Here is a 40,707-nt window from a genome sequence, read left to right on the forward strand (position 1 = left end):
ATTTGAAACGGTGCTAATAATTGCTATTAGCACCGTTTTTTTATGAGAGCAATATGACACCAGCAATTGATTTAGTGAAGAAAAAGCGCGTAACACATAAAGTACATCAGTATCATCATGACTCAACAAACAGCAGTTATGGTTTAGAGGCTGTTGAACAACTGGCGCAAAACAGTCGTCAGGTTTTTAAAACGTTATTAATATCCCTCAACGGGGAAGCTAAACGTCTTGCTGTCGCCATTATCCCTGTCGCTAATCAGTTGGATCTTAAAGCGGCAGCAAAAGCCCTTAAGGTCAAAAAAGTAGATATGGCCGATTCAACGATGGCTGAAAAAATCACCGGATATATCGTAGGTGGCATCAGCCCATTAGGGCAGAAAAAGAGTTTACCGACCTTAATGGATGAAACGGCTACCACTTTTGATACCCTGTTTATTAGTGCTGGAAGACGAGGAGTAGAGTTAGAACTCTCACCACAAGATTTGGCCACATTAACAAGAGCAACGATTGCTCCAATAGGAAAATAATGACATTTGAACTCTGGTTATCGCTTCTTGCTATCTGCATGCTAGGAGCTATGTCACCTGGCCCAAGTTTAGCGATGGTGGTAAAGCACACATTAGGCAGCAGTAGAACCCATGGTGTTGCTACCGCGTGGGCACACTCTATTGGTGTCGGCTTTTACGCGTTAATGACGCTGTTAGGGCTTGCGGTTATTTTGCAGAAGTCTCCGACGTTGTTTACGGTGATTAGTGTGTTAGGCGCTGGATATTTAGCATGGCTTGGTTTTAATGCTCTGCGATCTAAAGGCGGCGTTGCCGCGAAATTGATGGCAGGTGATGATGCTTCACTAAATGAAGCGATGCGAGATGGGTTAATGATCTCATTGTTTAACCCTAAAATGGCGTTGTTTTTTATCGCGCTATTCAGTCAATTCGTAGCAGTAGGATCGGAGCTAGCTAGTCGAGTTACTATAGTCGCAACACCGTTACTGGTTGATGGGTTATGGTATACGTTTATCGCATTTGTACTGTCTAACGAAAAAGTGGTGGATAAGTTGCGTCAACAAGCCGTTTGGATAGATAGAGCCTCTGGCGTTATCTTGTTGTTACTAGCGACAAGAGTGTTTTGGCAGGTATTCGCATAGTTATCAGTAGTGAAAAATGGATATCTTGATGGTTAATTAGCCACTTAGACTGAAATAGTTGAAAATAGATAATTAAAACTTGTGAATTTCCTTAGGTTCAGTATTATACGTCTCGTTCCGGTGATTAGCGCAGTTTGGTAGCGCATCTGGTTTGGGACCAGAGGGTCGGGGGTTCGAATCCCTCATCACCGACCACATTCTAAAAAGGCCTAGTCGAAAGACTAGGCCTTTTTGCATTTAACCCCGAATGTCGTGGGTTCCTGAATTCGAAAATCTAGCTCACCACCGACCACATTCTAAAGCCTCGTCATTTGACGAGGCTTTTTTAATGGAATTTTTTCATCACCTACCTTGTTTAACGCTCCTCATTTGGCGAGGCTCTGCTTTCTCTATTAAATGACTACAGACGTTTCAAATTTTACTCTGTTCATTGAAATGTGGGTTCGAAAGTTTTTCATGTTTGGCTCACTGTAAATTTCTCTTTTACAGAAGGCTTCATAGCGTTCAATGTCCGCAACGGTAACCAGCAGTATGAAATCGGTGTCTCCTGTTACTTGGTAGCACTGTTTCACTTCAGAGGCTGCTTTCATTTTTTGAATAAAGGCTCTGTTCAAATCTAATCGATCTCTCTCCATCTCAATGTTCATAATAATATGTAAACAAGCCCCGAGTTTCTCTTGATCGACTAAAGCGACTTCGCGACTGATGACGCCCTCTTTTTTTAATCGTTTGACTCGCTTAAGGCAAGCAGGAGGAGAGAGACCAATTGCCGACGAGAGCTGGAGATTGCTCACAGAGGCATCACTTTGTAGAAACCGCAGTATGGCTTTATCGGTACGATCAAGAAACATAATTAACAAAACTGAATGAAAAAGAAATTAATAGTAACTTTTTTAACAATTTATTGGAATTATTTCTACCTTCGAGAATTATAATAGCCACAATTACAATAAAGCGACACAGGTTGAGGATTCAATTGATTACTAATAATAGGGCGTACGCTGAGTGTAAAGGGTTCTTAGTCGCAGTCGTTAGGGTGTACTTCACGCTGCTAAAGGTGATGATTCCGGCGCTGGTTGTCGTTAAATTATTAACGCTTATGGGGGGGACGAAGATAATTGCATTGGCTCTGTCACCATTTATGGCGATGGTGGGGTTGCCACAGGAGATGGGGTTGGTATGGGCAACGGCTATGTTGACCAATCTCTACACCGGAATGGTGGTGTTTTTTGAGTTCATGGGGGAGCATGATTTATCGGTTGCACAAGTATCGGTACTCGGTGTGATGATGCTGCTCGCTCACGCCCTTCCCGTTGAAGGTGCGGTCGCCAAATTATCTGGTATCGCGTGGAGGGTAACGTTACCTTTACGTATTGTGGGGGGCTTTGTATTAGGCTTTCTGACCCATACAGTCTATCAGTTCGGTGGATGGCAACAACAGCAAGCGGTAATGATGTGGCAGCCTGAAAAGGGGCCTGACACTCTATTGCGTTGGGTTGGTGATCAAGTGGCTATGCTCATTTCAATCTTTTTTATTATTGCGGCATTGATGTTTCTGCTGAGAGTGTTGAGATGGCTCGGTATTGAGGCTGTCATTCAAAAAATGTTGTCTCCGTTACTTAACGCCTTAACCATAGGTAAGGAAGCGACGAACGTGTGTGTTATTGGTTTAACGCTAGGGTTGAGTTTTGGGGCCGGTTTACTTATCGATGAGGCGAAGTCAGGGAGAATCAAACAAAGAGACATTCTCTTATCAGTCTGTTTTTTAGGTCTTGCCCATAGTGTTATTGAAGATACGATTTTAATCTTACTTCTTGGCGCCGATATCATGTCGATTTTGTGGGGGCGATTGCTGTTTGCCTTTGTGGTGATGATTATCATTGCGAGGTGGGTCAAAGAGGACGTAGCGAAGTCCAGTTAACTGATGAGGCTTTTTCATTGGGCATATGTCACGCCTTGATAGCAACGCGATTGTTGAGTGCTTTTTTTCATCATAATATCAACGGCTATATCAGATATTATCATCAAAATAGAGTGGTTTACTTTTCAGGGATTTGAATGAACAAACAGTTGAAAAAGCTTGTTTATATTGGTTTGTTGACTCATTTAGTGAGTGCCTCTGCTGTGGCAGCTGGTTTTGATTCTGTAGGGTCGAAATTAGAGGCGTTTAATGCCAAAACAGGCGTGGTTATGATCCGCGGTTTTGAGAAGGTGGGCAGCATCTTTGCTCTTTATGGCAGCCAGTTGGATGTTGAGAGCAAAGAGTTCATCAATGTATCAGAAGGGACGACTCAGTATGGTATTACGATTGAATTAATAAAAATGGTCGGTCAAAGCAACCTCAAAAAGAAATCGTATGTGGATTATGATGAAATTGATTCGTTGATTGAAGGCATCGATTACATCACTAAAATATCCCCTAGCGTGACCAAATTTGAACACTTTCAAGCCGACTACAAAACTCGAGGCGATCTGAAAGTCTCCATTTTTAGTTCTAATGAAGGGGTATTAGGTGTAGTGACCAGCGGTAAAGAGGGAGGCGTCTCTATCTATTTCAAACTCGATACACTCACTCAAGTAAAAGCATTGCTTCTGCATGCAAAACGCCGTATTGATGTGATTCGAGGATAAGCCGGTTAGTTAACGTTACATGAGCTGTTGGAACTGTTTGTTAGTTTCGTAACGGTATACCCATGTTGCTGAAGCTGTTGCAATAGTCCCTGTTTACCAACGAGGTGCAGGGCTCCCACCAAGATAAAGTAGTGCCCATCGGCCAATTCAAACTGATTCGTTGTTAACGCATGAACCCATTGATTGTTTCGCTCATAGATTAGCTGATCAGCTAACGATTGGCTGTACTCATGTTGTTGGAGTAGTTGGTCAAGTGCTTCATCATCCCCCTGTTGCCACGCATCAATCAAACAGATTAGTTCCTGCTTAGACTCCCCCCATCCGGATAGAGTATCGATCAGCAATTCTGCGCCCTCTTGGTCAACATTTTGGAACAAGGTTATTTGAAAATCGACGCCTTCAAGTTCATACACTGGCGTACGGTTTTGATGAGCTTGCTGTAAATAAAACAGATCAACTCCTAACTCAACCTGCAAACCTGCCTCAGGCATTTGCAGCAGCTGCAGTGTGATGGCTAATAACCAAGGTGGAAGCTGAAGGTAGCGCTCGGGGCTTAATGAATACTGGTCTAGAATAGTGCGCAGTTGCGCTATCTGCGAAGAGGATAAAACCTGTTCGGCAGTAAATGTAGCCTCGCTGAGAGTAGGTTGAGCACTTGAGGTGATGTCCGCCTCTACAATTAGCCCATCGCTATTGTTAAAGGCTTGCGTAGCGGCGTCGGGCAGTGGGTAGAAGCTTGTATTCCCTGCGTGTATAGAACCTAATAGGGTGTAGGTCACTCCCTCTTTTTTTGCTTGCCATACAGAGGGTTCTGCAAACGAAAATAGAGAGATGAAAAGGAGAAAAAGAGGCAGTCGTGACAGTTTCATTGAGCAATCCATTCTAAACACAGATCTCTATAGTGTGCTTAGAATAGAGAGGAATCAAGAGGCAGTTAACGATTGATTCACTGCTACTTGTTATAGCTGTTGTAGATAACCGTCATGCCTGTTTTGCTAAAGCCAACTACATCAAACGCATCCTTTTTATTACCATACTCCATTCCTGGCGAACCCATTGGCATTCCAGGTACGGCAAGTCCAGCCAGTTTTGGTTTATCGGCTAAGAAGGATTTAATGTCTTGAGCAGGAATGTGCCCCTCAAAAACATAACCATCAATAACCGCAGTATGGCATGACGCAAGTTGAGGGGTAATGCCCAGTTTCTGTTTAATAGGATTCATATTCTCATGATCGACGACACTAACGTTGAATCCTTCATCTTCCATGTGTTTTACCCACTCGGTACAGCAACCGCAGTATGGGGATTTATGAGTAATCACATCAGTAGCAAAAGCAGATGCAGAAAACATGGCGATAGTGGACATAATAAGGGTATTTAGCTTCATGGTTTTGCTCTCTTCATAACATAGGATATGGGGGTAATCATCAAGGCGATTACTTCTGTTTCGGCGCTAACCAAAACCAGTAAATAATGGCGGCAATAAGAAGTAGGCCAAATAGATTAAACATGGTTTACCTCATTTTTATTGGTGAAAGAGGGGGTAAAAAGGCGCAGACGGTTCGCATTAGAGACAACGGTGATGGATGACAAAGCCATGGCCGCTCCCGCGATTACTGGGCTCAAAAGGCTGCCTGTTAACGGATATAAAATGCCTGCCGCAATAGGGATACCGAGTATATTATAGATAAAAGCGCCAAATAGGTTCTGCTTCATGTTATCGAGTGTCGCTTTAGAGAGTTCAATAGCCTGAACCGCTGAAACGAGTGAGTGCCTCATTAAGGTGATTTGTGCGCTCTCTATAGCAATGTCACTGCCACTTCCCATCGCAATGCCTACATTAGCCTGAGCAAGTGCAGGGGCGTCATTAATGCCATCCCCTATCATTGCCACTCGTTTTCCCTGAGCTTGTAGTTTGACTATCTGCTCAGACTTTCCATCCGGTAACACACTGGCAATCACTTGTTGAATACCTAACTGCTCAGCAATGATTGTCGCCGTAGTTTGGGTATCTCCGGTGAGCATCACGACGTCGATTCCCTGTTGCTTGAGCTGTGAAATGGCTAATGCAGAGTCATCTCGTAGAGGATCTGTAACCAGAAATAGGGCCGCTAGTTCGCCATTCACCGCCATTAAAATAGGGGTGTTAGCTTGATGCGAAGCGTGGTTAAGATCGCTGTCAGCAGCAGAAGTCTCTATTCCATGTTGCTGCATAAATTTTTGGTTACCAATAACAACTTGTTGCTGATCAACGGTGGCTTGCGCGCCTAGGCCAAGAACGGCTAAAAAATCAGAACAAGTGGGAATGAGAGCACTTTCAGGTTTTGCATAATTAACAATAGCTTGAGCAAGAGGGTGCTCAGAGTGAGATTCAACTGCGCTGCTGAGTGGCAGGAGTTCGGACTTTTGCCACTCTTGATAGATAAGCATGTCCACCACGACCGGTTTGCCTTGAGTCAGGGTGCCTGTTTTATCCACGACAACGGTGTCGATTGTGCTGGCTTGTTGCAGCACATCCGCATCTTTAATTAATACGCCAAACTCCGCAGCGCGACCCACACCAACAGTAACCGACATAGGTGTCGCTAAACCAAGAGCACAGGGGCAAGCAATAATCAGTACCGTGGTTGCAACGACCAACATATAAACACTGGAAGGCTGAGGACCAAAGTTATACCAAGCCATCGCAGCAAGTGTCGCAATGATCATGACTGAGGGTACAAAAATCGCAGATATTTGATCAGCCAGTTTTGCTAAAGCGGGTTTACTGCTCTGTGCTTGTCGAACCATAGCGATGATTCGTGAGAGGGTTGTCGCCTCTCCAATCTGTTCAGCAATAAAGGTCAACGAACCTTGTTGGTTTAACGTACCTGCTTTGATCGTTGAATCCGCGGTTTTTAACGTTGGAATCGGTTCTCCAGTTAGCATTGACTCATCGACATAGCTGTTACCCTCTATAACTCGTCCATCAACGGGAACTTTATTACCGGGTTTTAAGCGTAATAGCATGCCCGCAATAACCTGATTTAATGGCACCTCTCTTTCAATTCCGTTCTCAATGAGAGTGGCAGTTTGAGGTTGTAGGTTAAGCAGCTTCTCAAGCGCCTGCGAGGTTCTTCCTCGAGCATTGGTTTCAATAGCATGGCCGAGGGTGATTAACCCTAAAATCATCGCAGTGGCTTCAAAGTAGATGTGCCTTGCTTCTGCGGGGAAAAGATAAGGTGCGATAACGACTGTCATCGAGTAGAGCCAAGCGGCACCAGTGCCTAAGGCGACGAGGGTGTCCATGGTTGCTCTGTGGTGAGTAAACGCTTTCCAAGCATTAATGAAAAAGTGTCTGCCTGCGGTGAAAAGAAGACCTAGACACAGAATCCCGACCACGCCCCAAATTAGTTGATCTTGAGGTGATGAGATCATCATGTTCCCACCCAGTAATCCCCATAACATCAGAGGTATACCTATTGATAGTGAGATAATGGTGTTGGTACGGTGAGTTTTTAATAGCTGTTGTTGCTGCTTTTTCTGTGTGGCGCGGCGTTCACTCTCATCGTCACTGATTTGCGCCCCGTAACCAGCACTGATGATGGCGGCAATGATCTGTTCAGATGAAGCACTCCCTCTGACACTGGCTGTCTTTTCTGCAAGATTGACCACCGCTGAGGTGACCCCTGTTACGGATAGAATTGTCTGCTCTACTGAGGCGACGCAACTGGCGCAAGTCATGCCTGTTAACATGAAGTCTTGGCTATTGGATTGATTCGCTTGAACTGGCTCAGTCGGAGTGGGTAGAGCCTCCGTCACGCTAGGTTCAGCAAGGGGAAAAGAACTCTTTTGTTGATTGGCTTGGAATCCGATCTGATGAATGAGGGCAATAAGATCCGCTTCAGTGATTAACCCTGTGACGTGCAGTTCAGTTTTGGATACGCTGTAGTGAGCGATGAGTGGGTGGGGGGCTAGCGCAGATTCGACCTTGGCAACACAGCGTCCGCAATTGAGCCCAGAGAGCGCCAGTTGGTGGTGCTCTCCTGCAAGATAATCTAGCTGTTCAATTGCATTGAAAGCGTCCGATAATATAAAGTCACCGGACAGTTTCGCCGCGTGAGTATCGACCTCAACGGTAATGACACCATCAACATTATTGAGCGCAGCGGAAATTTTTTTTGCACAGCCCATACAGCGAACTTTTTGTAGTGGGATGGATAGTAAATCACTCATAATAACTCGCCATAGGATTATCAACTGAAAGACAGTGTAAACCTTCTAGCAAGAGTAAGGTCAATGACTAATAGTAAGAAATTTACTCTTGCTCTTCAGGTGACGTTTCATTCGGTGTTTGCGTCTGTTGTTCTAGATCCATTTTAGCTCTATCGGCTTTAGAGATGTATTTAGGTTTGTTGCTAGTGTGCAATTTAGCATTGGCCTTTTTGAGCCTTTTTTTCAAAATAGTGTTCATCTTTTTTTTACGATTCATGGTGATCTTCTTTCTCAGGCTGTCTTAATAGGGGGGATTTTAATCGGTTTACTATGAATAACAAGCAAACAATCTCTTTTCATCTTGACCCTACAGTAACTGGAAGGTAGAAACTATAATGAAACAGTAGCTAGAGAGGTGAATGAGTGATGAATATCAGTGAAGTAGCAAAACTGACTGGCCTTACCGCAAAAACCATCCGCTTTTATGAAAGTAAGGGGGTAATCTCTGAACCGCGCCGAAGTGATAATGGCTATCGGATATATCATCAGAAACAGATCGATGAATTAATTTTAATTCGACGCTCACGCATGGTGGGTTTTAGCTTAGATGAGTGTTTGGATCTGCTGGGGTGGGCGAATAATCCGAATCGTCGTAGTGCGGATGTCAAAGCGAAAACATTAAAAAAGATTTCTGAGATAGAAGAGAAAGTAAACGAGCTGGAGTTGATGAAAGAGACACTCACGGCTTTAGCGGTCAGTTGTCCTGGCGATGATAGTGCAGAGTGCCCAATTATTGATGGTTTGTGTCAACATGGAAAGTAGATAGAAGCCAGACGTGTTGTCTGGCTTGCTCTGAATTGCTACACCGGCTCGATAGTGAGAACAATGCCTGTGACTTTTACCACTTTTACTAAAGTATTGGCCTCAAGATCTTTGTTGGTCTCCGCTGTCCAAGTCGTATCACCAATTTTGACTCGACATTTCCCCTGTAACACTGCCTCTTCTATACGAGCGGTTTTACCTATCATCTGCAAATCTCGCTTATTGAGTAGTGAGCTCTCATCATCTTGACGATCTTTGTTGTGTTGATAACGCCACCACAACCAAGTCGCCATTAAGGAGAAGCTGGCAAAAGCGATCCACTGAAGTTGCCAACTCATGGGTATCAAAGAGAGGCATACTCCCACTATCATTGCTGATAATCCGACCCAGAGTAGATAACCTGCTGTGCCGAGAAGCTCCAATAATAATAACCCTAACCCGAAAGCGAGCCAGTGCCATAGGTTCATCTGTTCTAGCAATTCAATCATATTAACTCCGAACGGTTATGTGGTTACTTGTCGTCGTTATTGTTGTGTTTAAACATTTCGGCAACACCTGCGATTGATCCCATTAAACCTGAAGCTTCTAGAGGCAGCATGATGATCTTGCTGTTTTCCGCTTCACCAATGGATTTCAGTGCTTGAGTATAGCCTTGAGCAATAAAGTAGTTTACGGCTTGCATATCACCCTTGGCAATGGCTTCCGATACCATAGTGGTGGCGTTTGCTTCGGCTTCTGCGGCACGTTCGCGTGCTTCGGCTTGTAAAATAGCCGCTTGTTTGTCACCTTCCGCTTTTAGGATCTCAGCTTGCTTATGACCTTCCGCTTTGAGAATTTCGGCTTGGCGTATCCCTTCAGCAGTTAATACATCGGCACGTTTGTTACGCTCGGCTTTCATCTGCGCGTTCATCGCCGCGGTTAAATCAGCTGGTGGCTGAACATCTTTTATCTCAATACGGGTTACTTTAACGCCCCATGGATTGGTTGCTTCATCAACAATAGTCAATAAGCGGCTGTTTATACTGTCTCTTTGACTTAGCATCTCATCCAGCTCCATTGAGCCTAAAACAGTACGAATGTTGGTTAAGGTTAAGTTTCTGATAGCGTGTTCAAGATCGTTCACCTCATAAGCGGCGTGTGAGGCGTCAATCACTTGCACAAAACAGACGGCATCAATGGTGACATTGGCATTATCTTTTGAAATGACCTCTTGGGCAGGGATGTCCATAACCCGTTCCATCATGTTAATTTTATGCCCAATGGAGTCAATGAAAGGAACGATTAAATTTAACCCAGGGCGTAGGGTTTTGGTGTAGCGACCAAACCGCTCTACAGTCCAGTTGTTTCCTTGTGGGACCATTTTCACACCAGCGGCAATAAAAGCCATGGCGACTAAGATAAATATACCAAGAGCTATGAGCGTATCGTAAGGCATCATCTTGTTCCTTTAGGTTTTGGTTAAGTAACTGACAGACTAACCTATAAACGCGATAAAGAAGACTGAGAAGTGGTAATAATATGTAAATATTAGAGCTAGATGCAGAGACGATAATATTGTTTTTATCAGTAACGGTGTAGGGCATGTTTGTGCCTACACCGAATGACACAGAATGGGAATTAGTAGAGCAGTGAGTAGAGCTGACGACGATAGGTGGCTGCGGTTGCATTTCCTTGACCCAGAGCGGCCAAGATATCCATCATAGTCTTTTTTGCGTCACCATCATTAAAGTTAAGATCTTTGCGTAAAATGGTAATTAAAAGCTCTAAGGCTTCATCTTGACGACCTGCACTGTTATACGCAATCGCTAGCTCAAGCGCGATGGACAAACTTGAAGGATCTTGTTTTTGTTGCGCTTCAAGCTGACGAATTTCCGGTGTATCACCTGCTTGTTTATGTAATTCAAGCTTGGCAATTAATCCTTTGTATTTAGCATCTTGATCTTGCATTGGAATCGACGTTAATAGGTTTTCGACTTCATCAAACTGTTGCAATTCCGCTAAACACTCTGCGATAGCAAGTTTGATAATACTGTTACCTTGAAAGTGAACAAGCAGAGTCCGTAGTGTGGGTAGAGCTTGTTCAAACTCTCCAGCATCAACCAGTTCCATGGCCGCTTTCAATTGCATCTCCTCTTGGCTTGGGAGGTGCTTGCTTAACATCGTAGTGATCGCTTCAATGGTTTGTGGGCCACCCATGCCATCCACTGGCTTACCATTAATAAATAGAGCAATGGTTGGCAGGGCTTGAACACCGAACTGGCTAGCGATCATCTGCTCTTGTTCGCAGTTGAGTAGTGCGAGAGTAAATTGACCTGAATATTGGTGAGCTAACTGTTGCAAGCTGGGAATTATATCGGCACTTTCTGGCTGCGATGCGGCCCAAAAGTGAATAAGCAGAGGCGCTTGCGTTGATCCCTCAATGACGCTTTGGAAGTTTTGTTGGTTCAGTTCTGTGATGTAATTGGGCTGCATTGTCTGGTTCACCTTAATGAAGTTCTATAGCCATAATCTGAGGGCATATCGCTTGATTTTCAAGGGGGTGAAGCAAATAGTGGCGATTAAAAAAGAAGTAGAGCCGTTAGTGCTAAGCCAACGCAAAGCCAATTTACTTGATTAAATGTCATTTTTTCCTCTGTCACTTTCTGTGTCTGTTTCACATGATGAATATTACTTGCCTAACATGACACATAGATGACAGTGGTTATCAATCACCTTTAGCTAACAGAAAATCGAGCTGCTTGCTGGATAAAAGTCGCTTAAGTAGGGCAAAAATCTTGGTTGGGGTCGTTACACGGTATCGAACTCTGGCTTTTTTTGCGGTTAAAGCGTGCAGCAGAGGTGGCACAATAGCAGAGGATGGCAAGGTGAACTTATTGTTTGAATCCTTTTTTGCTAAGCGTTCAATTTGTTTGAGGTATGACCGTTGATGAACGCTATGTTCAGGGGCTATCCAGCGGTGGAAAGAGTGTAAGGCATTGGCTCGAAAACGTGATTCAATCGGCCCAGGTTCAATTAGGCTAACTTGAATACCGCTGCCTCGTAATTCAAGGCGCAACGTATCTGTCCACCCCTCTACCGCAAATTTTGATGCGTTATAGGCTCCACGGTACTTCATTGCGACAATACCAAGGACTGAGCTGTTCTGGATGATACGGCCACATCCAGCTCTTCGCATGGTGGGTAATAGTTCTGAAATAAGTTGATGCCAACCAAACAAGTTTACCTCAAACTGCTCCTTCAGAGCTTCTCTTGGTAGATCTTCTAAAGCGCCAGCTTGCCCATAAGCCCCATTATTAAATAGAGCATAAATTGAACCATCGGTAAGTGATAAGGTCTCTTCGACCGCTTTAGTAATGCTAGAGGGGTCTTTAAGATCAAGCTGGATACACGTAAGCCCTTCTGAGGTTAGACGTTCAACATCTTCTGCTTTACGGCAGGAGGCGATGACTTGAAAAGTCGGTGTTGTTACGCCGTTTATTCGACTTTGATGGTTATGCAGATCATGGGCACACTGGTAACCGATACCACTTGAACATCCCGTGATTAAAATTGAACGTCTCATTCTATCCTTACTTTAAAAGATCTTTCAGCGCCGTTTCAATTCTTGGAAAGTGAAAATGAAAACCAGAATCGACGAGGTGTTTGGGTTTGGCTTTAATGCTGTCTAACAGTAACACTGAAGACTCACCAAGCACGAGCTTTATCATAGGGGTTGGAGTGAATAGAAAGTGAGGTCGTCGCAGTGTATTGGCAAGACTGCGACTGAAGACAATGTTAGAAACAGGATGGGGAGACGTCAGGTTATATACACCTTGCGCTGTACTGCTGTTTAATAGAAAGACAATCGCTTGTACCATGTCTTCAATATGAATCCATGGCATATACTGTTTACCATCACCAATAGGGCCGCCAAGACCGCATTGATAAGGCAGTAACATTTTCGCAAGTGCACCCCCTTTTTTACCTAACACAACCCCAGTTCTAATGGTGCACACTCGAGTATGTTCTGATTGGGCTTGATTGGCAATTTTCTCCCATTTATCACACACCATATGAGTAAAACCTGCAGTAGGTGATGAGTGATTTTCATCTAATGGATTGGATTGTTGATCGCCATAGAATCCAACCGCAGAACCACTAATGAATATGTGAGGTGGGTTTGAACTGGCTTTACATTGCTCAACCAACTGTTTGGTAAGATCCCAACGGCTTTGACAGATTTTATCTTTCTGTTCAGTGGACCAACGTTTATTGAAAATGGGCTCCCCCGCTAAATTAATAATGGCATCAATATCGTCAAGGTGCTCTAACTCAGAAAGCGACTCAATGAAGGATATATTACCAAAAGTGATGTGAGAAAGTTGGATTTCAGCTCGAGGAATCGACCGTGTTAATACCACAAGTGTGTGGTGCTTTAAGTATTCAAGAAGGTATGAACCAATAAAACCACTAGCACCTGTTAATAGTATCTTCATAATGATTCCGAATATGGATGGTGCTTTAAGTATAAATAAAGAGTGAAAAAAATAAAGTTAGCCATGAAAAGAAAGAGAATAACTGGAAACTGATTTGATGTTACTCAGGGAATAGTAATAGAGTTGCCGTATACTCTCATTATTGTTTTTGACTAGGAAAGCGAACTTGAAAATATTCTTTGTGTCGGATCTGCACGGAAGTCTGCCTGCTACCCAGGTGGCAATAGAGAAATTCACTGCATCAGGCGCTGAACATCTAATTCTGCTCGGGGATGTGTTATACCACGGCCCGCGTAATCCGATCCCCCAAGGTTATGATCCGAAAGCAGTCGCTGAGTTATTAAATCGTTATGCCCATAAGATCATCGCGGTGAGAGGGAACTGTGACAGTGAAGTAGACCAAGCACTGCTCACATTCCCTATTATGTCTGATTTTACCTATGTACTTCTTGAAAGTGGGCAGCGACTCTTTTTGACTCATGGTCACCTTTATCATAAAGATAATACGCCACCATTAAATCATCATGATGTGATTGTTCATGGGCACACTCACATTCCGGTTGCGGAGCAATATGGAGAACAGTTTCTGTTTAACCCTGGTTCTGTCACTTTTCCTCGTGATAATCACCCTGCAAGTTACGGTGTGTATCAGAATGGTAAGTTGTCAGTAATGGATTTTGACGATAGAGAGATAGCATCAGTGGCGATATGATATCGCCACTGAATCAGAGGTAAGAGGTATCAGTGAGTAAAGAGGATTGCAGAGCCGTTATTTAAACTGGTGAGCAGCAGCGTTTTGTTATTGATAATATCAACGCGTTGGGTCCGTTCTGCTTGCATTTTAAAAATCTTCATCATTTCAGTGATCTGTTCTTTACTGAACTCACGAGTAGCATTGGCAGTTACATCGCTGAAATCAACCGGATTGATAATCAGATATTGGCCACTAAAACTCCACTTCCCTGACTCATTGATGTGAATCTCTGAAGGGATGGTTTGTCCATCTTCTGAGTACAACTTAATGATGCTGTCTTTGGAGTATTTTCCATTTGGGTGATACACCACGTTGCTATTGATGTCAGCTCGTTTCAGGTTGCTAAGAATATTTAACGTTGTATTGATACGAGTGGTCATGTTTGACTCCCATTTCTGGGAGGTTAATAGCTGAGTGGTTTTAAAATCACTGCTCCAATATAACCAAGCACTAAGAGCTGCTGATAACAGTAGAATGATAAGTGCGAGATGTTTTTTTATATTCAAGCTGTGTTGTTTATTTAGCTGCATACTTTATCCACTTTAACTTGGTCAATGAGTAATCTCACGGTGATACTTTCACTTGAGTGCTTGAGAGTGTGGATATAATTGAGAATTAATTGCTCCCCCTGCCCACTGGTCGCAATCACTTCTATCGGTTTCATTGTGCCAGTATGCACCTGATTATAACGAATCACACAGCGCTCAATCAGAGGTTTCCAATTAGCAATATCAGGATGATTCATTGGGACTAAAATCGGTGTTTGATCATACTGAGCGACCTGAACAAAGGCGGAGGATTTTGGGCTTAATGAGCTGTAAGCGATGAAAGGCAGAATGAGTGCGGCAATTAACATCAACCATCTTATTGGCGATGGGTGCTTTTTTGGTGCACTTATTGGTTCAATTGGCTTACTCGATGCTGTTACTTGAATCGGCTCTGCACTTTGGTTGGTTACCTTAATACTCTCCTCAACAGGTTCACTCGTTACCGCCGATTGTTGGATAAGAGACTCTTTTTTTGTGGAGATGGCATAGATAGAGTCAGTCAATTCAACGTCAGAAGTGAGTGTTTTCACTGTTGCGATAAATTGATAGCCTCTTTTAGGTACCGTTTTGATAAACACAGGCGACTTGGTCGAGTCATTAAGCATTTTTCGTAGGGTAGATATGGCTTGAGTAAGGCTTGAGTCATCAACTTCAAAACCTTGGTCACGCCACACATACTCATGCAGTTGGTCGCGACTAACAGTATTACCCGCTTCTTTAATCATTAGACTAAGAACACGACTCTCGTTGGTGCCTAGTCTCGCATAGTGACTATCATTTAACTCATCAACAAGGCTATTGTCTGTCGGGTTAAAAATAAACCGTTGACCAAGCATTATCTTTGGAATTGCATTATTCATTATTTTTTGTACTCAATAATAATGTAGCTAAATTGGATACTGAAGCGAAGAAATAGAGTCACATTCCATGTTCAAAAACTATAAAAGTCACTAAATCTGGATCACATTATATCAAAAAAAATAAAAAATCATTGATTTAACTGATTGCTCTTGAAAAAAAATGTTTCGGCCTAATCTACTTAGGTAACAGGTAAATGAATTAATGTCGGAGTTAAAATGAGCGAGCAACAAACAAATAATAAAGAGACACGTGGTTTTCAATCAGAAGTGAAACAGCTTCTGCATCTCATGATCCACTCTTTGTACTCAAACAAAGAGATATTCTTGCGTGAACTTATTTCAAATGCTTCGGATGCTTCAGATAAGTTACGTTTTCAGGCGCTATCCAATGGTGACCTTTATGAAGGTGATGCAGATTTAGGCGTGAAAATCACGTTCAATGAAGAGAACAATACATTAACGTTGATCGATAACGGTATCGGTATGAGCCGTGATGATGTTATTGAGCATCTTGGTACGATTGCAAAATCTGGTACCGCAGAGTTTTTCTCAAAATTATCAAATGATGAAACTAAAGATTCACAGCTGATCGGTCAGTTTGGTGTTGGTTTCTATTCAGCATTTATTGTTGCTGATGCGGTAACAGTAAAAACACGTGCTGCCGGTCTTCCTGCTGAGCAAGGTGTGCAATGGCATTCTGCGGGTGAAGGCGATTACGAAATTGAAGATATCACTAAAGCATCACGTGGTACTGAAATTACCCTTCATATGCGTGATGAAGGTAAAGAGTTCTTAAATGAGTGGCGTCTTAAAGAGGTGATCAGTAAATATTCTGATCACATCGGAATCCCTGTTTCTATCTGGAGCATTGAAAAAGATGAAGAGGGGAATGATAAAGAGGGCAAGTGGGATCAAATAAATAAAGCCCAAGCGCTTTGGACACGTAATAAGTCTGATATCTCTGAAGAGGAGTATAAAGAGTTCTATAAACACGTCTCTGGTGACTACTCTGACCCTTTAGTCTGGAGCCATAACCGCGTAGAAGGTAAAAACGACTACACAAGCCTACTGTATATCCCAGCTAAAGCACCATGGGATATGATGAACCGTGACCATAAAAGTGGCCTAAAACTGTTTGTTCAACGTGTGTTCATTATGGATGATGCAGAGCAGTTTATGCCTAGCTATCTTCGTTTTGCACGCGGTTTGATTGACTCGAATGATCTACCATTAAACGTTTCTCGTGAAATCTTACAAGATAACAAAGTGACGCAATCTTTACGTAATGCGTGTACTAAACGTGTCCTGACTCTGCTTGAGCGTCTTGCTAAAAATGACGATGAAAAATATCTTTCATTTTGGAAAGAGTTTGGCCAGGTATTAAAAGAGGGGCCAGCAGAAGACTTTGCCAATAAAGATAAAGTGGCGAACCTACTGCGCTTTGCTTCAACTCATAGCGATTCAGCAGAGCAAAGTGTTGGTTTAGCAAGTTATGTTGAACGTATGAAAGAGGATCAAGATAAAATATTTTTCTTAACTGCTGACAGCTATGCCGCCGCGAAAAACAGCCCTCACCTTGAGCAGTTTAAAGCGAAAGGGATTGAAGTAGTATTAATGTATGATCGCATTGATGAGTGGTTGATGAACTACTTAACTGAGTTTGATGGGAAACAATTCCAATCAATTACGAAGGCAGATCTTGATTTAAGCAAGTTTGAAAACGAAGAAGATAAAGAGAAGCAGAAAGAGAAAGAAGAAGAGTTTGCTTCGGTCGTTGAAAGAACAAAAGCTTATTTAGGAAGCCGAGTAAAAGAGGTGCGTACCACCTTTAAATTAGCCACGACACCTGCTGTAGTTGTGACGGATGAGAATGAGATGGGCACTCAAATGGCTAAGTTGTTGGAAGCAGCGGGTCAAGCGGCTCCAGAAGTACAGTACATCTTTGAAATTAACCCAGAGCACGCTTTAGTGAAAGCGATGGCAGATGAAACGGATGAAGAAGCATTTGGTCGTTGGGCTGAGATGTTATTGGGTCAGGCGATGCTGGCTGAGAAAGGTTCTTTAGAGGATCCTTCACAGTTCTTGGGTGCAATTAACCAACTGCTTGCAAAATAATCAAACCTCAAAGGTGGTTGACTAAGGTATAATCGACTCAACTGCTTTTTTGATAAACAATACTATCAAGCTCGACTGTCTCTATTGATATGTCGAGCTTGATAGCGTTCACGGTTCCGTGTATGGTTCTGTGAATTAATTTCACTTCGACTCTTATACCGAAATTTATATGCCAATAATCATTGCATTTGAATGTGTGACGTTCGGTATAACATCTATTCATATTTAAAGGGGAAAAGAATGCGCATCATTCTTCTAGGTGCTCCAGGCGCTGGTAAAGGTACACAAGCTCAGTTCATCATGGACAAATTTGGTATCCCACAAATTTCCACTGGCGACATGCTACGTGCTGCAATCAAAGCCGGTACTGAGATGGGTAAGCAAGCAAAAGCCGTTATCGATGCGGGCCAGTTAGTGTCTGACGATATCATTCTTGGCCTTGTAAAAGAGCGTATTGCTCAAGACGATTGTGAGAAAGGCTTTCTGTTAGACGGTTTCCCGCGCACTCTTCCGCAAGCTGATGGTCTTAAAGAGATTGGTGTTGCTGTCGATTACGTGATTGAATTTGATGTATCTGACGACGTGATTGTTGAGCGTATGTCTGGGCGTCGTGCTCACCTACCATCTGGTCGTACTTACCACGTTACGTTTAATCCGCCTAAAGTTGAAGGCAAAGATGATGAGACGGGCGAAGATCTTGTGGTTCGTGATGACGATAAAGCAGAAACAGTATTAGCGCGTTTAGGGGTTTACCATGAGCAGACTTCACCACTGATAGAATACTATGGTAAAGAAGCGGCTGCGGGTAACACGACCTATCTGAAATTTGATGGGACTAAAGCGGTTGCTGAAGTTAGTTCGGATCTAGAAAAAGCACTCTCATAAGTGACTTTAACTCCTATTTCTATATAGTTAGAGGCGACCTATTGGTCGCCTTTTTTATTTAAAGATATGTATTGGAAGACAGTTAATGAGCGTGAACAATAAACAAACAGGTGTGTTGTTGGTGAACTTAGGGACACCAAACAGCGCGACCTCGCAGGGTGTGAAAGCTTTTCTTAAGGAGTTTTTAAGCGATAAACGAGTCGTGAGCATTCCAACCGCACTTTGGTATCCGTTACTTAATGGCGTGATTCTTCCTCTACGTAGCCCGAAAGTCGCCAAACTCTACCAAAGCATCTGGATGGATGAAGGGTCACCTCTATTGGTTTACTCACAGCGGCAACAAGCTCAGCTTGAGTCGTTGATTGATGTTCCGGTTGAGTTAGGCATGACGTATGGATCGCCTTCTCTCATAAGCGGTATTGAGCAACTGCAAGAGCGAGGCTGTCAACATATTGTTGTTCTACCCTTATACCCTCAATACTCGAGTACAACGACCGCAGCTGTATTTGATAGAGTTGCTGCGGAACTAAAACAGAAGATGGTATTGCCGTCGTTAAGTTTTATTCGTGATTACTATCAATCACCTCTCTATATTTTAGCGTTAGCACAATCGATAAGAGCTCATTGGCAACAACATGGCCGTGCTGATTATCTGCTCTGCTCATATCATGGTATCCCTAAAAGATTGGTAGATAACGGCGATATTTACGCAGAACACTGTGAAGTAACCACTCAGTTGCTCGCGGCTGAGCTAAAATTAACACCGAAGGAGATTGGATTGAGTTATCAGTCCCGTTTTGGTAAAGAAGAGTGGTTAAAGCCTTATACCAGTGATGAGTTAGTTGATCTTCCTAACAGAGGTGTTAAACGTTTAGATATCATTAGCCCTGCTTTCTCTGTTGATTGCTTGGAAACGCTAGAAGAGCTGACCGTAGAGTGCCGAGATATTTATCAAGAAGCTGGAGGGGAAGAGTACCGATACATCCCTTGTTTAAATGACAACAGCGAACATATAATAATGATGGCAGAATTAGTTCAGCCCTATATTAAAGCGTAAAGTAAGAGTAAACAAAGGCCAACAATGAGTTGGCCATTTTTTTGCTTACAATCCTAAAGTGCTTATGCCTATTGTGTGGCAACTGCCCCTTCTGGACTCTCATCATCAACGATGTGGAGGCCATTTTCTGCTCCGTGCATCCATTTGATTAGGGTACCTGAGCAGATTAATAAGATGACGCCAGCAATGGTTGCAGTAATTGCGATACCAGCAAAGATTTGCATGGCACCCAAACTGCCTACATGTGATCCAATCAGTCCTGCCACATAGTTTGACACCGCATTAAAGCCAAACCATACCCCCATCATCAAAGATGCTAAACGAAGTGGTGCCAGTTTTGTGACCATAGATAAACCGATAGGGGATAGACATAACTCTCCCAGTGTATGGAAAAAGTAAGCCCCAACTAACCACATCATTGAGGTTTTAACGGCTAAGTCACCACCTTGTTGATGAACAGCGCCCACCATGCATAAAAAACCAATGGCGAGGAAAAACAGTGCCATCGCAAACTTGATAGGGGAGCCCGGCTCTTTAGGGCCCATTTTTACCCAGATAGCAGCCATAATAGGTGCAAGAGTAATGATAAAAAATGGATTCAGTGATTGGAACCATGCTGCTGGCACTTCAAAGTTGCCAACCATACGGTCAGTGTATTGTTGAGAGAAGATATTCATCAACCCGCCAGCCTGTTCAAAACCTGCCCAAAATACCACCACAAAAAGGCCCATGATCATAATGACTTTAAGGCGGTCAACTTCAATTTTAGTTAAAGGCTGCTTGTCCTTTGAATTACCTTTATGCAGCGCTCGGTGGGCAGCAGGCGTTTTGCCAATATTACCGAGGTAGCGCTGAGCTAGCGTCATTTGGATAATAAGACTGAATATCATGCCAACACCTGCTGTCGCAAAGCCTGCTTTCCACCCCATATCGCCCGTAACAAGGCCTGTAATTACACCAGCAAGTAGGGCACCGATGTTAATACCCATATAGAAGATGGTAAAGGCGCCATCTCGACGGTTATCCCCCTCTTGATACAGATCGCCAACCATGCTCGAAACATTTGGCTTAAATAGACCGTTACCGACAATAATAAAGGCCAGACCTAAGTAGAAGGCGTAAACAGGCTCCAAAGGAAGAACATGGTTCGGCATTGCAAGAATGAACTGTCCAATAGCCATAAGAGCACCACCGATAATCAGTGATTTTCTCTGGCCTAAGAAGTTATCCGCAAGCCAACCCCCAATCAGAGGGGTAATATAAACAAGACCAGTATAAATACCGTATAAATTAAGAGCTTCCGCTGTCGTCCACCCCATGCCACCATTGATTGTTTTATCTGTCAGGTAGAGGACTAAGATGGCTCTCATCGCATAATAGGAGAAACGCTCCCAAAGTTCCGTTCCAAATAGAAGAAACAATCCCTTAGGATGCCCCAGTAATGTCGATGATTGATTTGGCATATTACTCTCTATGAATTGCGTATTTTTTCGATATAAATGTGCATTTAGTTATACTCTGTGGATTATAAGTCTGCAAACAACCCATATTTTGTTACTTTTACGCTACATTGTAAGGTGCTGATATGCGGGGTTATGTATGAATTTCCGACAAAATAGGTTACTCCTGATTTTTTGTGGTTTCTTTAGTTTGAGCCTAAAAATAAGCAAATTTTCAGTTTAATACTCTGTTCTTTTTGGTTGTGCGTGAAATTAAACTCTGAAATATTTATTTATTARAGATTTTTACAATTTAACATTTGGTAACCTGTTTTTTAGCTGAATGTTGAATGAGTGGCGTTTAGGCAGTTTTTATCTCGGTTTGAAGCTGTTAGGATTACGCATAGAATTAACCCGTATTATCGGAGTCAGATTACAAATGAAATGTTGGTATTTACTCTATTGCAAACGAGGGGATCAGCGTCGGGCTGTGATGCATTTAGAGAACCAAGAAGTAGAGTGCTACTTTCCTGAAATTGAAGTGGATAAGTTAGTAAGAGGAAAAAAGAGCAGAGTGAAAGAGCCTCTTTTTCCTTGTTATGTCTTTATCCATTTTGATGTCGACCTTGGACCTAGCTATACGACGGTACGCTCTACCCGCGGTGTCAGTGATTTTGTGCGCATTGGAGCAGTTCCTCGAGTTATCGACGAGCAATTAATAGAATCGTTGAAACAGATAGAGCAGTTAAAAGCGCATGATGAAATCGTTGACTTATTACCGATTGAAGGGCAAGAAGTGGTAATCAAAAGTGGCCCTTACGCCAATGTTGAAGCGGTTTATAAAGAGGCTGATGGTGAAGTGCGTTCAATTTTGTTGATTAAATTGATCAGTCAAAAAGTAGAAGTGGTGATTGAGAATACCAATATCGATTTTGATAAGTAGTCTTACCCAGAGAGAGAAAAGGCATCCCGAGGGATGCCTTTTTTGATCTCACTACTGCAAAAGAGTTTAGTACGCTTCGTTATGTACCGCTTTTACCGCTCTACCAGAAGGATCCACGCTGTTTTTAAATGATTCATCCCACTCAATAGCTTTGGCTGATGAACACGCTACAGATGGACCACCAGGTACACATTTCGCTGCATCTTCTAATGGGAACAACTCAGCAAAGATTTCGCGGTATACATACCCCTCTTTAGTGGTTGGGGTGTTGTAAGGGAAGCGGAATTTTGCGCTCTCCATCTGCTTATCTGTCACTTTAGCTTCGGCAGTTTCTCTTAGGGTGTCGATCCAGCTATAACCGACGCCATCAGAGAACTGCTCTTTTTGACGCCATGCGATAGACTCTGGAAGATAGTGCTCAAAACACTCACGCAGAATGTGTTTTTCCATCTTTCCATTACCACACATCTTATCAGCAGGGTTTAGGCGCATTGCAACGTCAATAAACTCTTTATCTAAGAAAGGTACGCGACCTTCTACGCCCCATGCCGCAAGCGATTTGTTAGCACGAGCACAATCAAACATGTTTAAGGCGAGAAGCTTACGCACTGTCTCTTCGTGGAACTCTTTGGTATTTGGCGCTTTATGGAAGTATAAATATCCGCCAAATATCTCATCCGCCCCTTCTCCAGATAGCACCATTTTGATGCCCATCGCTTTGATTTTTCGGCCTAGCAAAAACATAGGGGTAGAAGCACGGATAGTAGTGACATCGTACGTTTCAATATGGTAAATAACATCACGAATCGCATCTAACCCTTCTTGAATGGTATAGGTCATTTCGTGGTGAACAGTACCTAACTTGTCAGCAACTTCTCTTGCTGCAATCAAATCCGGCGCCCCTTCAAGGCCAATAGCAAAAGAGTGAAGTTGAGGCCACCATGCAGCAGATTGCTCATCATCCTCAATACGCTTTGCCGCAAAACGTTTAGCGACAGCAGAGGTAATCGAGGAGTCCAGTCCACCGGATAATAAAACACCGTATGGCACATCCGTCATCAACTGACGCTTAATGGCATCTTCAAGAGCTTGAGTAAGATCCTCTTTACTAGTGAGGTTACCTTTGACTGCGTTGTACTCCATCCAATCACGAACATAGTATCGAGTCGGTTCATCTTGTTTACTTGAATGGAAGTGACCTGGAGGAAATTCACTGATTGTTTTACATACTGGCGTCAAGGCTTTCATTTCAGAAGCGACGTAATAGTTTCCATGTTCATCATGACCATGGTACATCGGGATAATACCGATATGGTCTCGGCCAATTAAGAATTCATTGGTCTCTTCATCGTAAAGAATAAAGGCAAAGATACCGTTTAAATCTTCTAAAAGTGCAGCGCCTTTTTCTCGATATAGGGCGAGAATGATTTCACAGTCAGAATCTGTCTGAAATTGATAATCGCTTTCAAGCTCTGCGCGAAGCTCTTTATGGTTGTAGATTTCACCATTAACTGCTAATACGTGCTTTTTATCTTGGCTGTAAAGAGGTTGCGCACCGCTGTTGAGACCAACAATGGCAAGACGTTCATGAGCTAAGATCGCATGCTCAGAAGAGTAGATACCAGACCAGTCTGGGCCACGATGTCTTAGTTTTTTAGACATCTCTAATGCCGACGTGCGAAGTGGTGCTGCATCACTTTTTATATCTAGGATGCCAAATATTGAACACATAAAAATCCCTCATGAAACTTTGGTTAATCTAAATCAAATCTATGACTCCAATTTGACAGTATCGATAGGAAAAGCAATAGGAAGTTAACAATTAAATTAATGAATCATGTTGCAATTAGATTATATCTAAAAAAAGTGCCACTTTAAAAGATAGCATCTAATCGCGGTCAGTATTTAAACAGTGAGCGGTAAATAATCAGAATACCTACAGTTTAGGGTTAAGGTGTTCCGTTACGTGTCGAGCAAAACCGATCCCCGCTTCATTGTAGATGTTAAACGCAGCATCAACCCCTTGCTCTTTAAGCGCTTCAACCTGATCGGGGTAAGAGGCAATAGCAGCAATTTGACCTTGGTAGTTATGTTTATTGAGTAGCTCCAGCGCGAACTCGTTACCTTTATGGTTTGGCATTGACAGCAGTATGATCTTTATTTTGGAGGTATCGATCATTCGTTCCCAGAAGTCAGGGTCAGTCGCGTCGCCACTGATGACATTTCTTCCTTCGTCTCTATGGCGTATTGCAGCACTTTCTACTAACTCAATGCCCAATATGGTATCGCCATACTGTTTTTGTAATTCATCATAAGCGCCTGTTCCGATTCGACCCATGCCTAAAATAAGAATGGAGGAGCTCCCTGAGCAGATACGCTGATCTTTAGCATTGAGCTTCTCATCCGATTGCTCTTTTAACCAGTTCATAGATTTTAGATAGATCTCATGACCAAATCGGTTTAACGGCGCGGAGAGAATAAAGGAGAGAGACACGGCCATGGCGATGGCGACTAAAGAGTCAGCAGGTAACCAACCAAGCTTATAGGCTAAGCCGCCGACGATAAGACCAAACTCACTGTAATTAAATAATGTTAATGAGGTGAGAAGTGAGGTACGAACTCTAAATTTAAAGCCATTCAGTACTAGGTAGTAGAGGACCCCTTTTATCGGCAGTAGCAGCAATAAAATAATGGCCATTATGAAGCCAGAGAGTGTCGGAGTCGCAGATAAACCAATATTCAAGAAGAAGCAGACCAGAAACATCTCTTTCAAATTAAACAGGGATTTTGACAGTTCAGAAGCCTTACTGTGTCCGGCTAGTAACATGCCAAGCACTAATGCTCCGAGATCGGGTTTCATTCCAACAAGCTCAAACAGACCCGCTCCGGCAATTAATGCGATAAAGATGCCATATAATACCAGCATTTCTCCATGACCAACCCAATCTAGAAGTTTATAAAAAATTGGTCTAAACAGTGGAAGAGTAAAGAGAATAAGGGCGGTTAATTCAGGTGTTTTTCCTGTCGATACGGTCAAAAAGATCACTGCAAAGATATCCTGCATGACCAAAATACCTATTGCGATACTGCCATAGGTCGCATTCATTTCCCCTTTTTCTTGCAGAGATTTTACCGCAAAGACGGTACTGGAGAAGGAGAGGGAGAAGCCTAGCAACAGTAGTTGACCAACATGTAAGTCAGCCATCATGGTGATGCCAAGGATTTTAAAGCTTAATAGGGCAACGAAAAAAAAGGCGGTAGAGAGTAAATTGTGAATCGTTGCACTGGCCCAAATCTCTTTAGCGAGTAGGGTTTTTATATTCAGTTTTAGGCCGATGGTAAAGAGTAGTAAGGTGACACCTAAATCGGCAAAGGTGACTAAAGTGTCTGATGAGTTAAACCCAAAAGCATGCAGTGCAAAACCCGCAACTAAGAAGCCAACTAAAGGTGGAAGCTTACACTTTAAGGCTAAAAAGCCGGTGACAAATGCAGCAATAAGGAAAAACAGTTCCATACAGATAATTCTCTACAACGTTTAATAATTTTAATGAAATCAAGCCATACTTTACAGTACAGCTTGAGATGTGAATAGACTTTGTAGATTGTAAAGTGTGAAAGGCGTTTAATGATCCAACAATTTTTGTAACAAAATACCGTTAAGCATGGCTCGTTTAATCATCGAAAAAGCACCCATGGTTGGCTCTTTATAGAGTCGTGATGCAACGATCGGCAGATTGGTGTGGAAGGCTGAGAGTGTTTGGTTATCGATACAGTTTTGTACTGCATGAAAAACGATCTCTTTGGATTGAGTAATGTCTCCAGCAATGACTATTTTTTGAGGATTGAACATATTCACTGTCATTGCAATCGCTTTACCTAGATGGTTGCCCACTCGGGTTAAGGTTTGGGTTGCGAGTTCGTCACCTCGATTGGCGGCATTACAGATCGCAGTCATATCAATAGTATCAACAGAGGATAGCGAGGTTTTGTACCCTTGTTCAATTAACTTATTAATCCGATTAATAATGGCAGGGTTGGAGGCAACAGTTTCCAAACAGCCAAAATTGCCACACTGGCACTTATCACCGATAGCATCAATTTGAATATGACCAATTTCACCAACGTTGCGGTTAAAGCCTAAAAAGACTTTTCCGTTAACGATAATGCCGGCACCCGTACCACGATGCACACTGACTAATATTGAATCTTTACAATCTTTACTGGCCCCAAAATAGTGTTCAGCCAGAGCCATGCCTCTCACATCATTACCGACAAAACATTCAACATGGAAATTATCACGGATGACATCAGCCAACCCTAATTTTTCTACGTTGATATTTGGCATGTATTCTACAACCCCTGTTTCTGGATTGACCAAACCGGGTAGAGTGACACCAATGGCAATGAGGTTTTTAACTTTAGTATGGTTATCGGCAAGAAATTTTTGGGTATGGGCAATTAATCCATCAAGGAGTTGCTGTTGATCTTGATAGAGAAAAGGTTGATAAGTGTGAGCTAACTGCATGCCGCTCAAGTCATAAAGACTGGTTTGGATATAGTCACGACCTAAACCAATTGCAACTGAGTGGAAAGGGGCGGTCTCTGTGGTAAGAGAGATAGCACGACGCCCTCCCGTTGAAGCTTGTTGCGCCACCTCTTTAATCAGGCCGCGCTCAAGAAGCTGACGGGTTATCTTTGTAACACTTGCTGGTGCGAGTTGACTCACATCGGCAACTTGTATTCGGGATATTGGCCCTTGTAAGTCGATTAGTCGATAAACAGCTGCGCTGTTCAGTTGCTTTACTAGATCTACATTACCAATTTGTCCGCCAGTCATAGTTTAATTTTGCTCGTATTGTCCATTAACAACAGTCGCTTTTACATTGAAGTCACGATCAAAAATAGCTAGGTTTGCTACCCAGCTCTTTTTAATGCGGCCAAGTTTACTGTCCATTCCAATTGCTCGGGCTGGGTATAAAGTAGCCATACGTAGAGCTTCATCTAAAGCGATTCCAACGTGTTCAACACTGTTTTGAACGGCTTCGATCATAGTGAGTGCTGAACCGCCAAGTGTGCCATTCTCATCCACACACTTTCCATCTTTGTAATATACTTTTTTACCCACAAAAATAAAGTATTCCATGTTAGCGCCTGCTGGAGCTGTGGCATCGGTCACTAATACGAGCTTTTCACCTTTAATTTTATGCGCAATTCGAATATTTGCATAGTCGACATGAAACCCATCAGCAATCACACCCGCATAGACTTCAGGGGTGTCGTAAATCGCCCCGACAACCCCTGGTTCTCGACCTTCCATGGGGGTCATTGCATTGAATAAATGAGTGGCAAAAGTAATGCCAGATTCAAATCCTTTTCGAGCCTGCTGGTAGGTTGCTGCTGTGTGCCCAATTGATACGACAATACCCGCTTGATGAAGACGCTCGATATGCTGAGACGCATTAAGCTCAGGAGCTAAAGTTACCTTGGCCACAATATCGCTATTGGCACAAATAAGATCAATCATTTCGTCATCTGAATGGCGAATGAAATCGACACTATGAATGCCTTTTCTTTTGACATTCAGGTAAGGCCCTTCAAGGTGTAAACCTAGAGATTGATTATAGTATTGCTCATGGTATTGGCGAGCTACTTTTAATGCCTCTTTCATCTCCTCATCTGATGAGGTGATGAGGGTAGGAAGAAAGCTCGTGCAGCCAGAGCGAAGGTTAGCTAAATGCATGGTTTGCAGTGTATCGATTGAGACACTGTCGTTTAGCATCACTCCACCACAGCCATTAAGTTGTAGGTCAATAAATCCGGCGCTTAGATTAGCACCATCGAGGTCGCGAGTGTGAATACCTGCTGGTAACTCAGCTGTAGAACAGACTGAGTGAATAGTCACGCCATCAATAATGACAGCGTGATCGACCAGCACGTCGCTACCGGTAAAAATTGTACAGTTGGTTAGCGCGTACATGATGGCTCCTGTTATAACTCTTTGATGTTGTCTTTCTCAAGTTCTTTAAAGTATTTCACTGTTTTGACTTTTAACTCTTGGGTTGAAGGCTCATCACAAACAATCATAGATTTTGGGTGAAGTTGAAGCGCTGAAATTGTCCACATATGGTTCACAGAACCTTCGACTGCAGCTTGTAGTGCAAGTGCTTTGTTATGTCCGGTGACTAAGATCATAATCTCCGCTGAATCGAGTAAAGTTCCGACACCTATAGTGAGTGAGTACTTAGGCACTTGCTCCATATCACCACCAAAAAAGCGTGAATTGGCGATACGAGTATCTTCAGTCAGTGTTTTGATTCGAGTACGAGAAGCTAACGAAGAGGCCGGTTCATTAAAAGCGATGTGACCATCATTACCGACCCCTCCCATGAAGAGGTTAATACGGCCATAAGATTTTATTTTGTCTTCATAACGCTGACATTCAATGTCATTATCCACAGCGTTACCGTCCAGTAAGTTGATGTTTTCTGGTTGAATATCGATGTGATTGAAGAAGTTTTCGTGCATGAATGTGTGGTAAGACTCAGGGTGATTTTGAGGAATACCTATGTACTCATCCATATTGAAGGTCACAACGTGTTTAAAACTTACTTCACCAGATTTATGAAGTTTAATAAGTTGTTTGTAAGTGTTTAAAGGTGTACCACCAGTGGGCAAACCAAGAACAAAGGGGCGCTCCTCAGTAGGGCTGAAAGCGTTGATGCGGTTGACAATATGACGCGCTGACCATAGGCCGACTTCGTTTGCTTGGTTGAGTGGGATTAATCGCACAGGGCACCTCTATCTATGAATTTTCGAATAATGAAAGCGTCTACTTAAAAGCATTAATTCGAATGATAAAATAAGTTTTATGATCTAGCTAGCAAAATAGTTTAAATAAGCATCATCAAGGTGACTTGAGTCACATTTAGTTGTCATTTAATTTGCGGGGCGAATTTAATGACATAGAATTGAATTGTTAAATACGACAAGCGAAAAAAGTGGTTCAAATAGAAAAATCGCTTTATTTAAAAATCCTTAAAGGGGGAACTTGAAGGTGAATATATTAGGATACATGCAAAAATTAGGTAAAGCATTAATGCTACCTATTGCAACACTACCTGTTGCTGCACTACTGTTACGTTTGGGTCAACCTGACCTGCTAGACATCAACTTTATGGCAAGTGCTGGTAACGCAATTTTTAGTCAGCTTCCACTGCTATTTGGACTGGGTATTGCTATCGGTCTCTCAAAAGATGGTGCTGGTGCTGCTGGGTTAGCCGGGGCGGTTGCTTATTTCGTTCTAACTGCTGCTGCAAGCTCAGTAAACGAAGCCGTTAATATGTCATTCTTCGGTGGTATTATCGCCGGTATCATTGCGGGTCACTCGTACAACAAATTCCATACGACTCGACTTCCTGAGTGGTTGGCATTCTTCTCAGGTAAACGCCTAGTTCCTATCATGGCGGGTCTGTTTGCTCTAGCGGCTGGTGCCGTTGCTGGTATCGTTTGGCCGGTGATTCAAGATGGACTAGATGCTTTTGCTCACGCAGTCTCGTCTTCTGGTGCTGTTGGTCAGTTCGCATACGGTGTACTTAACCGTGGGCTTATCCCAGTGGGTCTTCACCATGTACTTAACTCTTACTTCTGGTTCGGTATGGGTACGTGTCAAATTGTTAACGTTGAAGCGGTTACACTGCTGAACGGTGCAACACAGCTTTGTGTTGACCCGACAATTGCTAAGTCTCTGGTTGTTGGTCAAACTCACCTGTTTGAATTTAAAAACGCAGTAACACCAGAAATCAATGCAGTAGTCACGGGTATCACAGATACTGTTAAATCTGGCGACCTACACCGCTTCTTCGGTGGTGATAAGAGTGCTGGCGTATTCATGAACGGTTTCTACCCAGTCATGATGTTTGGTCTACCAGGCGCTGCGCTTGCTATGTACCTTGCTGCTCCTGCTGAAAAACGCAGCCAAGTGGGTGGTGCGCTGTTCTCTGTTGCATTCTGTTCATTCCTAACGGGTATCACAGAGCCTCTAGAGTTCATGTTTGTATTCCTTGCTCCTGCACTATATGCAATGCACGCTGTATTTACAGGGCTGTCATTAGTCGTGGCAAACATGTTTGGCACATTGCACGGTTTCGGTTTCTCTGCAGGTTTGATTGACTTTGTATTGAACTGGGGTCTAGCAACGAAACCAGTTACCTTGCTACTTATTGGACTTGGTTTTGGTGCGCTATACTTCTTCACCTTTAGTTTCGCAATCCGTGCTTTCAACCTGAAATCACCGGGTCGTGAAGATGATGACGAAGCGGTAGCAAGTAATGAACCTGTAGAGAGTGGTGAGCAAGCTCGCCAATATCTAAAAGCATTAGGTGGACACGATAACCTGACAACAATCGATGCGTGTATTACTCGCTTACGTTTAACACTGAAAGATCGCTCAGTAGTTGATGAAGCAGTACTAAAACGTCTTGGTGCAAAAGGTGTAGTGAAACTGGGTGATAACAACTTACAAGTTATCCTTGGGCCTCTAGCAGAAATCGTAGCGGGAGAGATGAAAAATATCCCTGCTACAGAGGACCTGACAGAAGTAAAACTTCCTTAGTCATCACCGACTAAAATAACGAAAATATTCGCTCCTCTTTCTCTATGCAGAAAGGGGAGCGTTTTTTTTCATCTACTTATTGTGTCCATCGTCATAATCGTGGATCATAGTGGGCAATATTCTATTAAAAACGTATCAAACCATGAGGTGTTATCGATGAGTGAGTCTGAGACTCGTCCGTCCAATTTTATTCGCCAGATCATCGACAAAGATCTTGCTGACGGCAAACATTCAAGCGTACAGACCCGTTTTCCGCCGGAACCTAACGGCTATCTGCATATCGGGCATGCAAAATCTATCTGCTTAAATTTCGGTATTGCTCAAGATTATCAAGGTTTGTGCAACCTTCGTTTTGATGATACGAATCCTGAAAAAGAGGATATCGAATACGTTGATTCCATTATGAATGACGTTAAATGGCTTGGTTTTGAGTGGGCTGGAGAAATTCGCTACTCATCAAACTATTTTGATCAGTTGCACAGCTATGCGGTGGAATTGATCAGCAAAGGTCTGGCGTATGTTGAAGAGCTGAGTGCTGATGATATTCGTGCCTATCGCGGTACGCTTAACGAAGCGGGTAAGAACAGCCCTTACCGAGATCGCAGTGTTGAAGAGAACCTAGCACTGTTTGAAAAGATGCGCAGTGGTGAATTTAAAGAGGGCACGGCTTGCCTTCGAGCTAAGATAAATATGAGCTCTTCATTCATGGTATTACGTGACCCGGTGTTATACCGAGTACGTTTTGCTTCGCACCACCAGACCGGTGATAAGTGGTGCATCTACCCGATGTATGATTTTACCCACTGTATTTCAGATGCAATTGAAGGCATTACTCACTCTATTTGTACGTTGGAGTTCCAAGATAATCGTCGTTTGTATGATTGGGTTCTTGAGAACATTACCATTGATTGCCAGCCTCATCAGTATGAGTTCAGTCGTTTAAACCTTGAGTACACCTTGATGTCTAAGCGTAAACTCAACCAACTGGTGACTGAAAAGTTGGTTAATGGTTGGGATGATCCACGTATGCCTACTATTTCCGGTCTGCGCCGTCGTGGATTTACTTCTGCGTCGATTCGTGAATTCTGTAAGCGTATTGGGGTAACTAAACAAGAGAACACCATTGAAATGGGCTCGCTTGAGTCTTGTATTCGTGATGACTTAAATGAAAATGCACCACGTGCAATGGCTGTTCTGGATCCAATCAAAGTGATTATTGAGAACTTTGAAGTGGATAAGGTCGAAACGCTGAACATCAAGAATCACCCAAATAAACCTGAAATGGGTGAGCGTGAAGTGCCATTTACTCGTGAAATCTATATCGAGCGTGAAGATTTCCGTGAAGAGGCAAATAAGAAATTTAAGCGTTTAGTTCTTGATAAAGAAGTACGTTTACGAGGCTCTTATGTGATTAAAGCCGTTCGTGTCGAGAAAGATGACGCGGATAATATCACCACCATTTACTGTACCTATGACCCACAAACGCTGGGCAAAAACCCAGAAGATGGACGTAAGGTGAAGGGGGTTATTCATTGGGTATCGGCTAATAAGGGTGTCGCTGCAGAGATTCGTCTCTATGACCGCCTGTTTACTGTGCCAAACCCAAGCGCTGAAGATGACTTCTCAACGGTATTAAATCCAGAGTCTCTTCTTATCTCACAGGGTATTGTTGAACCAAGTCTGCAGTCTGCTCAGGCAGAAGTAGGTTATCAGTTTGAACGTACTGGTTACTTCTGTGTTGACAATAAAGACTCAACCTCTGAAGCTCTGGTATTTAACCGAACGGTAGGCTTGCGTGACACTTGGGCTAAAATTGGCGACTAGATGTTAAGTTACTGATAATAAAAAACCAGCTGAAAATGAAGCTGGTTTTTTTTGAAATCAATAAACGTTAGCGGATGTTATGCGCGTCTTTATTGTCAGCACAGCTGCCATCAATGCAGTGTCCATAGAGATATAAGCTGTGATTCGTCAGTTTGACGTTGTAGCTTTTTGCAATGCTAGTTTGGCGCTCTTCAATAAGCTCATCAGTAAACTCAATCACTTTGCCACAATCTAAACAGACAAGGTGATCATGGTGATGCTGTGAAGCCAATTCAAATACAGACTTTCCGCCTTCAAAGTGGTGACGAGTAACAATGCCTGCATCATCAAATTGATTCAGGACTCTATATACCGTCGCAAGGCCAATTTCTTCGCCTAGATCGAGCAGTTTTTTATACAGATCTTCTGCACTGATATGTTGACAGTCAGGCTGTTGGAAAATCTCAAGTATTTTTAAACGAGGAAGAGTGACTTTTAAGCCCGCTTGTTTAAGTGCTTGATTGTTGTCTGACATCAGTGTTCCCTATCTTTGCTCCAACCAGAAATGGAGGAATATATATTCATGATTATAAGACAGCAAAGATAAACAATAAACCATGAAATGCGTAAGGACACTAAAAAATAGAGGTTGATCTTTGTTATCTTGTTAGTGCAACATGGTTGTCCGACCAGTTATTCATATGGATATGCAGTGTATAGAGTATATAAGCCTAAAATTGTAAAAAACGCGTTAAACCTCTGGCCACCGTTTTGGGGCGCTGGAATATCAATAACATCAATAAGTGATGATTTTCAATGTGTAAGCGTAAGGTTAAAGCACCGATGGTGGAATAAAAATGCTAACCGCAGCCAATATGGTGGTAGCATTTTTTCGATGACCGATCCCATTTTCTCTTTAATGCTGATGGGCATTTTACGAGAAAAATACTATGTGTGGGACAGCAAAGCAGAAATTGAATTTATTAAACCTGGCTTTTCGATTCTCTCTGCGGAGTTTGTTATCTCTGAAGAGGTGTTGAATCAGATATATGCTAACACGGAGTCGGGAGACAAGTATTTCCCCCAATTTGAGACCGAAGTGCTTGATAAGAAAGGGGTGGTAGTGGCTAGAATTAAGCGGACACTGTATATTCGTAAAAAACCACAGTTTCGTAGTGAAGAACTAAAAAACGCACTATAAAGTGCGTTTTTGCGTTTGGTGTGACTGTGGCGGCTAGTCTTCAAGTTCAGATAAACACATCTCTTCGTGGATCTGCTTAACCCAGTTGCTAACACGCTCTTCAGTTAACTCAGGTTGACGATCTTCATCAATACAGAGTCCGATAAAGTGATTGTCATCAACCAGCGCTTTAGACGCTTCAAACTCAAAACCTTCTGTCGACATGTGGCCGACAATGGTTGCACCGCGTGCTTCAACGATATCACGAACCGTGCCCATCGCATCACAAAAGTATTCAGCGTAATCTTCTTGGTCGCCACAACCAAAAATAGCAACAAGCTTGGTAGAGAAATCAATCGCTTCTAATTCAGGGAAAAAGTCATCCCAATCACACTGAGCTTCACCGTAATACCAAGTTGGAATACCAAGCAGAAGTAGATCAAAGTTATCGATCTCCTCTTTGCTGCTTTTAGCAATATCTTGAACCTGAACCAGCTGCTTGCCGAGTTGTTTCTGAATCATCTTTGCGATAGCTTCGGTATTACCTGTGTCACTACCGAAGAAGAGTCCTACGCTTGCCATATTGAAGATTACCTATTATCTAGTGGTACACATTGTACTGTTCAAAATTAAAATAGAGTCGAAATCTATTTATATGCTTTTGCTGAGTATTAAGAGAGTCCTGAACTTTCCCAACTCACTTGAATAATGCCTTTTGCAATAAAACCCGCACAACCTAAAAAAAGCACTAACCAAACAATTCTACGGCCAAAAACTGGAACATTTCCTTGTTTTAATACATCTTTTATTGCCATTCCAATAAAAAAGAATATTGAAGCAAACAATAAATCTAGCCCTATCTTTTCAAGTAAGGCGAAGTTTTCATATAACATCATTCGTCCTTCAGTGTTGCTATCGACGCACTATAGCATAGGTTGATTAGCAAAGTTAATTGAAACCGAAAGCATTGAGTTAAAGCGGCTATTTTTGTAAAAAACGTTCTACAATTCGATTGATGGTCTCGGGCTTTTCAGCGTGTAACCAATGTCCCGTATTCGCAACCATATGTGCTTTGGCCTGAGGGAATTGTTTTAAAATCTGTGGTTGATAGTCTGCAATGATGTATTCAGAGTTCTGCCCTTTAATAAACAGAATTGGACAGTGATTGGGTGCAAGTTCATTCCATCCAATGATATTGTCATACTGCTCGTAGAGCGCATCAATATTAAAACGCAGTTGATAGTGGGTTTTCCCTCTGTATAGAGACTTATTCAAGAATTGGATTACACCAGGTTCGACAATATGTTCTCTCAATAGCGATAGCGCTTCAGATCGGTCAATGGGTTGTGCCGCTGCGACGCTCTTTAGTCCTGCAAAGACGCTTTCATGTCGACGAGTATGATAGTCAACAGGCGCCATATCTAAAATAGCAATTCGTTCAATGTGGTTGTGCTTTGAAGCGGCAAGTGTCATGGCCACTTTTCCACCCATTGAGTGACCTATCACTGAGTAGTTGGTTACTTCAAGCTCTATCATTAGTGCTTCAATATCGGCAGCCATAAGGTCATACGTCACCTCATTGGAGTGGAATGAGCGACCGTGGTTACGTAGATCAACACTAATGACCTGATACGTTTTCTCGAGATGGCGTGCTAAAGCTCCCAAATTATCCAAACTGCCAAACAGTCCATGTATTAAAACGATCGTTGGGCCATTTCCCTGTTGTTTGTAATTTAAAAGCACGTTTTTCTCTTTATACTGTTAGGTTTGCCGTAGAGTATAACCAGATATCTATGTATAATCTTTTGGTGATTGACTAATTGATGAAAAAAACGACACGATGAAGAAAATTGAGCTAGATGAAGAGCTATATCGTTATATAGCAAGCCAGACTCAGCACATTGGTGAGAGTGCATCCGATATTTTAAGGCGCTTACTGCTAGAGTCTAAAGATGACGCTAAGCTTACTGCTGCTAAGTCATCGAATGTGATTGTTGAGACAGCGGTTACTGCCATTGAAGATCCTCGTGCTGGGATCTCGGTTAGCAAAGATCCCGTTCATTCAGAGAACCTGAACCGAGTGCATGAAGTTCGTTCTCTGTTAATTTCCGATGAATTCGCCGCTCAAGATAAAGCAATCGGTCGTTTTATGATGGTTTTATCTGAGTTGTATCGAATAGACCCGCAGGGTTTCTCTGAAGCAACGGAAGTGAAAGGAAGAACACGTCTCTATTTTGCCGATAATATTGATACTCTGTTAGAGAGTGGCAAAACAACGAAACCAAAATCTATTCCAAATACCCCGTTTTGGGTCATCACTAACACCAATACTGGGCGAAAACGTCAGATGGTCGATCAGCTTATGACTAAGATGAGCTTTAACTCTGACCTAATCGAAAAAGTAATCGTCGCAATTTAATTGCGGCGTTTTTTTTATTAAGGACTATAAAATGGCCATTCATCCCCGCGCTGGGCAGAAAGTGCTGCAACAAGATCTCTGTAATATCCCTTCTCTAGTCTCTAACTATTTCTTATTGAACCCCGACGCAACAGATCGTGCACAACGTGTTCAGTTCGGTACTTCTGGTCACCGGGGGAGCGCGAATAAATGCACTTTCAATCAACACCACATTTGGGCTATTGCTCAAGCGGTTGCGGAGTTAAGACATGATCGTGGGTTAACGGGGCCTCTGTTTCTTGGTAAAGATACGCATGCCTTATCTGAGCCAGCATTCACCTCTACGCTTGAGGTGTTAGTGGCGAATGGCGTCAAGGTGATCATTCAAAAAGGGAACGGTTACACACCAACCCCTGGCATATCACATGCAATCTTGTGCCATAACCGTACTCATACTGAATGTGCGGATGGTATTGTGATCACGCCATCGCATAATCCTCCACAAGATGGTGGCATCAAATATAACCCTAGCCATGGTGGCCCAGCCGAAGGGGAGTTGACAACCATCATTGAAGATCGCGCGAATGAACTGATCGCTGGTGATTTGGCTGATGTGAAACGAATTGATATTGTAACGGCGATGGCCAGTGATTTAGTGACAGAGCTTGATCTAGTCACGCCTTACATCGATGATCTGAAACATGTGATTGATATTGAAGCGATACAAAAAGCTAACTTGACGTTAGGTGTTGATCCACTTGGTGGTGCAGGTATTGAGTATTGGCGACAAATAGCACAACACTTCTCATTAGACTTGACTTTAGTGAGTGACGTCGTTGACCCGACTTTTCAGTTTATGTCATTAGATAAAGATGGAGTGATTCGGATGGATTGCTCATCTGAGTATGCGATGTCAGGCCTGTTATCCTTAAAAGATCAGTATGATTTGGCTTTTGGTAACGACCCTGACTATGATCGACATGGCATTGTCACACCTTCAGGCTTGATGAATCCGAACCACTATTTAGCCGTATGTATTGATTACCTATTTAGGCACCGCCCAAACTGGAAGCCATCGGTAGCGGTTGGTAAAACCTTAGTATCGAGTGCGATCATCGATAAAGTGGTTAAGGACCTTGGCCGTGAATTGTGCGAGGTTCCTGTTGGGTTTAAATGGTTTGTTGATGGTCTCTTTAGTGGCGAGTTAGGCTTTGGTGGTGAAGAGAGCGCAGGTGCCTCTTTTTTACGCAGTGATGGAACCCCTTGGTCAACGGATAAAGATGGCATTATTTTATGCTTATTGGCAGCAGAAATTACCGCTGTTACTGGGCTTAATCCACAACAATATTATAATAAGTTAGCTGAAAAACACGGTGATTCTCACTATAACCGGGTTCAGGCAGTAGCAAACAGCGAACAAAAAAGAGTCTTGAAAGCACTTAACGCTGAGATGGTTACCGCTGATACATTAGCAGGCGATCCTATTACTGAAAAGTTAACTCATGCCTCTGGAAATGGAGCCGCTATCGGAGGTTTAAAAGTGAGCACTGAGTTTGGTTGGTTTGCAGCAAGACCTTCAGGAACGGAAGATATTTATAAAATATATTGTGAAAGCTTTAAAGACGAACAGCACCTACGTTTAATAGAGGCAGAAGCTCAAACTATGGTGAATAGCGTGTTTGAGCAAGCAGGGTTATAACAAACAGCCAACCATTAAGGGTTGGCTTTTTTTTGTTTAATTTATGTTGATCCATTCATTAGGAACAATAAACCAGAAGACACCACTTTCAGATTGCAAATGCACAGTCCTACTGATTTTACCTATTTCAAAAGGCTTCTCAGACAAGGAGGGTTTGCCGCTCATCCATTGTGACTTATCTAATAAATAGAGTGGTTCATTAATTAACGGATATTGATGCTCAAAACACCATTGCCCGGTGATTGTCTTTTTATTCAAAGCCAAACCACAGCAGTGACTTGGTAGTCGCTCTTCAAGGAAAGGGTTGGTGTATAACCTACCTTGTACGAGCATTTTGGGCTTAATAGCTTCCGTATAACAAGTTTGCGCGATAAATGCGTCTGATGAGGTGAGTGTTAATTGGTGATTCAGCATTTTGTCGATCTTTAGATCTAAACGATCACTGTTGTTTGGCCCTAACCACTGCCCTTGGTAAAAGAGATAGAATTTGACCGCAATTTCCCAATGCTCTAATTGCTGTGTGGCATGTTCTCTAAGGATAAAATCAATAGCGCCAATAGTACGCCCTTCATGGTTTATTTGTACCTCTTCCGCAATAAGATCATAGTGAGCCGATTGCTCAATCACTTGTTTCCATAACCATTGATAATAGAAACCTAGGCGGTTGGATAACCCGTACGATCCTGAAATGAAGGGCTGAAAGTGAATACCGTTCAAATTGCCGACATTGAGAACAATAGGATCGATAAAGAGTGAGGGAGAGTGAATAATCCAATCGAGATCGGCCGCATACTTTGAAGTATCCGCAAAAAGAGAGGCTGTTGATTTCATTAAGGACTCGACGTTGAGAGTTGTTGATAAGAGAGTATCTCATTGCATTTACCCTGTCACTCTTGCTAGAAAAACAGCCGTTCCCCATTGATAGCGAGATAAAAATAGTTACACTGAAGAAAACGCCACCATAGAAGCCAATTATGAACAATTACCAATTAGAAACCGTACTAAATCAACTGTTGACGCCTCAGATTATTAAAGACTACTGCCCTAATGGACTTCAGGTTGAAGGGGCAGCAGAAGTTAACACCATTATTACTGGCGTCACGGCGTCACAAGATCTAATCGACCGTGCTATAGATGAAAAAGCAGAGGCATTATTGGTTCACCATGGTTACTTTTGGAAAGGTGAATCTGAGCCGATAAAAGGGATGAAATACCGCAGAATCCGAGCATTAATTGAGCATGATATTAATCTTTATGCTTATCATCTTCCACTTGATATTCATCCAACTTTAGGTAATAACGCTCAATTAGCGACACGTTTGGGGATCATAGATCTTGAGGGTTTAGAAGAGAGTACTCCATCAATTGCCATGCAGGGACGATTTCAACAACCGACCTCATGTGAAGAGTTAACCGCTCGTTTGGATAATGAGCTTAACAGAGCACCTTTACACATTGCCCATTCAGGCAGTTCAATGATCACTCGTATTGGTTGGTGTACGGGTGGGGGGCAAGACTATATCGATCTAGCTGCTGAAAAGGGGCTTGATGCATTTATTTCGGGTGAGATTTCTGAACGTACGGTTCACTCGGCACGAGAACTAGGGATCCACTATTTTGCTGCAGGTCATCATGCAACTGAGCGATATGGCGTGAAAGCCTTAGGTGAATGGCTAGCGACTGAACATGATGTATCGGTTACCTTCATTGATATAGATAATCCAGTATAGACAGATAACATCAACAAAAAAGCCGCATGATTATGCGGCTTATATCTATCTAATGTCTCGATTTGGAACTTATTCGCGCTCGTGCATTGGTTTGAACTCTTGACGAGTTTTACCAGTGTAAAGCTGACGTGGGCGACCAATTCGATTCAATGGATCGTTGTGCATTTCGTTCCAGTGAGCAATCCAGCCAATGGTACGAGAAAGTGCAAAGATAACAGTAAACATTGACACTGGGATCTTAATCGCTTTTAAGATAATACCTGAGTAAAAATCGACGTTAGGGTAGAGTTTCTTCTCAACAAAATATGGGTCAGACAGAGCAATGCGCTCAAGTTCCATCGCCACATCTAGCAGTGGATCGTTGATCTCTAACTCTTTGAGTACTTCATGACACGTTTCACGCATTACTGTTGCGCGTGGGTCATAGTTTTTATAAACGCGGTGGCCAAAGCCCATTAAACGGAATGGGTCATTTTTGTCCTTGGCGCGTCGAACATACTCTGGAATATTCTCAACACAACCAATCTCTTCAAGCATGTGTAAACAAGCTTCGTTGGCACCGCCGTGGGCAGGACCCCAAAGTGAAGCAATACCTGCAGCAATACAGGCAAATGGGTTTGCACCAGACGAACCAGCAAGACGTACTGTAGAGGTTGAAGCATTCTGTTCATGGTCAGCATGCAGGGTGAAAATCTTATCCATTGCACGACCGACAATTGGGTTTACCACATACTCTTCACAAGGTGTTGCAAACATCATATGCAAAAAGTTTTCAGCATAAGTTAAGTCATTTCGTGGGTAGATAAACGGCTGACCAATTGAATATTTGTAAGACATTGCTGACAGTGTCGGCATTTTTGATAGCAAGCGGAATGCAGTGATTTCACGATGCTGGTCATTATTGATATCTAGTGAATCATGGTAGAAGGCAGCTAATGCACCAACAACTCCACACATAACGGCCATTGGGTGAGCGTCACGTCGGAAACCGTGGAAGAAGCTCGCAATCTGTTCATGAACCATTGTGTGACGAGTTACCGTCGTTTGAAACTCTTCATATTCAGCTTTAGATGGCGGCACGCCATATAGCAAGATGTAACATACTTCTAAATAGTCAGCGTTGTTAGCAAGCTGATCAATCGGAAATCCACGGTGAAGTAGGATCCCTTTGTCCCCGTCGATATAAGTAATCTGAGATTCACAAGAGGCAGTAGCAAGAAATCCAGGGTCAAACGTAAAGTAACCATTCGCACCTAATTTACGAACATCGACCACTTCGTGACCTAAAACCCCCTTTATAATTGGCAATTCTATAGGAGCTTCACCTTCAATATGAAGGGTTGCTTTCTTATCAGCCATAACATTCTCCTTTGTTTTTATAAACTATCCCGGATATGAGAGTGCAAACTTTGTACC

The 40,707-nt window shown here is 42.7% G+C and carries 40 protein-coding genes and 1 tRNA gene; 17 read left to right on the plus strand and 24 right to left on the minus strand.

The features are described from left to right. Nucleotides 1-53: 53 nt before the first annotated feature. From ybaK to L4C32_RS13295, 3 genes are all read left to right on the plus strand, one after another. Entirely contained in the window at nt 54-527 is a 474-nt protein-coding gene (gene ybaK, locus L4C32_RS13285; RefSeq protein ID WP_428197363.1) for a Cys-tRNA(Pro) deacylase, read from the plus strand. Next, nucleotides 527-1,147 (plus strand): LysE family translocator, encoded by a 621-nt coding sequence (locus L4C32_RS13290; RefSeq protein WP_428197364.1) that lies wholly within the window; start codon nt 527-529, stop codon nt 1,145-1,147. The genes ybaK and L4C32_RS13290 overlap by 1 nt, the downstream gene beginning before the upstream one ends. 118 nt (nt 1,148-1,265) lie before the next feature. Further along, nucleotides 1,266-1,342 (plus strand) — tRNA-Pro (locus tag L4C32_RS13295). A 197-nt stretch (nt 1,343-1,539) separates the two neighbouring features. On the opposite strand, the gene L4C32_RS13300 is transcribed toward L4C32_RS13295, so the two are convergent. Next, nucleotides 1,540-1,998, minus strand: a complete 459-nt coding sequence (locus L4C32_RS13300; RefSeq protein WP_428197365.1) for an Lrp/AsnC family transcriptional regulator — start codon at nt 1,996-1,998, stop codon at nt 1,540-1,542. A gap of 125 nt (nt 1,999-2,123) precedes the next feature. Between L4C32_RS13300 and L4C32_RS13305 the strand changes: the two genes are divergently transcribed. Continuing rightward, nucleotides 2,124-3,068: a hypothetical protein gene (locus tag L4C32_RS13305; protein WP_428197366.1), complete on the plus strand. Its 945-nt coding sequence runs from the start codon at nt 2,124-2,126 to the stop codon at nt 3,066-3,068. A gap of 137 nt (nt 3,069-3,205) precedes the next feature. Continuing rightward, entirely contained in the window at nt 3,206-3,778 is a 573-nt protein-coding gene (locus L4C32_RS13310) for a hypothetical protein (protein ID WP_428197367.1), read from the plus strand. Between the two features lie 5 nt (nt 3,779-3,783). Here the strand turns inward: L4C32_RS13310 and L4C32_RS13315 are convergent, their stop codons facing one another. The 4 genes from L4C32_RS13315 to L4C32_RS13330 form a co-directional block, all read right to left on the minus strand. Continuing rightward, nucleotides 3,784-4,647, minus strand: coding sequence for a TraB/GumN family protein (locus tag L4C32_RS13315; protein WP_428197368.1), 864 nt, complete (start codon nt 4,645-4,647; stop codon nt 3,784-3,786). Between the two features lie 83 nt (nt 4,648-4,730). Next, on the minus strand, nt 4,731-5,165 hold the full coding sequence (locus L4C32_RS13320; protein ID WP_428197369.1) for a DUF411 domain-containing protein: 435 nt from the start codon (nt 5,163-5,165) through the stop codon (nt 4,731-4,733). A gap of 116 nt (nt 5,166-5,281) precedes the next feature. Further along, nucleotides 5,282-7,993, minus strand: a complete 2,712-nt coding sequence (locus L4C32_RS13325; RefSeq protein WP_428197370.1) for a cation transporter — start codon at nt 7,991-7,993, stop codon at nt 5,282-5,284. 82 nt (nt 7,994-8,075) lie between these two features. Further along, the gene (locus L4C32_RS13330) at nt 8,076-8,249 is read right to left on the minus strand and encodes a DUF2986 domain-containing protein (RefSeq protein WP_428197371.1); all 174 of its coding nucleotides are present in this window, start codon (nt 8,247-8,249) and stop codon (nt 8,076-8,078) included. Between the two features lie 149 nt (nt 8,250-8,398). Between L4C32_RS13330 and cueR the strand changes: the two genes are divergently transcribed. Continuing rightward, on the plus strand, nt 8,399-8,794 hold the full coding sequence (gene cueR, locus L4C32_RS13335; RefSeq protein WP_428197372.1) for a Cu(I)-responsive transcriptional regulator: 396 nt from the start codon (nt 8,399-8,401) through the stop codon (nt 8,792-8,794). 38 nt (nt 8,795-8,832) lie between these two features. Here cueR and L4C32_RS13340 read toward each other — a convergent pair whose 3' ends face one another. From L4C32_RS13340 to L4C32_RS13360, 5 genes are all read right to left on the minus strand, one after another. Then, nucleotides 8,833-9,282 carry an NfeD family protein gene (locus L4C32_RS13340; protein ID WP_428197373.1) on the minus strand — a complete coding sequence of 150 codons (450 nt, stop codon included), beginning with the start codon at nt 9,280-9,282 and terminating at the stop codon, nt 8,833-8,835. Between the two features lie 23 nt (nt 9,283-9,305). Next, the gene (locus tag L4C32_RS13345; RefSeq protein WP_428197400.1) at nt 9,306-10,229 is read right to left on the minus strand and encodes an SPFH domain-containing protein; all 924 of its coding nucleotides are present in this window, start codon (nt 10,227-10,229) and stop codon (nt 9,306-9,308) included. Nucleotides 10,230-10,411: 182 nt separating this feature from the next. Next, the gene (locus L4C32_RS13350) at nt 10,412-11,266 is read right to left on the minus strand and encodes a co-chaperone YbbN (protein WP_428197374.1); all 855 of its coding nucleotides are present in this window, start codon (nt 11,264-11,266) and stop codon (nt 10,412-10,414) included. Nucleotides 11,267-11,498: 232 nt separating this feature from the next. Further along, nucleotides 11,499-12,356: an SDR family oxidoreductase gene (locus L4C32_RS13355; RefSeq protein ID WP_428197375.1), complete on the minus strand. Its 858-nt coding sequence runs from the start codon at nt 12,354-12,356 to the stop codon at nt 11,499-11,501. Between the two features lie 7 nt (nt 12,357-12,363). Then, entirely contained in the window at nt 12,364-13,269 is a 906-nt protein-coding gene (locus L4C32_RS13360) for a TIGR01777 family oxidoreductase (RefSeq protein WP_428197376.1), read from the minus strand. 166 nt (nt 13,270-13,435) lie between these two features. On the opposite strand from L4C32_RS13360, the gene yfcE reads away from it, so the two are divergent. Continuing rightward, complete coding sequence (yfcE, locus tag L4C32_RS13365) at nt 13,436-13,981, plus strand: phosphodiesterase (protein ID WP_428197377.1); 546 nt, start codon at nt 13,436-13,438, stop codon at nt 13,979-13,981. A gap of 29 nt (nt 13,982-14,010) precedes the next feature. On the opposite strand, the gene L4C32_RS13370 is transcribed toward yfcE, so the two are convergent. Both L4C32_RS13370 and L4C32_RS13375 read right to left on the minus strand, forming a co-directional pair. Then, the gene (locus L4C32_RS13370) at nt 14,011-14,553 is read right to left on the minus strand and encodes a regulatory protein ToxS (RefSeq protein WP_428197378.1); all 543 of its coding nucleotides are present in this window, start codon (nt 14,551-14,553) and stop codon (nt 14,011-14,013) included. After that, on the minus strand, nt 14,544-15,431 hold the full coding sequence (locus L4C32_RS13375) for a winged helix-turn-helix domain-containing protein (protein ID WP_428197379.1): 888 nt from the start codon (nt 15,429-15,431) through the stop codon (nt 14,544-14,546). The genes L4C32_RS13370 and L4C32_RS13375 overlap by 10 nt, the downstream gene beginning before the upstream one ends. 216 nt (nt 15,432-15,647) lie before the next feature. Between L4C32_RS13375 and htpG the strand changes: the two genes are divergently transcribed. The 3 genes from htpG (at nt 15,648) to hemH (ending at nt 19,488) form a co-directional block, all read left to right on the plus strand. After that, nucleotides 15,648-17,546, plus strand: coding sequence for a molecular chaperone HtpG (gene htpG, locus L4C32_RS13380; protein ID WP_428197380.1), 1,899 nt, complete (start codon nt 15,648-15,650; stop codon nt 17,544-17,546). 240 nt (nt 17,547-17,786) lie between these two features. After that, nucleotides 17,787-18,431 carry an adenylate kinase gene (gene adk, locus L4C32_RS13385; RefSeq protein ID WP_428197381.1) on the plus strand — a complete coding sequence of 215 codons (645 nt, stop codon included), beginning with the start codon at nt 17,787-17,789 and terminating at the stop codon, nt 18,429-18,431. A gap of 91 nt (nt 18,432-18,522) precedes the next feature. Beyond that, nucleotides 18,523-19,488 (plus strand): ferrochelatase, encoded by a 966-nt coding sequence (gene hemH / locus L4C32_RS13390; RefSeq protein WP_428197401.1) that lies wholly within the window; start codon nt 18,523-18,525, stop codon nt 19,486-19,488. A 68-nt stretch (nt 19,489-19,556) separates the two neighbouring features. On the opposite strand, the gene L4C32_RS13395 is transcribed toward hemH, so the two are convergent. Beyond that, nucleotides 19,557-20,951, minus strand: coding sequence for a peptide MFS transporter (locus tag L4C32_RS13395; RefSeq protein ID WP_428197382.1), 1,395 nt, complete (start codon nt 20,949-20,951; stop codon nt 19,557-19,559). Between the two features lie 415 nt (nt 20,952-21,366). Between L4C32_RS13395 and rfaH the strand changes: the two genes are divergently transcribed. Beyond that, nucleotides 21,367-21,870: a transcription/translation regulatory transformer protein RfaH gene (rfaH, locus tag L4C32_RS13400; RefSeq protein ID WP_428197383.1), complete on the plus strand. Its 504-nt coding sequence runs from the start codon at nt 21,367-21,369 to the stop codon at nt 21,868-21,870. A gap of 66 nt (nt 21,871-21,936) precedes the next feature. Here the strand turns inward: rfaH and asnB are convergent, their stop codons facing one another. The 5 genes from asnB to nagB form a co-directional block, all read right to left on the minus strand. After that, nucleotides 21,937-23,601 (minus strand): asparagine synthase B, encoded by a 1,665-nt coding sequence (asnB, locus tag L4C32_RS13405; protein WP_428197384.1) that lies wholly within the window; start codon nt 23,599-23,601, stop codon nt 21,937-21,939. A gap of 205 nt (nt 23,602-23,806) precedes the next feature. After that, the gene (locus tag L4C32_RS13410; RefSeq protein WP_428197385.1) at nt 23,807-25,384 is read right to left on the minus strand and encodes a cation:proton antiporter domain-containing protein; all 1,578 of its coding nucleotides are present in this window, start codon (nt 25,382-25,384) and stop codon (nt 23,807-23,809) included. A 108-nt stretch (nt 25,385-25,492) separates the two neighbouring features. Then, nucleotides 25,493-26,707 carry a DNA-binding transcriptional regulator NagC gene (gene nagC, locus L4C32_RS13415; RefSeq protein WP_428197386.1) on the minus strand — a complete coding sequence of 405 codons (1,215 nt, stop codon included), beginning with the start codon at nt 26,705-26,707 and terminating at the stop codon, nt 25,493-25,495. 3 nt (nt 26,708-26,710) lie between these two features. Next, entirely contained in the window at nt 26,711-27,847 is a 1,137-nt protein-coding gene (gene nagA / locus L4C32_RS13420) for an N-acetylglucosamine-6-phosphate deacetylase (protein ID WP_428197387.1), read from the minus strand. A gap of 11 nt (nt 27,848-27,858) precedes the next feature. Beyond that, nucleotides 27,859-28,659, minus strand: a complete 801-nt coding sequence (nagB, locus tag L4C32_RS13425; RefSeq protein ID WP_428197388.1) for a glucosamine-6-phosphate deaminase — start codon at nt 28,657-28,659, stop codon at nt 27,859-27,861. Nucleotides 28,660-28,924: 265 nt separating this feature from the next. Between nagB and nagE the strand changes: the two genes are divergently transcribed. Next, on the plus strand, nt 28,925-30,481 hold the full coding sequence (gene nagE, locus L4C32_RS13430; protein WP_428197389.1) for an N-acetylglucosamine-specific PTS transporter subunit IIBC: 1,557 nt from the start codon (nt 28,925-28,927) through the stop codon (nt 30,479-30,481). Nucleotides 30,482-30,637: 156 nt separating this feature from the next. Beyond that, nucleotides 30,638-32,305 (plus strand): glutamine--tRNA ligase, encoded by a 1,668-nt coding sequence (gene glnS, locus L4C32_RS13435; RefSeq protein WP_428197390.1) that lies wholly within the window; start codon nt 30,638-30,640, stop codon nt 32,303-32,305. 67 nt (nt 32,306-32,372) lie between these two features. Here the strand turns inward: glnS and fur are convergent, their stop codons facing one another. Further along, nucleotides 32,373-32,819, minus strand: coding sequence for a ferric iron uptake transcriptional regulator (fur, locus tag L4C32_RS13440; protein WP_428197391.1), 447 nt, complete (start codon nt 32,817-32,819; stop codon nt 32,373-32,375). Between the two features lie 177 nt (nt 32,820-32,996). Between fur and L4C32_RS13445 the strand changes: the two genes are divergently transcribed. Next, complete coding sequence (locus L4C32_RS13445) at nt 32,997-33,485, plus strand: DUF4442 domain-containing protein (protein ID WP_428197392.1); 489 nt, start codon at nt 32,997-32,999, stop codon at nt 33,483-33,485. Nucleotides 33,486-33,518: 33 nt separating this feature from the next. On the opposite strand, the gene fldA is transcribed toward L4C32_RS13445, so the two are convergent. The 3 genes from fldA to L4C32_RS13460 all read right to left on the minus strand — a co-directional run bounded on the left by fldA (nt 33,519) and on the right by L4C32_RS13460 (nt 35,207). Then, on the minus strand, nt 33,519-34,046 hold the full coding sequence (fldA, locus tag L4C32_RS13450) for a flavodoxin FldA (protein ID WP_428197393.1): 528 nt from the start codon (nt 34,044-34,046) through the stop codon (nt 33,519-33,521). Between the two features lie 89 nt (nt 34,047-34,135). Then, nucleotides 34,136-34,357, minus strand: coding sequence for a DUF2788 domain-containing protein (locus L4C32_RS13455; protein WP_428197402.1), 222 nt, complete (start codon nt 34,355-34,357; stop codon nt 34,136-34,138). Between the two features lie 88 nt (nt 34,358-34,445). Next, entirely contained in the window at nt 34,446-35,207 is a 762-nt protein-coding gene (locus L4C32_RS13460) for an alpha/beta fold hydrolase (RefSeq protein WP_428197394.1), read from the minus strand. A 97-nt stretch (nt 35,208-35,304) separates the two neighbouring features. Between L4C32_RS13460 and seqA the strand changes: the two genes are divergently transcribed. Both seqA and pgm read left to right on the plus strand, forming a co-directional pair. Further along, nucleotides 35,305-35,883 (plus strand): replication initiation negative regulator SeqA, encoded by a 579-nt coding sequence (gene seqA, locus L4C32_RS13465; RefSeq protein WP_428197395.1) that lies wholly within the window; start codon nt 35,305-35,307, stop codon nt 35,881-35,883. Between the two features lie 31 nt (nt 35,884-35,914). Beyond that, complete coding sequence (pgm, locus tag L4C32_RS13470) at nt 35,915-37,561, plus strand: phosphoglucomutase (alpha-D-glucose-1,6-bisphosphate-dependent) (RefSeq protein ID WP_428197396.1); 1,647 nt, start codon at nt 35,915-35,917, stop codon at nt 37,559-37,561. A 36-nt stretch (nt 37,562-37,597) separates the two neighbouring features. Here the strand turns inward: pgm and L4C32_RS13475 are convergent, their stop codons facing one another. After that, complete coding sequence (locus tag L4C32_RS13475; RefSeq protein WP_428197397.1) at nt 37,598-38,392, minus strand: DUF1853 family protein; 795 nt, start codon at nt 38,390-38,392, stop codon at nt 37,598-37,600. A gap of 143 nt (nt 38,393-38,535) precedes the next feature. Between L4C32_RS13475 and L4C32_RS13480 the strand changes: the two genes are divergently transcribed. Next, nucleotides 38,536-39,291 carry a Nif3-like dinuclear metal center hexameric protein gene (locus tag L4C32_RS13480; protein WP_428197398.1) on the plus strand — a complete coding sequence of 252 codons (756 nt, stop codon included), beginning with the start codon at nt 38,536-38,538 and terminating at the stop codon, nt 39,289-39,291. A 69-nt stretch (nt 39,292-39,360) separates the two neighbouring features. Here L4C32_RS13480 and L4C32_RS13485 read toward each other — a convergent pair whose 3' ends face one another. Continuing rightward, complete coding sequence (locus L4C32_RS13485) at nt 39,361-40,650, minus strand: citrate synthase (protein WP_428197399.1); 1,290 nt, start codon at nt 40,648-40,650, stop codon at nt 39,361-39,363. Nucleotides 40,651-40,707 lie beyond the last annotated feature (57 nt).

It is taken from the genome of Aliivibrio kagoshimensis (genome assembly GCF_050337105.1).
GTDB classification, from domain to species: Bacteria; Pseudomonadota; Gammaproteobacteria; order Enterobacterales; family Vibrionaceae; genus Aliivibrio_A; species Aliivibrio_A kagoshimensis.

What these genes read in the sequence shown, in the direction of transcription:
- ybaK (WP_428197363.1), top strand. Translation starts at nt 54, where the DNA reads ATGACACCAGCAATTGATTTAGTGAAGAAAAAGCGCGTAACACATAAA.
- L4C32_RS13290 (WP_428197364.1), top strand. Translation starts at nt 527, where the DNA reads ATGACATTTGAACTCTGGTTATCGCTTCTTGCTATCTGCATGCTAGGA.
- L4C32_RS13300 (WP_428197365.1), bottom strand. Translation starts at nt 1,998, where the DNA reads ATGTTTCTTGATCGTACCGATAAAGCCATACTGCGGTTTCTACAAAGT.
- L4C32_RS13310 (WP_428197367.1), top strand. Translation starts at nt 3,206, where the DNA reads ATGAACAAACAGTTGAAAAAGCTTGTTTATATTGGTTTGTTGACTCAT.
- L4C32_RS13315 (WP_428197368.1), bottom strand. Translation starts at nt 4,647, where the DNA reads ATGAAACTGTCACGACTGCCTCTTTTTCTCCTTTTCATCTCTCTATTT.
- L4C32_RS13320 (WP_428197369.1), bottom strand. Translation starts at nt 5,165, where the DNA reads ATGAAGCTAAATACCCTTATTATGTCCACTATCGCCATGTTTTCTGCA.
- L4C32_RS13325 (WP_428197370.1), bottom strand. Translation starts at nt 7,993, where the DNA reads ATGAGTGATTTACTATCCATCCCACTACAAAAAGTTCGCTGTATGGGC.
- L4C32_RS13330 (WP_428197371.1), bottom strand. Translation starts at nt 8,249, where the DNA reads ATGAATCGTAAAAAAAAGATGAACACTATTTTGAAAAAAAGGCTCAAA.
- cueR (WP_428197372.1), top strand. Translation starts at nt 8,399, where the DNA reads ATGAATATCAGTGAAGTAGCAAAACTGACTGGCCTTACCGCAAAAACC.
- L4C32_RS13340 (WP_428197373.1), bottom strand. Translation starts at nt 9,282, where the DNA reads ATGATTGAATTGCTAGAACAGATGAACCTATGGCACTGGCTCGCTTTC.
- L4C32_RS13345 (WP_428197400.1), bottom strand. Translation starts at nt 10,229, where the DNA reads ATGCCTTACGATACGCTCATAGCTCTTGGTATATTTATCTTAGTCGCC.
- L4C32_RS13350 (WP_428197374.1), bottom strand. Translation starts at nt 11,266, where the DNA reads ATGCAGCCCAATTACATCACAGAACTGAACCAACAAAACTTCCAAAGC.
- L4C32_RS13355 (WP_428197375.1), bottom strand. Translation starts at nt 12,356, where the DNA reads ATGAGACGTTCAATTTTAATCACGGGATGTTCAAGTGGTATCGGTTAC.
- L4C32_RS13360 (WP_428197376.1), bottom strand. Translation starts at nt 13,269, where the DNA reads ATGAAGATACTATTAACAGGTGCTAGTGGTTTTATTGGTTCATACCTT.
- L4C32_RS13370 (WP_428197378.1), bottom strand. Translation starts at nt 14,553, where the DNA reads ATGCAGCTAAATAAACAACACAGCTTGAATATAAAAAAACATCTCGCA.
- L4C32_RS13375 (WP_428197379.1), bottom strand. Translation starts at nt 15,431, where the DNA reads ATGAATAATGCAATTCCAAAGATAATGCTTGGTCAACGGTTTATTTTT.
- htpG (WP_428197380.1), top strand. Translation starts at nt 15,648, where the DNA reads ATGAGCGAGCAACAAACAAATAATAAAGAGACACGTGGTTTTCAATCA.
- adk (WP_428197381.1), top strand. Translation starts at nt 17,787, where the DNA reads ATGCGCATCATTCTTCTAGGTGCTCCAGGCGCTGGTAAAGGTACACAA.
- L4C32_RS13395 (WP_428197382.1), bottom strand. Translation starts at nt 20,951, where the DNA reads ATGCCAAATCAATCATCGACATTACTGGGGCATCCTAAGGGATTGTTT.
- rfaH (WP_428197383.1), top strand. Translation starts at nt 21,367, where the DNA reads ATGAAATGTTGGTATTTACTCTATTGCAAACGAGGGGATCAGCGTCGG.
- asnB (WP_428197384.1), bottom strand. Translation starts at nt 23,601, where the DNA reads ATGTGTTCAATATTTGGCATCCTAGATATAAAAAGTGATGCAGCACCA.
- L4C32_RS13410 (WP_428197385.1), bottom strand. Translation starts at nt 25,384, where the DNA reads ATGGAACTGTTTTTCCTTATTGCTGCATTTGTCACCGGCTTTTTAGCC.
- nagC (WP_428197386.1), bottom strand. Translation starts at nt 26,707, where the DNA reads ATGACTGGCGGACAAATTGGTAATGTAGATCTAGTAAAGCAACTGAAC.
- nagA (WP_428197387.1), bottom strand. Translation starts at nt 27,847, where the DNA reads ATGTACGCGCTAACCAACTGTACAATTTTTACCGGTAGCGACGTGCTG.
- glnS (WP_428197390.1), top strand. Translation starts at nt 30,638, where the DNA reads ATGAGTGAGTCTGAGACTCGTCCGTCCAATTTTATTCGCCAGATCATC.
- fur (WP_428197391.1), bottom strand. Translation starts at nt 32,819, where the DNA reads ATGTCAGACAACAATCAAGCACTTAAACAAGCGGGCTTAAAAGTCACT.
- fldA (WP_428197393.1), bottom strand. Translation starts at nt 34,046, where the DNA reads ATGGCAAGCGTAGGACTCTTCTTCGGTAGTGACACAGGTAATACCGAA.
- L4C32_RS13455 (WP_428197402.1), bottom strand. Translation starts at nt 34,357, where the DNA reads ATGTTATATGAAAACTTCGCCTTACTTGAAAAGATAGGGCTAGATTTA.
- seqA (WP_428197395.1), top strand. Translation starts at nt 35,305, where the DNA reads ATGAAGAAAATTGAGCTAGATGAAGAGCTATATCGTTATATAGCAAGC.
- pgm (WP_428197396.1), top strand. Translation starts at nt 35,915, where the DNA reads ATGGCCATTCATCCCCGCGCTGGGCAGAAAGTGCTGCAACAAGATCTC.
- L4C32_RS13475 (WP_428197397.1), bottom strand. Translation starts at nt 38,392, where the DNA reads ATGAAATCAACAGCCTCTCTTTTTGCGGATACTTCAAAGTATGCGGCC.
- L4C32_RS13480 (WP_428197398.1), top strand. Translation starts at nt 38,536, where the DNA reads ATGAACAATTACCAATTAGAAACCGTACTAAATCAACTGTTGACGCCT.
- L4C32_RS13485 (WP_428197399.1), bottom strand. Translation starts at nt 40,650, where the DNA reads ATGGCTGATAAGAAAGCAACCCTTCATATTGAAGGTGAAGCTCCTATA.